We start from the raw sequence: 54945 nt of genomic DNA on the forward strand, positions 1-54945 counted from the left end.
TCAAGAACGCTCACTTCTCCGGTGCTCCCTTTGCTCACCAAGGCGTTTGTGAGGTGTTTCAGAATTTTGCAGAAGGCAATTGCGAGATCATTCCAATTCGAAATTTCTGGTCCTTGCACGATAAGAAAGACGTGCCCGAGCCTTACTTCGTTGCAAATGTATTCAATGCCGCAGAGCTTTTGGACACTAGGCTCACAAAAACAAGGCCCGTCAAAAATCCAAGATTTGGCAACATTAGATTTCTGCCACCGTGCCTAGCTGAAGAAATATTTGTCCGGAAAATCGCTTTTCCGGGCACCATCTTTTGCGCGACTCCATGACTTCTGAATGGTTTTGTGACGACGTTTTTCGCGCAGCCATCGAAGTTGTGACGCCGGGAACTTATGAGTTTCGTGAAGTAACCTTGGTCTAGCCGTAGAGAATGTCATGGCAGTGTTCGGCTTAAACCCAAACCGCCAGAGCCCAGACCCCGGCAATCACCGTCGGGTAAAACGTCCCGGCAAAGCCCAGCCCGCGCAAGGGCGGTGACAGGTGATAGCCGGCCCAGAACAGCACACGCATCAGCGCAAAGGAGAGGCCGAGAGCGATTGCCACAGCGCCGCCCAGGGTGACGGCCACGAAGGGCCAGATGGCCAGCGCCAGCACCAGCTGCTCGGTGGTATTGGTCAGCACCCGCTGGTCGATTTCTGCCGGGGAGCCGGGAGCAAGGGGTTCTCCGTCGATGATCGCGTCGTCAAAAAATCGCCGCTGGGCCAGACGGCCGATGATCAGCGCCAGCACCAGCCCCGGTGCAAGGAAAGCACCGGGCAAGGCGATGGGGGCCGGGATATAGGGCAGGCCCAGCCATTGCGGCAGGCCAACAACCAGCACGCCCCAGAGGGCGCCGATGGCCATGCCGGTGAGGATCTGAGGACGTTTGGAGCGCTGCATGGCGCCACTCAACCACCGCCGCTACGGTTTGCCAAGGCATGGCGTATCAGACCCGGCGGAAAGCTGCGGCTTGCGGCATCACGCTTTTTGACAGACAGCCGCTCCCGCCCGGCGCTTGACTGAGCCAAAGGCCCATCCGCGCCGGTTGGGCGCGGCATCGCGCCTCCGCGCGATGCAGGCAGCCCGCCCCGGTCGGGGCGGGCTGCCGGACCCAAAGCCGCCAAGGGGGCGGCCCGGAGGGCGGGCACCTGCGGGTGCGGGAGGACCTCCCATGCCCCGCAGATGCGGTTTTCGTGTCAGGCGCGCGCTTCGCGGATCAGGCGCAGGATGTCCTGGGCCGCTTCCGGGATGTTGGTGCCGGGGCCGAAGATCGCCTTGACGCCTTTGGAGTAGAGGAACTCGTAGTCCTGCTGCGGAATGACGCCGCCGCAGATCACGATGATGTCGCCTGCGCCTTCCGCCTTCAGCGCCTCGACCAGCTGCGGCGCCAGCGTCTTGTGGCCCGCGGCCTGGGACGAGATGCCGATCACGTGCACATCGTTGTCGATGGCGTCCTGAGCGGCTTCTTCCGGGGTCTGGAACAGCGGGCCCACGTCGACGTCAAAGCCGATGTCGGCAAAGGCGGTGGCGATCACCTTGGCGCCGCGGTCGTGGCCGTCCTGGCCCATCTTCACCACCAGAAGGCGCGGGCGGCGGCCTTCTTCCTCGGCGAAGTCCTCGATCGACTTCTGGATCGCGGCAAAGCCCTCGTCGCCCTCATACGCGGCGCCATAGACGCCGGCCAGGGTTTTGACTTCCGCGCGGTGGCGGCCGAATTCCTTTTCCATTGCCATGGAGATCTCTCCGACTGAGGCCCGCGCGCGGGCGGCTTCGACTGCGGCTTCCAGAAGGTTGCCCTCGCCTGATGCGGCGCGGCGGGTCAGTTCATCGAGGGCAGCCTGACAGGCGGCCTCGTCGCGGGTGTCGCGCATCTTTTGCAGGCGGGCGATCTGGGCGTCACGCACCGCGTGGTTGTCGACGTCCAGGATGTCGATCGGGTCTTCCTTGTCCTTGCGGTACTTGTTGACGCCAACCACAACCTCGTCGCCGCGGTCGATCATCGCCTGGCGTCGGGCCGCCGATTCCTCGATGCGCAGCTTGGGCATGCCGCTCTCGACGGCCTTGGTCATGCCGCCCATCTCCTCGACCTCTTCCATCAGCGCCCAGGCCTTCTCCACCAGTTCGGCGGTGAGGCTTTCGATGTAATAGGAGCCGGCCAGCGGATCGACCACATTGGTGACGCCGGTTTCCTCCTGCAGCACCAGCTGGGTGTTGCGGGCGATGCGGGCGGAGAAATCGGTGGGCAGCGCGATGGCTTCGTCCAGCGCGTTGGTGTGCAGCGACTGGGTGCCGCCCAGAACCGCGCTCATCGCCTCATACGCCGTGCGGATCACGTTGTTGTAGGGATCCTGCTCTTGCAGGCTGACGCCCGAGGTCTGGCAGTGGGTGCGCAGCATCTTGGAGCGTTCGGACTTGGCGCCGAATTCGGTCATCACCCGGTGCCACAGGGTGCGGGCGGCGCGCAGCTTGGCGATTTCCATGAAGAAATTCATGCCGATCGCAAAGAAGAAGCTCAGGCGGCCTGCGAATTTGTCCACGTCCATGCCCGCGTCCAAGGCGGCGCGCACGTATTCGCGGCCGTCGGCGATGGTATAGGCCAGCTCCTGCACCAGGTTCGCGCCGGCCTCCTGCATGTGGTAGCCGGAGATCGAGATGGAGTTGAACTTGGGCATCTCGTTGGAGGTGTACTCGATGATATCCGAGATGATCCGCATCGAGGGTTTCGGCGGATAGATGTAGGTGTTGCGGACCATGAACTCCTTGAGGATGTCGTTCTGGATGGTGCCCGCCAGCAGGGACTTGTCGTGGCCCTGTTCTTCGCCTGCGACGATGAAGGAGGCCAAGACCGGGATCACCGCGCCGTTCATGGTCATCGAGACCGAGACCTTGTCGAGCGGGATGCCGTCGAACAGGATTTTCATGTCCTCGACAGAGTCGATCGCGACGCCTGCCTTGCCGACATCGCCGACCACGCGCGGGTGGTCGCTGTCATAACCGCGGTGGGTGGCGAGGTCGAAGGCGACCGAGACGCCCTGCTGGCCCGCAGCCAGGTTGCGCCGGTAGAAGGCGTTGGATTCCTCCGCAGTGGAGAAGCCCGCATACTGGCGGATGGTCCAGGGGCGGCCTGCGTACATGGTGGCCTTCACCCCGCGGGTGAAGGGGCCGAAACCGGGGAGCGTGCCCATGTGGGGCAGATCCTTGGTGTCTTCCTCTGTATAGAGCGGCTTGACCTCGATGCCTTCCAGCGTCTGCCAGTTGAGGTCGTCGACCGCCCGTCCGCGCAGCTCTTTCTCAGCCAGAGCCCGCCATTCGTCTTTGTTTGTCATCAGGTCTTCCTCTTGTCAGTCGGGTATGGAGCGGGTTCGTGCCCGCCGCCTGTTTATCCGGGTCCTGTGCCAGCGCCGCGAGGCCGTCCGCCCCGCCCGCAAGCCACATCATGTCGTCGGCGTAAGCCTCGCGCAGGGCAGCGGTTTGCGCGTCATTGAAGGGGCGCCAGCGGCCGGACCCTTCGGGCAGTTCAGCTGCCGCTGCGGGCGGCAGGCTGGCGCGCAGGTCCTGCAGGCACAACGAGGCGTTGAGGCGCACCCGCGCGTGGGCGCGCGGCGCCTTGATGCCGGTGAGGGCTGTCAGCGCGGCCTCGGGCCGGGTGCCGAAGGTTTCAAACGGCAGCACATGCAGGTTCACGTCTGGCATGGCGGCGGCAATATCGGTGATAACGCCGCGCCAGCTGCGCGCCGAATAGGCCAGCCGGTCGAGGCTGGAAGCGGTGGGCATCTTGTGCCCGCGCGCCACCGCAAAGGCCAGGCCGGAGGTCCAGTAGCTGTCGAGGCTGCGGATCGAGAGCGCCACATCACTCACCGCACCGCCAAAGGCCTGCGCATAGCGCGCCATGCGTTCGCCGACACCGCCGTAAAGGTCGCCGAGCCGCAGGTTCTGGCGCACCGCGCCGATCATGTTTTCCTCGCTCACCAGCAGCTGGGTGATGCCGCGTTCGCGGCAGCCAGCCATGCGGATCTGCAGCCGCCCCTGCGCCCGCTGCACCAGGTCGCGGCCCGTCACCTGCGCCGGGCCTGGCTGAATGCCATGGAACAGCCCCTTGCGGGTGCGGTACGGGCCCCAGAAGCCGATGCCCTGCCGGTTCAGGCCGTGCACGTTCTGGCGCATGTATTCCTGGAAGGATGTGGTGGCGCAGCGGTGCGCGCCGGTATGCAGGATGACTTTCATGGCGTTACGGGACCTCTGATGGAGGGCCGCAGGCCGCAGCCCGGTCAAGGGGAATGGCACCATCATCGCCTGCAACCCCTCATTATCCCGTTAACAATGATGTTTTTTGGCCAAGCTGCGGAATTCACAGTCGCATTTGCCCGCAGCGCACATATATTCAACACAACAGGAGAGATCATGAGAGCAATCCTAAGCGTTGTTTTGGCAGGGATCCTGCCGCTGGCGGCTGCGGCGGCGGACGGCAGTGCGCCCGATTTGATCCAGCCCGGGTATGATGTGGAACTGGAGGAATTCCAGTGGACGCACCGCCCGGTGGTGGTGTTTGCCGACAGTCCCGAAGACCCGCGGTTCCATGAGCAGATGGAGCGGCTGATGGAGGGGATCGAGGCGCTGAAGACGCGCGATGTGGTGGTGCTGACCGATACCGATCCGGCCGCCAAGTCGGCGTTGCGCAGGAAGCTGCGGCCGCGCGGCTTCATGCTGGTGCTGGTGGGCAAGGACGGCGGCGTCAAGCTGAGGAAACCGCATCCCTGGACGGTCCGCGAGCTGTCCCGCACCATCGACAAGTTCCCGGAACGCCTGCGCGAAGTGGAAGAGCGGCGCGGCGGGTGAGCCTGCCGGGCGGCTCCAGTCAGCCGTTGCCGCGGACGTAGATCAGCGCCATCGCCTGTTTGTCCAGCACCACCATCGCGCCGGTTTCCGGCACAAAGACCAGATTGGACGCGGGATTGCGGATCGCCTGGTAATAGACGGATTTGACCAGGTCGGTCATGCAGCTGACCCCCGCCAGACCGGAATTCAGCACCCCAAGCCCCTGCGGCAGGTCGCGGGACATGATGTCCTCTGTCACCGCGTTGGGGGATTTGCCCGAGACCGCAAACATCACCGGCTTGCCGGCCTCCAGCATCTTCATGCCGGTGTTGAGCGAGCGGGCGCGGTCCACCAGCGAGGTGATGCGCGGGTTTTCCGCGGTGTGGAACACGGCGGCGGTGCAGCTCATCGAGCTTTGAAAGAAGAACGTCTCCCCCAGCTCCACCCAGGCCGACAGCTGGGCGCGCAGCGCCTCTTCCTTGTCCAGCGCGCAGGCCGAGAGCAGCGCCAGGGCGGTCGATAGGCAGATCAGGAGACGGGTCATGCGGCACCTTGGCGTGGTCAAACGCCCGCAGCGTCGCAGAAAAAACTGAACATTTGGTGCAAGGCACCGGATTTTGCGGGGCAGGCACGCCTGCGGGGGCGGGAAAACCCGCCTGCCCGCGTGCATATGTGCCTGCCCCAAGGTGCATTATTCGAATTCCATGATCACATCATCAACCGCCAGACTGTCGCCAGCGGATGCGTTGATCTTGGACACCACGCCCTTACGCTCGGCGCGCAGGATGTTTTCCATCTTCATGGCTTCGACAGTGCAGAGTGCCTGGCCCTCCTGGACCTCCTGCCCCACTTCGACGTCGACCTTCACAATCAGGCCGGGCATCGGGCACAGCAGCATCTTTGAGGTATCGGGCGCGACCTTCTCCGGCATCAGCTGGGCCAGTTCGGCCTGGCGCGGGGTGCGCACCTTGACGGCCAGGTCGGCGCCGCGGGAGCGGATGCGGAAGCCCTGGGTCACCTTGCCGGTTTTCAGAACCAGGGTTTCGCCGTTCACCTGCAAGGTGGCCAGCTGGTCGCCCGGGGTCCAGTCAGAGGTCACGCGGTAGCTGCCGCCGCCCTCGAAATTGACGGTGGCGCCGTCACGGTCGGCGTCGATCACCACGTTGAAGGACTGGCCCTGCAGGCTGACTACCCAGTCGGTGCCGACCTTGCGCTCGTGGTTGTCCATCCGGCCGGACACGCGGGTGCGGCGGATTTCAGCAACCCGGTGCATCGCGGCGCAGGCGGCAGCGATCTTGCGCAGGTCGTCGCTGTGCAGTTCAACGCCCTCGAAGCCGTCGGGATACTGTTCTTCGATGAAGGCGGTGGTCATGGAACCGTCGATAAAGATCGGATGGTCCATCACCGCGCTGAGGAACGGCAGGTTGTGGCCGATGCCCTCTACCTCGAAGCTGTCGAGAGCTGTGCGCATGGCGCCGATGGCGTCCTCACGGGTCGGCGCCCAGGTGCAGAGCTTGGCGATCATCGGGTCGTAGTACATCGAGATCTCGCCGCCTTCATAGACGCCGGTGTCGTTGCGCACCGCGGTCTCGCCGGCGGGGGCATCGCCCTGCCACTTGCCATTCACCAGCATCGGGCCTGCGGCAGTTTCCGCCGGCGGGCGGTAGCGGGTCAGGCGGCCGATGGAGGGCAGGAAGCCGCGGTAGGGATCTTCGGCATAAAGACGGTTTTCGATCGCCCAGCCGGTGAGTTTCACATCTTCCTGGCGCATCGGCAGCTCGGCACCGTCGGCGACGCGGATCATCTGCTCGACCAGGTCGACGCCGGTGATCAGCTCAGTGACCGGGTGCTCCACCTGCAGGCGGGTGTTCATTTCCAGGAAATAGAAGTTCTTGTCGCCATCGACGATGAATTCCACGGTGCCGGCAGAGGAGTAGCCCACCGCCTTAGCCAGCGCCACGGCCTGCTCGCCCATCGCCTTGCGGGTTTCCTCGTCCAGGAACGGCGACGGCGCCTCTTCCACGACTTTCTGGTTGCGGCGCTGGATCGAGCATTCGCGCTCGCCCAGGTAGATGCCGTTGCCGTGCTTGTCGCACAGGACCTGGATTTCGATGTGGCGCGGCTGGGTGACGAATTTCTCGATGAAGATCCGGTCGTCGCCGAAGGAATTCGCGGCCTCGTTCTTGGAGGACTGGAAGCCTTCGCGGGCTTCCTCGTCGTTCCAGGCGATCCGCATGCCCTTGCCGCCGCCGCCGGCGGAGGCCTTGATCATCACCGGGTAGCCGATCTCGTTGGAGATCTTCACCGCCTCGTCAGCATCGGCAATCAGCCCCATGTAGCCGGGCACGGTGGACACACCGGCCTCCTGGGCGATCTTCTTGGAGGTGATCTTGTCTCCCATCGCCTCGATCGCGCCTTTCGGGGGGCCGACGAAGGCAACGCCTTCGGCCTCGAGCGCCTCGGCGAACTTGGAGTTCTCGGAAAGGAAGCCATAGCCCGGGTGCACCGCCTGGGCGCCGGTCTGGCGGATCGCCTCCATCACCTTGTCGATGACGATATAGGACTGGTTGGCGGGCGGCGGGCCGATGTGGACGGCCTCGTCGGCCATTTGCACATGCAGGGCCTGCTTGTCGGCGTCGGAGTAGATGGCAACGGTCTTGATACCCATCTTGCGCGCGGTTTTGATCACGCGGCAGGCGATCTCGCCCCGGTTGGCGATCAGGATCTTATCAAACATAGGCAGTCCCTTGTTCCTTGGTATTCCGGAATGCAAAACGCCGCGCCCGGGGAGAGCCCGGACGCGGCGTTTGCGCGATGTCAGAAGCGGCCCGCGGGGGGCGGCTGTTCAGAGCGGCGGCAGGCGCCTCAGCACTTGCGGGGGTTTTGCTCGCAATAGACCAGGTTTGCGGCCACGCCGACGGCTGCGCCGGTGACCAGGTTGGCGTCCAGCACCGCGGCGCCAAGCGCGCCTGCGCCGCCGCCATAGATGATGCGCTCGCCGGTGGTGTCGCCACAGGCTGCCACAAGGCCGCAGAGCGAGAGCGCCGCGATGAAAGATTTTGCCCGCATGTCCATGTTCCTTCTTCCGGGGACGTGAGTGTCCCTGCGGAATTTGCAGGCTGGCAAGCGCGGCGCAACGCTGCATCGGCAAGACGCCGATGATGCGCGGAGGCTTGCCGCACCGGGGGGCAGATACGGCAAGCTTCCGCCAATGCCTGAGAGGGACAAAAGACGGGCAGGCCGCGGATGGGGGCGCGTACCTGCCCGTTCAGGCGAAGGGGCCGGAACAGATGCTCGGCACAGCAGCGTGGCTGCGCTGCTTGGGCCACGATGCACCGGGGGGCGGCGGCTGTAAGCCCCTGAAACTCAAGATCCGGAAATTTGGCAGAATCCTGCTGAACCGGAAGGTCCGTGTGCAAGTTCATGCCGAACCTGCGGCGCCCCGGACGCCCGGATTGGCGGCGCGCAAGGAGCCGCGCTGCCGTGCCGGCGGTATGCGTCCGGGCGCGCGCCATCAGTCGAACGCCTCCGGGAAGGAGGCTCGGGCAACCGCCTCGTCGATGACCAGCAGCGCCTCGTAGCTTTCGGGATCAAAGGGATCTTCGGCCGGGATCACCTCGCGGCCGAACAGCCAGCTGAGACGGCCGGCATCAAGGTTGCCGCGCTCGAACGGCTGATCGCCGAAATGCTCCCACAGCGCCTGCATGAACATGAGGTCGACCCGCTTGTCGACGTTCTTGCGGTCGCGGAAGCGCTCGCGCCGGGTCAGCGGCGTCACCCCCTTGGGGTTGGGGCGGCGGATAGTGAATTGGAAATCGGTGCCGGGCATACGGCCCGGGAACCCGCGGTGTTTCAGCATTTGGGTGCCTCCGGTCCGGCACCCCACGGGGCGGCGGGGGCCGGCCGCAGGGCCGGACCCCTGTAGTGTTTAGTTGTACTTGCCGGTGAAGGTCGGCTCTTCGGTGACCGGCTCGACAACGACGAATTCCTCTTCCTGCTGGGCGCAGGCGGTGACGGCGGCCAGCAGGCCGGCCAGGGCGATAAGCTTGATGCTCTTGGACATTTCTGTCTCCTGATAAAAATAGTGAAACCTGCGGCGGCTGCACCGTCCGCATGCCTCGACCTCAATGCGAAGGCAGCCTGATGGCTGCCCGCGCCGAGGATAGCCGGGTTTGCCGCCGAGTCACATGCAAATCGCGGCAACCGGCTGTGCTGTGGCTGCAATGCCGCAAGAATCCGCCGGTCCGGCCCCTGGTCCGCAAGATATTGTGGAAACATCAGAAAGCCTCCCACATGCAGGCCGCGCCCTCGGGGCGGTAGGCCTCGAAAAACTGGGTCGCCTCCGGGTCCTGGGCGCCGAAGGGCACCATCCGGTCGGACAGAGAAATCACCACCCGCGCCGCGGTCAGACCGTGTTCCGCCAGATAGGGCAGCGCGATGCTGCCGCAGAGGTGGTCCATGTCAGGCGCCGCCGATTCATAGCTGACGGTGCCGGTTCCACGGGCGATCTGCGGCGCCAGGAAGCGGAACCGCGCCCAGGTCTGGCCGGGCTGGCCGGGGGCGTCGTCCAGCAGCACCTCTGCCAGCGTCACGGGCTGGCCCGAGGGTACGGAAATCGCATCTGCCGCTGTAGCGGTCAGGGCAATGAGGGCAAAGGGGATTGCGGCCAGATATCCGCAGCCCCGGCCCCCGGTCACCCGGGCTCCTCCGGCCGGAGCTGCAGGCGCTGCGCAAGAGGCGCGCGCTGTCTGATATCGGCTGGAGCGGATCATGACGCTGATTCGCTCTTCATGTCAATTTTTGCCGCGATTCTATGCGAATCCTTCGCATCTGCACGGGAATCGGGCAGCGAGGTGCCCTGCCCCCGGCTGGCATGCCGGATCCAGCGGGCGCGGCGGGCCGGATTTTCCAGAACTTCAGTGATTTGCGCCGCGGCATTGGCAGGCACCCGGCCCGCCACCTGGCCGCCCGCGCGCACCCGCAGCCCCTGCCCTGCGGCGGTGATTTCCACCACCGGGGCGAAGCCGCGCAAGCGCTGCAGCTGCCGCCAAAGGTCCTGGCGGATCTGATGCGCCAGCCGCAGGGGATCAGCGGCGGGCAGCACCGTTTCCGCCGCGACGTCGAAACGTGCAGGCAAGCGGCGCGACAGCGTAAAGGCGCTGTCCGTGCGGGTGATATGCCAGGAGGTGCGGGTCATTCAGACACTTCGATTCGGATCAGATCACCGGTTTGCCAGTTTTCGTTTTCGAGACCGAACACCACCCGCCGGGTTGGCGGAATGGTCCGGTAGTCTGCCTCTGGCCCATCTGCGAGCTCCGCAAAATAATCGTCAGGCAGGGCAGCGTCAGTCGTAGCGGCAAGCTGCGCCATGAGAGAGACGGTTTGACGTATCGACTCCGCTTCCTGCGGAAATGGCTCACGAGCATTCAGAATGCTGCCAAGATCAGAGCGGAACACGGCAAGCATAACTTCGCGTGCATCGGACCCGCTGGAAATCTCAAAGAAATCAAGATATTCCAGCGGCGCACGATCTGCACCGAAAGTCACAGCCTCAATTTCGCTCTGATCTACCATTACCAACTCACAGCGGAATGTTGTCGTGCTTTTTCCACGGGTTTTTCAGCTGCTTGCCCCGCAGGGAGGCAAAGGCGCGGCTGACCCGTTTGCGGGTGGACTGGGGCATGATCACCTCGTCGATGAAGCCGCGTTCAGCCGCCACGAAGGGGTTGGCAAACCGGTCTTCGTAGTCCGCTGTGTGGGCCGCGATCTTGTCCGCATCGCCAAGGTCGGCGCGGTGGATGATCTCGGTGGCACCCTTGGCGCCCATCACCGCGATCTCAGCTGTCGGCCAGGCGTAGTTGAAGTCGCCGCGCAGATGTTTGGAGGCCATCACGTCATAGGCGCCGCCATAGGCCTTGCGGGTGATCACGGTGACCTTGGGCACGGTGGCTTCGCCATAGGCAAACAGCAGTTTTGCGCCGTGCTTGATGACGCCGCCGTATTCCTGGGAGGTGCCCGGCAGGAAGCCCGGCACGTCGACGAAGGTCAGGATCGGGATCTCGAAACAGTCGCAGAAGCGCACGAAGCGGGCGGCCTTGCGGCTGGAGTCGATGTCGAGGCAGCCTGCCAGCACCATCGGCTGGTTGGCGACGACGCCGACGGTCTGGCCTTCGAGGCGGATGAAGCCGGTGATGATGTTCTTGGCGAAATCCTCCTGGATCTCGTAGAAGTCACCCTCATCCGCGACCTTGGTGATCAGCTCCTTCATGTCGTAGGGGCTGTTGGGGTTTTCCGGGATCAGGGTGTCCAGGCTTTCCTCGATCCGGCCGGGCTGGTCGAAGAACGGGCGCACCGGCGGCTTTTCGCGGTTGTTGAGCGGCAGGAAGTCGACCAGGCGGCGGACTTCTGCGAGGGCTTCCACATCGTTTTCAAAGGCGCCGTCGGCAACCGAGGATTTGCGGGTGTGGGTGGAGGCGCCGCCCAACTCCTCAGCCGTCACCACCTCGTTGGTCACGGTTTTCACCACGTCCGGGCCGGTCACGAACATATAGGAGGTGTCCTTGACCATGAAGATGAAGTCGGTCATCGCGGGCGAATAGACCGCGCCGCCGGCGCAGGGACCCATGATGACGGAGATCTGCGGGATCACGCCGGAGGCCATGATGTTGCGCTGGAAAATCTCGGCGTAGCCGGCCAGCGCGTCGACGCCTTCCTGGATGCGGGCGCCGCCGGAATCGTTGATGCCGATCACCGGCGCGCCGTTCTGCACCGCCATATCCATGATCTTGCAGATCTTCTGGGCATGGGTGGCAGAGACCGAACCGCCGAGCACGGTGAAGTCCTGAGAGAAGACATAGACCTGGCGGCCGTTGATGGTGCCCCAGCCGGTGACCACGCCGTCGCCGGCCGGCTTGTTGTCTTCCATGCCGAAATCGGTGCAGCGGTGGGCAATGAACATGTCGAACTCTTCGAAGCTGCCCTCGTCCAGCAGCAGTTCGATCCGTTCGCGGGCCGTCAGCTTGCCGCGGCCGTGCTGTGCGTCGATGCGGCGCTGGCCGCCGCCCAGCCGCGCGTCCTGGCGGCGGTCTTCCAGCTCGGAAAGGATATCTTTCATGGCACATGTCCCCTGTCAGTTTCAGCGCGACCATATATTGCGCCGCGACAAAGCCAAAGGACATTATCGCAAATTTGCAAACCGTTTGCATACGCAGGAAGCAAAGTTGAAAATTAGCAAACCCCCATGTATTCCCCAAGGCAGGGAAAAAGTCCGGTGACTTTCCCGCCACTCGCCTCTAAGCGAAGCGCCATAAAAGAAAAAACACTCAAGGGGCTTTGAATATGGCTTTCTTTAACCGGCGCAGCTTCCTTGCGCTTGCTTCTGCAGCTCTGCTTGCCGCATGTGAAGAGCACACCGCTCTGGTCGACCCGACTGTCAGCTCGAACATCAACGTCGTCGACGTACAAATCAACCCGGGCTCCCTGCCCCTGAAGGAAGACGGAACCGTGCGGACCGGCCGGGAGTACACGCTCTCTGAAACGCAGTTCATTCAGCAGCTTGACGCGGCACTGACGCGCCAGATTCAGGCCCGCGGCATGAACGGCGGCACCAAAGCCGTTCTGTCTGTCACGCCAACAAAGCTGGCACTGGTTTCCCCTGGGCAATCCTTCGTGGTCGGCGGCCGCAGCCAGATTGAAGGCATTGTGACCCTCAAGACCACCCAAGGCGAAACCCTTGTGGCTCCCGTCACGGTCAAGGGCTTCACCGACGAACTGCGTGCGGGCGGCCTGATCGGCGCGATGACCACCCCCTCCGCGTCGGAAGATTACCGCCGCACGCTGGACGGCTTTGCAAACAATGTGAGCCGCAAGCTGTTCGAAAACCTGACCGTCGGCATTGGCGGCACGGTCATCAACTGACCAGACACGTAAAGCCGGGCCGCCGCATCAGGCGGCCTTGGCAATCCCGGCGATCTGGCGCAGGGCGTTGCCCAGCGGCGCCCGGACGGGGGCGGAGATGCCAAAGGGGTTTTCCTCCACTAGGGCAATCACCGGATCACCCTTGAGAAACTTGCCGTAGGCCGCAACCTGCGCCAGTAGCGCCTGAGCGGCTGTCTTGCGGGCCTCGCCGGTGGCGGACTTCATTTCGAACAGAGCCTTCATCAGCGCGGTCTGGTTGCCGTCGGTGGCGCCCGCCAGGCCGGCATCGGCGATTTGTGCCAGTACCGGGTGGTTCTGGGACCGCAGGGCAGCCTGCAGCTCGGAGATGCCGCGGTCCGCCTCTTCCTTGGCGGCCTGCCAGATTGCCATCACATCCTCTTGCGGCGCCTCAACATCTGCCGGTGCGTCAAGGGCCTGCGCAAGCGCTTTCAGCCCAGCCGCTGCCTCACTCAGCGCACCGGATTTCAGCTGCGCGGCAATCTCCCTGGCCTTGGCAGCCAAAGGTGCTGCCTGGTCCGACGGCAGGGTTTTGATCCTGGCGGCCTGTTCGTTAAGAAGCTTGCCGAGGCGGCCTGCCTGCTGCTGATCGGCCGAGGGTTTTGCAGACTGCCCCTGAAGTTTGGCCAGCGCCGCCTCCAGCCGGGTCAGGCGGACGGCGCAGCCATCATGGTCGCCCTGCCCCAGGAGCTTGGCGCTGGCCTTCACCTCCGGCGCGAGCTTACCAGCAAGGTCCGGGCTGCCCAGCGCCTTGACCGCTTCCGCCGCGGCGGCGATGCGCTGCTTCAAGGCGGCGGCAGTGCCGTCATCCGCCTGTGCCGGTGCGGTGGCTTCCTGATCTTCGGCGTCGTCATCCGGCAAGGTTTCCTCGTCGATGATGCTGCCGTCTGGACCGAGGAGGACAGGTTTGAACTTGACCATGCCTTCCTTCATGAACCGCTTCTTCAGCTGTTTGACGATACCCTTCAGCGGTTTTTCGGGCTGCAGGAAGACCTCGTTCTCCTCCACCCGCAGGGTGCCGAAGCAGGTTTTCTTGATGCCTGGAATCTTCTTCAGGTCTCCGCGCAGCACCTTGCCGGGCTTGCGCAGGTCGATCATCAGCCCGCAGGTTTCCGGCTTGGCCCCCAGGCCAAAGGCGAAGGGCAGCTCCTTGCCGGACGCCTTGGATTTCTTGATGAGTTTCAGGACGGCATCGGTGTCAAAAGCCTGGTCGGACATTGCATTTCCTTAGGCGCCAGTGAAGGCGTCCCACTCCTCTGCGCTCATTTCAACAAACTCCAGATCGGCCTCGTCGCCGGGCTCTGACAGCGGCTGTCCGGGCCAGATCATGCCGTATGCACGGCGGAACAGCGCCTCCAGCTCCGGGTCGGAAAACGGGTACTGCTGGCCTGCAAACTGGCCGATGCGCCCGTCCGGGGTGGCAATCAGCGCATCCAGCGCCAGGCGCAGCCAATCGAGGTTGCCCTCCTTATGGGCGCGTTTGTGCATGGCGCGGATGTCGGCATCGAATTGCGCCAGATCAGCCATCGGATCGGGCGCGTTCACTGCCCGCCCCATGGTCAGGAGCCGCGTGTAGCCTTCAATCAGTTCCTTGCGGATTTTCATGGGATCATGTTCCCCGGATTGCCATTGGTGTAGGTCTTGGTTTCATTGTCCCAGCCATCAGCGACCGGGTATTGCTGCATCATCACCCAGCGGCCCCTGATCCTGGCCGGCGGGGCGCCGTGGCGGGCCGTGTATTTCGCGACGTAATCGGCGTTATCCTGTGCCTTTTCCTGCGGATGGTCCGTCCCCGGATCGGGATGGTCCGTGGTTTCGGCAGGCAGCTTCTCCGGCTCCCAGATGAAGTTCACATAGGCGCGGGTCAGCCCCTCGATCTCCTCGAAGGTTTCATAGGTCTTGTCGGGGATCGGCTCGCCGCTGTCATCCAAGCGCACATGCTTCTTGTGGCCAATGTAGGCCTTGTCGATCGGGCGGCCGTGCTCGACGGTGAAATCGGCGTTTTCGTCCGGGTCGGTCAGCGGGTCGCCGGTGAAGGTCATTTCCGTCACCGTGATGTCAATGCCCTTGGCCAGAGCCGCCTGCGCGGCCAGTTCGCGCCCCGCAAGCCAATCCTGCGGACTGTGGAACTTGGACGAGGCACCGGTATAGGAGCGCTCATCGTCCGAGTGCGCATTGGGCGGCTTGCCGGTCTTCAGGCGGGTAATCAGGTCCTCGTCGGTGACGTCCGGGCCGTGGCGGTCCAGCGAGTGGCCCGCATTGCTGTCCGCGCCATCCGCGGCCTCGCAATCCATCGCCACACTGGCGCAAAGCGCGCCGAGATCAGTGCGGATGCTGTCAAAATCAGTCTTAGCCTTGGCAAAGTCCGGCTTCTTGGCCTCCCCTTCTGCGGCGGCGATACGGACCTCGAAGGGATCCAGCTTGTCTGATCCGGTGCCCGCGCGCTGCAGCGCCTTCAGGATGCCCTGAACCTGATAGCGGGCGGTGGCCATCGGCTTGGCCTGCTTCAGAAGCGTCAAGTGCGCATCGAGCAGCAGGAAGGCGTCGCTGAATTCGCCGTCATCATCAGCCCGGTCCGTGGCGGTTTTCAGCGAGGCATCCAGCGCGCTTTCAGCCTCAGCCAGCTTGAGGTATTTCTTGGTCCGGGTGTGCTCTTTTTGGACGTTGGCGAGCTTGGCGCGGTAGTCGGACATCGCCAGCACCAGATCCAGATAGTCGGTGCGGTTCAGCACACCCCGCAGATCCGCCGTGGCCTTGGCCGGATCGCCGCCGCGGGCGGTAAGTTCAGCCGCCTGGATCGCGCCCTCCAGCGTGCTGCGCAGGTTTGCCGGATCGACGGGCAGCGTGGACAGCAGGTCTTGGGCGGTCTGGCGCAGGGCAAGGTAATCCGGCATCAGCTGCAGTTTCTCCAGCGCGCCTGGCGCGGCGGCAACCGCCGCCGGATAGTTCCCCCCGGCCAGGGCATCGGTCACCGGCTTGTGGAAATTATACCCCTCAGCCGCCGGGTGCCGGCGCAGGATCGTGTCCATTTCGCGGCGGCTGTCGGTGATGGCTTCCAGCTTGAACAGCTGATCGAGTTTTGCGTGATGCTGCGGCGCGCCGGCGTCCATGTCGAAATTGCCGGCCTCAGCCAGCACCCGATGCGCATCCCAGGTGGCGTTGAGGTCGCTCAGCTCCGGCTCCTTCAGCACCTGCTTCAGCGCGTCATAGCGTTTCTGCAGTGCCTTAAGGATCTGGGTCGAATAGCTCTGCCCCATGATCGCGGGATGCGCCTTGACCCAGGATTTCAGATCCTTGAGCGCCTTCTTGGGGTCATTGTCGCCGGCAGCGGCCTGTTTGGTCTGGGCGGCCAGCACGGCCTTGCGGAACTCGGCATCGGTCATCATCGACATGTCGAAGCCGCGCAGGAACTTGGCCAGCGCCGCGCGCTCCCTGGTGCCATAGGCGATGAGGGCGTTCAGCTTGGCCTCCGCCTCCGGGAACTTGCTGTCGGTATAGGCCAATTTCTTGGCGTCCTTCAGGTGATCGCGGAAATCCCTGGCATCACGCAGCTGGCTGCTGAGGATGTTCTGGCAGCGCTTGTGGTGATTGGCTTCGTAATCACACAGAAGGGCATCGAAGCTGACCGCGGCCGCCAGGTGGCCCTCGGTATCAAGGTTGCTTTTCCAGACCTCCAGCGCCGCCTTGGCACCATTGAAATCCCCCGTCTTCGAGAGCGCGGCCGCCGCCTCCATCTGCGCCGCGCGCGCCGTGGAGGCGGTTTCCTTGTCCGGATCCCCCATCGGCTTGATCAGCAGGAGCGTGGCACGGGTCCAGTTGTCGAAGAAAACGCCATAGGCCTTGGCGCCGTCCGCCTTGGCGGAGATGTCCTTGGCCTGCGCCTCCACCGCTTCGAATTGAGTGTCGGAGACGGCGGCAGCCATGGCCTTTAGCGCGGTTTTGATCAGGGTTTCGAGATAGGTGAAGGCACCCTGGTCCAGGCTGTCGCGCTCCTTGGCGAATTTTTCCTCTGCCGCAGCGAGCGCGGCCTGCGCCTTCTCACGGGCGGCGGCAATTGCCAGCTGAGCAGTGATCTGGTCTTTCAGCTCCTGAATGCCGCTGTCGATCTGATCGAAGGCCTCCGCCGCGTCCGCGCTGAGGATTTGCTTTTTCAGCGCCTTGCGCCCGCCTGCCAGGCTGCGCCGGGCGCCGGAGCTGAGCGCAGCCGGAACGGTGATCTTGTTCAGTTCTGCCAGCGCCGCGGTGCGCCGCTCCTCCAGCGCCGCGCCGCCGGCGTCCGGCATGTCCGGCATCTCCCACGCCTTGGCGTCATAGAAACGTTCGGCCCAGAGCCGGATGGCAGGGTTGTTGGCAAGCGGATCGGGGGCATTGGCCATGGATCACCTCGGCAGCAAATAAGACGGGACTGAAAAACAAGAAAAAATGCAGTTCTGCCCCAGCATAGGCGGCGCATTGTTTTGCAGGCAAGAGTCTTCTGACGCGGCGTCACACCTGTGCACCGCTGCACATGCGGCAGATGGACAACCCCGGCCGACTGCTCTAACCGGATGGTATGTCCACATATGATACCCGGGCCCCGGGCCAGCGGACGCCTCCGCGCATCTTCACCCTGATCCTGCTGGCAGGCCTGTCGGCGCTTGGCATGAACCTGCATCTGCCGTCGCTGGCGGGGATGGCAGAGTATTACGCGGTCGACTACCGGGTAATGCAGCTGTCGGTGGCGCTGTACTTGGCGGGCAATGCGGTGGTGCAGATCTTTGTCGGGCCGGTTTCCGACCAGATGGGGCGGCGGCCGGTGATCCTGGGCAGCATCGTGCTGTTCCTGCTGGCCACGCTGGGCTGCATCTATGCGCCGACGGCGGAGCTGTTCCTGATGTTCCGGGTGGCGCAGACAGCGGTGGCCGCAACCATGGTGCTGAGCCGCGCCGCGGTGCGCGACATGTATGACACCAACGAGGCCGCCAGCATGATCGGCTATGTCACCATGGGCATGGCGGTGGTGCCGATGATCGGCCCGGCAATCGGCGGCTTCCTGGACCAGTGGATGGGCTGGACCGCCAACTTCTGGCTGCTGTTCCTGGTCGGCGCAGCGACGCTGCTGATCACCTTCACCGATTTCGGCGAGACCGCGCACAAGAGCGGCAAGACGCTGGTGGCGCAGTTCCGCGAATACCCGGAGCTGTTGAGTTCGCCGCGCTTCTGGGGCTACTCGCTGTCGTCCGGCCTGGCCTCCGGCGCCTTCTTTGCCTATCTGGGCGGCGCGCCTTTTGTCGGCACCGAGGTCTATGGCCTGAGCACCGCAGAGCTGGGGGTCTGGTTCTCCGCGCCTGCGGTGGGGTATTTTGCCGGCAACTTCGTCTCCGGCCGCTATTCCACCCGGCTGGGGGTCAACCGCATGGTGCTGTGGGGCTGCATCATCAATGGCGGCGGGGTGCTGCTGTCGCTGCTGATCGCAATGGCGGGCGCGGACAGCGTGATCACCTTCTTCGGCCTGATGTGCTTTGTCGGGCTGGGCAACGGCATGGCGATCCCCAATGCCACCGCAGGCGCGATTTCGGTGCGGCCGCATCTGGCGGGCACCGCCTCCGGCCTCAGCGGCGCCATCATGATCGGCGCGGGCGCCGCGCTCAGCGCCTTTGCGGGGATGCTGCTGGTGCCAGGGTCCACCGCGGTGCCGCTGCTGGCGATCATGTTCGGCACCGCCACGTGCGGGCTGGTGGCGATCCTGCTGGTGGTCTGGCGGGAGCGGCAGATCCGCGCATAAGCCCCGCCACAAGCTTGCGGGGCAGCCTTTGCAATTATACGCTTCGCAGGAATTGAATTTGCAAAGGCATGCCCCATGGCCACTCAGAAACTTTACGCCGGCGCCAAGCTGCGCGAGATGCGGCAGCGGCTGGAGCTGACGCAGAAGGATTTCGCCGCCAAGCTGGGCGTTTCCCTGCCCTATCTGAACCAGATGGAGAACAACAACCGCCCGGTGTCGACCACGGTGGTTCTGGCACTGGCGCAGGAATTCGGCATGGATGTGACCGAGCTGAGCGCGGGCGACAGCGAGCGGCTGGTCAGTGACATGCGCGAGGCAATGGCGGACCCGGTGTTTGCCGATGACGCACCGCCGCTGGCGGACCTGCGGCTGACGGCGTCGAACGCCCCGGCGCTGGCGCGGGCGTTTCTGGCGCTGCACCGGGCCTACCGGCAGACCCATGAGCGGCTTGCCTCGCTGGATGAGGCGCTGGGGCGGGAGGATGCGCGCATTCAGGCGAGCCCCTGGGAAGAGGTGCGCGATTTCTTCCATTACTGCGACAACTACATCGACGCGGTGGACCATGCGGCCGAACGCTTCGCCGCCACCAATGACATCCGCGCTGCAGCGGTGGCCGAGCTGGAGCGCGGCGGCATCACCGTGCGGCAGACCGAGATGGAAGGTTTGCGCCACTATGATGCGGAGGCGCAGGTGCTGCATCTGTCGAACCGCTCCGCGCCGCAGACGCAGCTGTTCCAGATGCTGCTGCAGGTGGCGCTTTTGCGGCAGAACACCTTGCTGGAAGCGACCCTCGATTTTGCAAAGTTCCAGAGCGAGGAAGCCCGCGCCATCGCCAAGATCGGCCTGGCCAACTACTTCGCGGGCGCGGCGCTGATGCCCTATACACGGTTCCTGGAAGCGGCGCAGGCCTGCCGCCACGACCTGGAGCTGCTGGCGATCCGCTTCGGCGCCTCGATCGAGCAGATCGCGCACCGGCTGTCGACCATGCAGCGGCCCGGCGCCAAGGGGGTGCCGTTCTTCTTTGTGCGGGTGGATCAGGCGGGCACCATCACCAAGCGGCACTCGGCCACGCGGCTGCAGTTTGCCCGTTTCGGCGGCGCCTGCCCGCTGTGGAACGTGCACCGGGCGTTTGAGACCCCGGGACGCTTCCTGCGCCAGCTGGCGGAGACGCCGGACGGGGTGCGCTATATCTCGCTGGCGCGGGATGTGTCCAAGCCCGGCGGCTCCTTCGGCGCGCCGGTGCGGCGCTATGCGATTGCGCTGGGGTGCGAGGTGCGCCACGCGGACGCGCTGGTCTATGCCGACGGGTTGGATGTGAGCCAGGACAACGCTTATGAGCCGATCGGCATCTCCTGCCGGATCTGTGAGAGAAAGGACTGCCACCAGCGCTCGGTGCCGCCGCTGGAACGGCGGCTGACCATCAACACCGACCAGCGCGGCGTGCTGCCATATGAGGTAAGCTGAGGCTGCCGTGCCGCAGAGCGGAGCGCTGCAATCAGCCGCGCAGACGGGCCAGCAGGCGGGCCATCAGCGCGCGTTCCGCCTTGGCGGCTGCTTGGGTCGGCTGTTTGGGCTGGTCCGCCGGGGCCGGCTGCCACTGGCGCGCGCGGCCGGGCGCAGGCTGCTCCTGCTGCGCAGGGACCGCTGTTTCCGCCCGGATCACATTCCGCACCGCTGCCAGGATTTCGGCATCGGTGGCCTCTGACGGCACCCCTTCGATCTCCTGCCAGCGCCCAGGCTGATAGATCTGTCCCATCGGGTTACTCCTTCGAACACTACGCTGCACCCTTTGGCCTGAGGACAAATTCAGGCTGTAGTCTGTAGATAGTGCACCCGGTCACAATTTTGACGAATTTGCCTTAAATTCATCCAAATTACCCCGTTCCGGGAAGAAAATCATCAACAGTTGGCCGGGCGGTTCGGCACTGTTGCCGGTTCAGGATCAATGCGGCGGTCGCGAATCCCCGGGCCGCCGCTCCGCGCAAGGGAAGGCCCTTGTGCCGGATGTAAAAAAGGGGCGCCGCAAGCACCCCTTCTCCGTTGCGCCGTCCGGCGGCATCACGCCTTGGACAGGATCCCCCAGATCTCATCCTTGAGCGCAGCGCGCTGTTTGCGCATTTCGGTCTCGGCCTGTGCGCTGACCGGCTCCACATTGGTTTCCGCCCGGTGCACGGCGCGGTTCACCGCGTGGTAGTCATCCGACAGCTTGGCGAAATGCGCGTCGGACTGTTTCAGCTGGCTCATCAGCGCCGCTTTCTCCGGGAATTCCTCGGCCAGTTCATGGGGAGTGTTGGACACCTGCTCGCTCCTTCTTCCTAGGGTCGGTTGCAGATTATTGCCTGCCCTGCCCGGCCACTTTGACGCGGATCAAAAGATGACCGCAGCGGGCGGATTTTCGGGAAAATTCCGGCAGCAAAAAGCCGCCCGCACAAAGGGGAGGTGGCGGGCGGCTTGCTGGCAGCGCAACAGGATCAGCGTTGCGCTTCGCGCCAGTTCGGGTTGAACCACGGCTCTGCGTTGGAGGACGGCAGGCGGCGGCCCAGGATGTGGTCGGAGGCCTTCTCGCCGGTCATGATCGAGGGGCCGTTGAGGTTGCCGTTGGTGATGCGCGGGAAGATCGAGCTGTCGGCAACGCGCAGGCCATCGACGCCGATGACGCGGCATTCCGGGTCGACCACCGACATCGGGTCTTCCACGGCGCCCATTTTGCAGGTGCCGCAGGGGTGATAGGCGCTTTCCACGTGTTCGCGCAGGAAGCCGTCGATTTCGTCGTCGGTCTGCAGGTCTGCGCCGGGCTGGATCTCGTGCTTGAGGAACGGCTTCATTGCATCCTGGGCAAAGATCTCGCGCGTCAGGCGCACGCATTTGCGGAAGTCGATCCAGTCCTGCTCGGTTGACATGTAATTGAACAGGATGTTCGGCGCGTCCTTGGGATCGGCGGAGGCCAGCGTGACCTCGCCGCGCGAGGGCGAGCGCATCGGGCCGACGTGGGCCTGGAAGCCGTGGCCCTCTGCCGCGGCCTGACCGTCGTAGCGGACTGCGATCGGCAGGAAGTGGTACTGGATGTCCGGGTAGTCGACGCCCTTGTCGGAGCGGATGAAGGCGGCGCTTTCGAACTGGTTCGACGCCCCTAGGCCGGTCTTGGTGAACATCCACTGGGCGCCGACCAGGCCCTTGCCCAGCAGGTTCCAGTATTTGAACAGGGTGATCGGCTGCTTGCAGGCGAACTGGAAGTAGAATTCCAGGTGGTCCTGCAGGTTCTGGCCGACGCCGGGGCGGTCGGCGACCACGTCGATGCCGTGCTCGGCCAAGTGCTTGGCCGGACCGATGCCGGACAGCATCAGCATCTTGGGGGAGTTCAGCGAGGACGCCGCCAGGATCACCTCGGCACCGGCACGGATCACCTCGACCTTGCCGCCGCGTTCGATCTCGACGCCGACGGCGCGGCCGTTCTCGATCACCACCTTGCGGGCGAAGGCGCGGATCAGGTCGCAGTTTTCACGTTTCAGCGCGGGCTTCAGATAGGCGTTGGCGGCAGACCAGCGGCGGCCCTTGTAGACCGTCATCTCCATCGGGCCGAAGCCTTCCTGCTGTTCGCCGTTGTAGTCGGAGGTGACCGGGTAGCCCGCCTGCTCGCCCGCCTTGACGAAGGCGTCATGCAGCGGGTTGTCGCGGGGGCCGCGGGTCACGTGCAGCGGGCCGTCCTTGCCGCGCCAGTCCGGGTCGCCGCCGTGGCCGCGGTCGTTCCAGGTTTCCATGCGCTTGAAGTACGGGAGCACGTCGGCATAGGACCAGCCCGCAGCGCCGCTTTCGGCCCAGTGGTTGTAGTCGCCCGCGTGGCCGCGCACATAGACCATGCCGTTGATCGAGGAGGAGCCGCCGATCACCTTGCCGCGCGGGCAGACCAGTTCGCGGCCGCCCAGATGCGGTTCGGGCTGGGATTTGTAGCCCCAGTCATAGAGCGGCATGTTCATCGGGTAGCTGAGCGCGCCCGGCATCTGGATAAACGGCCCGGCATCAGTGCCGCCGTGTTCGATCACCAGGACCTTCTTGCCGGCCTCGCTGAGCCGGTAGGCCATGGCACAGCCGGCTGACCCGGCCCCGACAATCACATAATCCGCGTTCATATCTTCTCTCCGTCGCTGAGACCGGGGGCTGCCCGCCTGCCCGGCTCTGCCTTCATTCGCTGCAGGGCCGCCGGGGCGGCGCCTGCCATTCTTGCTGCCCGGCTCAGAACGCCGCTTCGACGTCACCCATGCGGACGTAAACGGATTTCACCTGGCTGAAGTGCTTGATCGCCTCTTTCGAATTCTCGCGGCCAACGCCAGACGCCTTCACGCCGCCAAACGGCGCCTCAACCGGGGCGTCGTTGTAGGAGTTGATGAAGCAGCTGCCCGCTTCCAGCTGGCCGATCACCCGGTGGGCGCGGCTGAAGTCGTTGGTGAAGACGCCGGCGGACAGGCCGAATTCGGTGTCATTGGCGCGGGCGATCACCTCTTCCTCGGTGTCGAAGTCGAGGACGGACATCACCGGGCCGAAGATCTCCTCGCGGGCGATGGTCATATCGTCGGTCACATCGGCAAAGACGGTGGGCTGGATGTAGTAGCCCGGCATGTCGGCACGGTTGCCGCCGCAGATCAGGCGGGCGCCTTCTACTTTGCCCTTTTCGATGTAGCCCAGCACGATGTTCATCTGGTTCTCAGTGACCATCGGGCCAAAGCTGGTGGCCTCATCCATCGGGTCGCCCAGGATGGCATTGCCGGTGCGCTCCGCGAGGCGGGCCAGGAATTTCTCCTTGATGCCTTTCTGCACGAACACGCGGGTACCGTTCGAACACACCTGGCCGGAGGAGTAGAAGTTGCCGTTGATGGCGCCGCCGACGGCGTTGTCGATGTCGGCGTCATCAAAGATGATCAGCGGCGACTTGCCGCCCAGCTCCATGGTGACGTGCTTCATGCCTGCCGCGGCGGCGGCATAGACCTTCTTGCCGGTCGGCACCGAGCCGGTCAGCGAGACCTTGTCAACACGCGGGTCGGTAACCAGCGCGCCGCCGACTTCGCCCATGCCCTGGATGACGTTGTAGATACCGGCGGGGGCGCCCGCCTCGTGCAGGATCTCTGCAACTTTCAGGGCACAGAGCGGCGTGGTCTCGGACGGTTTGAACACCATCGAGTTGCCGCAGGCCAGCGCAGGCGCGCCTTTCCAGCAGGCGATCTGGGTCGGGTAGTTCCAGGCGCCGATGCCCACACACAGGCCAAGCGCCTCGCGCACGGTGTAAACCCAGTCCTCGCCCATCGGGATGTGCTCGCCGGTCAGGGAGCCTGCCAGGCCGCCGAAGTATTCCAGCGCGTCGGCGCCGGAGGTGGCGTCGGCGACCAGGGTTTCCTGCAGCGGTTTGCCGGTGTCGTAGGTTTCCAGCACCGACAGTTCGTGGTTGCGCTCGCGCATGATGTCGGCGGCGCGGCGCAGGATGCGGCCGCGTTCGGTGCCGGTCATCTTGGCCCATGCCTTTTGCGCTTCCTTGGCTGTGGACAGCGCCTGATCGACAATCGCCGGAGTGGCTGCGTAGACAGTGGCGATCTGCTCACCCGTGGCGGCGTAAATCACCGGGATCGGGGTGCCAGTGGTGTCTTCGACGTATTCGCCATTGATGAAGTGGCTGGCCTTGGGCTGGGCGGGGTGGGTCATGATACTCTTGTCCGATCTGTTCAAGGGTTTCAGTGCTGCCGGGGCAGCAATTACGGGGTCTGCATATGACTGGCAGAGGGTGCTGCCAGCGGGTTCGGTTGCGGGCCGGTCTGCCAATTGGCAGGAGCGTCCGGGAGAAACGGCTGTCAGGTGCCTGAGGCTGGAGCCGCTTGTCGCAGACCTCCGCGGAGACGGCGGTGTGCAAAGGCGCCTGGCAGGCCAGAAGGCGCTGCCAGGCAGTTGGAGGCTGGTCCCCTCATTCGGGGAAACTTGGGGGCCAGCCGGGAGACCGCCCTTAGTGGGCTGTCTTGATCTTCTCGAAGTCGAGCGTGTTTTCCTCAGGCGAGGCGTCAATGCTCATCACTTCGCTGCGCTTGAAGGCCAGGATGTAGGCCAGGCAGGCCACATAGATGGCGATCACGATGGTGCCGATCCACTGGATCTGCAGCCACTGGCTCTGGAAGGCCAGGGTCAGGCCGAAGAGCACAACCGCGTTGCCGAGCACGTAAGGGATGGTGCCGAAACGCTTGGCCGTCAGGTTCAGGTTGTCGGTGTAGAGGCGGATCAGCGAGTCAAAGGAGTTGACCACGAAGATGATGCCCACCGCCACCATGGAGACGTTGATCAGCAGCGTCGTTTCGATGCTGTTCAGGTGGTAATAGTACAGCACCGAGAACCACACACCCAGCGGGATCGACGGGAAGATCAGCAGCGCTGCCAGAACCTGCCAGGTGCGCAGGCCGCCGACAAAGCGGGAAGTGAACTGGCCGATCATGATCGACCATGCGAACCACCAGAACAGGTAGAACTCATGATAGTCGGTCAGCGGCAGGATGAACTTGTGGATGTTGGCGAAGTAGCCGCCGATGTTCGATGCGGTGTCCGCGAAGGCGCCCAGGCCCATGCCGGCATAGGCCCACATGCCCAGGATCAGCGCCATGAACAGCACCGTGGAGCCGACCGACAGGATGCGGACGTATTTGATGTCGGTGGAGGAGAAGGCGGCAAACAGAATCACCAGGAAGGTGATGACATAGAACGCCGGGATCACCGTCTCGCCGTCGCCCATGAAGGTGGCGTAATACGGCAGGTAGATCAGGAACAGCGCGCCGGTGAAGGCGCAGGTGCCGATGATCACGATGTTGTTGATCCATTTCACCAGCGGGATCTCAAAGAACTTCACCCGCGGCTCGATGACGCAGAAATAGAAGGTCGTCAGGAAGTAGAAGCCCCAGATCAGGAAGCCCCAGAAGCCGAACTCCAGTGCCAGCGGGTTGGTGAAGCCATAGGCCGGTTCCGCGGCGGTGTCCGCATAAAGCGGGAAGTCCCAGGCCAGCGGGAACATGATCAGGCCCACGTCCAGACCGGAGGTGAACAGAATGGCGATGAAGGTGAAAAGGTGAACGGGGGTCACGCCGACGTTGCGGACGTTCCACCACTTGATCACGCAGAACGCCACCAGCGCAAAGGCCAGCAGAATCCCGAACGAGATGATTGAAGTCATATGTCCCTCCCATTTCCGGGCGGTTTCCGCCCTCAGACATGGGAGAAGTACATATCACAGCCGACTGAAGCGCCAAACAGTTTTTTAAACAGCCGTTCAAGATTCGAATTCGCGCGAACAACAGTTGAAACGCGGCTCCAATTGCCGCACAACTTAATCATGAGCAGGAAACGCATCCGGGACATCCGCAACGAAGAGCTGATCGAAGCCACCATCGTTGCCGTGCACAAGCGCGGCTACGGTGTTGTAACCATGGCGGAAATCGCGCGGGAGGCCGGGGCGTCGGCGGCCTCCATCAACTACTATTTCGGCTCCAAGGAAGGGCTGATGGAAGCCACCATGCTGCATCTTCTGGGCAAGCTGCGCCGCGCAATGAGCGAAGGTTACGCAACCGCCAGCACCCCGCGCGAGCGCTTGTATGCGGTGATGGATGCGAATTTTGCCGACGGTCTGTTCACCGTTCCCCAGTGCAGTATCTGGATGCAGTTCTGGGCCAATGCCCCCTATTCACCGCGTCTGAGCCGCCTGCACCGAATCAACCGGGCCCGGGTGCGCAGCCATTTCCTGGCCGAGCTGCGGGCGCTGCTGCCGGCGGATCGGGTGGAGACCGCGCGCCAGGCGCTGCAGTGCTACATGGACGGGGTCTGGCTGCAGGCGGCCCAGTCAGAAGAAGCACTGGACCCGGAGGATGCCCGCGCCGCGGCGCACCGTGTGGTGGATCTCGTGATCCCCTGAGGTAATGGCCCGCAAGGCCGCACCCCCGGCGCCCAGCCCCTAATTCAGCCGCCAGTAGTCCAGCCGGGTGCCGTGCGGCAGGTAGATCAGTGTCAAATTCTCATCGGTCAAGGAATTGATCTGGTAACACAGGCTGGTTCCATTAACGCTGTCCCAGGCCATCAGGTATTCGCCCTCCCCTTCGGTGGCGTGGCAGCTGCCCTGCACCGCGATAAACTCCGGGGGCAGCTCCATTCCGTCGTAGCTGAGCTGGCGCACGGCACCGGAAATTGTGAACCGGTCCATCGGATTCCGCTCGGACATCCATTCGCCCTGCATCTGCTGCAGAATCCGGTCGAACCGGTTCGGTGCGCGCGGGGTGACACTGTGCAATTCCAGCTCGCCAGAGTTGCCGAAATGGGTAATCACCTCGCCGTCAATCGCTAACGGGGCGCCCTGCAGCAGCCCCAGCAGATAGGTGAAGACCGGATCAGACATCTCGACCCTCCCCTCGGCGCCGAATTCCATGCCACTGCCAACAAATCTGCAGGTGACAGTTTCCATTGCCTCCTGCTGCTTGCAGCCCTGAAAGACCACGTCCACCGAATACTGCTCCCTGTCTGCCGCCTCGCGGAGGATTTCCCGCGCCGCCGCTTTCGCCGCTCTGCCGCTTGCGGGGTGAGAGTAGCGGCTGAGCTGGATCGTCCGATTTTCTGTGCCAAAGGCCGACTTGGCAAACCCCTGCCTGGCATGATCGCGATGCACACATTCCGCGCCATGCTGGATCCGGAAGCGGCCAGGTGCGGTGCAGAACCGGACACTGTCGTCGCGGAAGCTGTAACCGGGGCTTTCGGCGCGGAAGTAGAAGTAGCTGCGAGGATACTCCTGCGGCACCGGTTCCGCGCAATCGCCGGGACGCAGCGGCTGCCAGCCCTCTGCAACCCAGCGGCCGCCGGTGTGCAAGGTGACGGCCAGGTGATGCAGAGCCTCCGTATCGTTGCAGATACGGATCCCGGCCCGGGCTGCCGTGTCGTCAAAGAGGGCTGCCAGAACCAGGGCAGGCAGCCAAAGGCATTTCATCATTCTCCACCCCCGCAATTATCCGTAAGCACAGGAGGTTACCCAGCACCTGTAACGTCCATAGGACGATCAAACGCCGGCCGCGTTACCAGAAGATGAAAGGCCCCTCTTTTTTATCATTGCTTCACGCCAGGAGATGAAGCTGACCGCCGCCAGGATCAGGCCGCCGCCGGAAATCACCCAGATGTCGGCGGGCTCGCCAAAGGCCAGCGCGCCCAAGAGGGTGGCCCAGACCAGCTGCAGGAAGGTGACCGGCTGGGTGACCGCCACGGGCGCTGCGGCAAAGGCCAGTGTCATGGTGTAATGGCCCGCGGTGGCAAAGCAGGCGACCCCGAACAGGATCGCGGTCTCTGCCAGGGTCGGCGTGACCCAGGCCGCCAGGGCGAAGGGCGCGAGGCCGATGGTGACGAAGATCGAGAGCATCCCCACGACCACAGCGGGGCTGTTGCTGCCGACGGTGAATTTGGCAATCAGGTAGGACGCACCGAAGGAGACCGCAGTGAACAGCATGGCGATATGGCCGGGCGAGACTTCGCGGAAGCCGGGGCGCAGGATGATCATCGCGCCGATCAAGGCCACGGCGATGGCGGTGATGCGGCGGAAGGCCAGTTTCTCGCCCAGGAACAGCGCCGCACCGAGGGTCACATAGACCGGCGACAGGTAATTCATCGCCGTGACCTCCGCCAGCGGGATCTGGGTCATGGCGTAGAACCACAGGATCACCCCGGCGGTATGCACCACGCCGCGGCCGGCGAACAGCGCCCAGAGCCGCGGGGTCAAATGCGCATTGCGCAGCGCGCCGGCCATCGGGATCAGGAACACCAGCCCCAGCAGATAGCGCAGAAAGGCGCTTTCGGCGGGCGGGATGCGGGTGCCGAGCGATTTGACCAGCGCCGTCACCGCCACGAAGCAGAGGCCGGTCACCACCATCCAGAACACGCCCTTGAGCGGGTTCTGCGTGTGCTGGACGGGGGCGGCGGTCTGGCTCATGACGGTCACAGAACACCCGTTCGGGCGGCGGCACAAGAGTTCACATGTGAATTATTTCCAGGCGGGCAGCTTTCTGCCCGGAAACGCTGCGGCGTCACGGCAGCGGGGTGAACTCCTGATCATCGCCCGGCGGCAGCTGAAAGCGGCCATGCTGCCAGTCCCCCGCGGCCCAGGATGCCTTGGCGGCCTCGATCCGGTCGCGGGAGGAGGCGACGAAGTTCCACCAGATGTAGCGCGGCCCGTTCAGCGTTTCGCCGCCCAGCGCCATCAGCCGGGCGCCCTCAGCACCCGCGGTCACGGTGATCTCGTCGCCGGGGCGGAACACCATCATGCGGCCCGCGTCAAAGGTCTCGCCAGCGATCTCCACCGAGCCTTGCGTGACATAGAGCCCGCGGTCCTCGTGGTCGGAAGGCAGCGGCAGCTTGGCGCCCGGATGCAGCACCACATCGGCATAAAAGGTTTCGGAATAAAGGGTTGCGGGGGCTTTCTCACCCCAGGCGCTGCCAAGGATCAGGCGCACGGTCTTGCCCTCGCCCTCCAGCACCGGCAGCGCCTCCTTGCCGTGGTGCTCAAAGGCGGCGGGCACGTCCTCGTGGCTGTCCGGCAGCGCGATCCAGGTCTGGATGCCGAACAGGCTGCTTTTGCCCTGGCGGGTGGCGGCAGAGGTGCGCTCAGAGTGGGTGACGCCCTGGCCTGCCACCATCCAGTTCACCTCGCCCGGGTAGATCATCTGGTGGGTGCCGAGGGAGTCGCGGTGCTCGAACTCGCCCTGATAGAGATAGGTGACCGTGCCGAGGCCGATATGGGGATGCGGGCGCACATCGATGCCCTGGCCGGTCAGGAATTCGGCTGGCCCCGCCTGATCGAAGAAGATGAACGGCCCGACCATCTGGCGGCGCGGCGCGGGCAGCGCGCGGCGGACCTCAAAGCCGCCGAGGTCGCGGGCGCGCGGAATGATCACCGTCTCGATGGCGTCGAGGCTGCCCGCATCGGGGCATTGCGGTTCCAGTGCCGGATTCCAGCTCATCCTTCCCTCCTGTCTGCTGTCATGGGGGAAAGGTAGGGCATTTCTGCGCAGGCGATAGGCCTGCCTGCGCACAAGCGCTGTTCGTCACATCAGCAGCAGTTTGGCGGCAATCGCCCACATGGTGAGGCCGACGATGGCATCGAGCACCTGCCAGGCACGCGGGCGGGCAAAGACCGGAGCCAGCAGGCTGGCGCCATAGCCGAGGGTGAAGAAGAAGGTGAAGCTGGCGATGGCGGCCCCGGCGGCGAAGACCAGCGGTTCGGGATACTGGGCGGAGATCGAGCCCAAGAGCACCACGGTGTCCAGGTAGACATGCGGATTGAGCCAGGTGAGCGCCAGCACGGTGGCCAGCACCGGCAACAGCGCCGCGCCTGCGCCCTCCTGCGCGGCCTCCAGCGCCTCCCCGCCCTGCCAGGCGGCGCGCAGGGCGCGGGCGCCGTACCAGACCAGGAAGGCCGCGCCGCCCCAGCGCATCGCCTGTTCGAACCAGGGCAGCGCCACGGCCAGGGTTCCGAAGCCGAAGACGCCCGCGGTGATCAGCACCGCGTCGGACCCCGCGCAGGTCAGGCAGATCCAGAACACATGCTGGCGCCGCAGCCCCTGGCGCAGGACAAAGGCGTTCTGGGCGCCGATCGCCATGATCAGGCTGAGGCCCAGGGCAAATCCGGCAATCAGGCTGGGGGGCATTGCTGTCTCCATCGTTGTGCTGGGATTTGACTAGCGGCCGCCGCGCCTTTAATCCAGTTAAAGAGTTTCAGGTCAGATTAGAGTTTCTAATGCAGATGGACCCCAGCCAGCTGGCAGCGCTGAGCGCGGTGCTGCGTCTTGGCTCGTTTGAGGCGGCGGCGCATGCGCTGGCAGTGACGCCGTCAGCCATTTCGCAGCGGATCAAGGCGCTGGAGGACCGCATCGGCGCCGCGCTGGTGCTGCGCGGGGCGCCCTGCACCGGCACCGCGGCGGGGCTGCGGATTGCCAAACACGCCGAGGACATCGGCCTGTTGGAGGCGCAGCTGGCGCGGGAGCTGGCGCTGGAAGCGGATCACGGCCCGGTACGGCTGAAGATTGCGGTCAATGCCGACAGCCTGGCGAGCTGGTTCATTGAGGCGATGGCAGCCGTGGAGGGCGTGCTGTTCGACCTCCTGGTGGATGACCAGGACCACAGTGCGGAATGGCTGAAGCGGGGCGCGGTTTCGGCAGCCGTCACCGCCAGCTCCAAGCCGGTGACCGGCTTTGACGCCCATCCGCTGGGCACGCTGGATTATGCGGCAACCGCCAGCCCGGGCTTCTTGGCGCGCTGGTTTCCGGACGGCGTCACGCCGGAAGCCGCTGCAAAAGCGCCCTGCCTGATCTTCAATGCCAAGGACAACTTGCAGCGGCTGTGGCTGGAGCGCAATGTGGCCCCCGGCCTGGCGCCGCCCGCGCATTATCTGCCCTCGACCCAGGCCTTCATCGATGCGGCGGCCGCGGGGTTGGGCTGGGGGATGAACCCGCTGGCGATGGTGGAAGCCGACATCCGATCGGGCCGCCTGGTGCCGCTGATTCCGGAGACCACGCTGCCGGTGCCGCTCACTTGGCAGGTGGCGCGTGTGATGGCCCCGGCCCTTGCCGAGGTGACCCGCGCCGTGCAGAAATCGGCGAGACAGTATCTGACGCAACGCTAGACCGGAATGCCCGCCCATGTTCTCGAAAGACGCCCTGAGCTACGAACCGCTGCCCCTGCCCGACCGGGCGGAGTATTCCGATGCGGAAATGCAGGAAAAGGCGGCGGCGTTCCTGGCGCATATGCGGCGGCGTCACACGGTGCGGGATTTCACCGGCCAGCCGGTGCCGCGCGCGGTGATCGAGGATTGCATCCGAGCGGCCGGCACCGCGCCGTCGGGCGCCAATCACCAGCCCTGGTTCTTTGCCGCGATCTCCGACCCGGCGCTGAAGGCGCGGATCCGCGAAGAGGCCGAAGAGGAAGAGCGCCGGTTCTATGCCGGCGGTGCGGGGGATGAGTGGATCAAGGCGCTGGAGCCGATCGGCACCAATGCCGACAAGCCGCATCTGACCACCGCGCCCTGGCTGATCGTGGTCTTTGCCCAGCGCTGGGGCGAGTTCGAGGACGGCACGCGCTACAAGAATTACTACGTGCCGGAGAGCGTGAACATCGCCACCGGCGTGCTGCTGACGGCGCTGCACACCGCGGGCCTGTGCAGCCTGACGCATACGCCGAACCCGATGAAATTCCTGAACGGGGCCTTAGGCCGCCCGGCCTCGGAGAAACCGACCATGATCATCGCGGCGGGCCACCCGGCAGAAGACGCGACTGTTCCCTCCGTTGCCAAGCTGAAGAAGCCGCTCGAGCAGATCTGCCAGGTGTTTGAATGATGCAGGCCGCCGGATGAGTGCCGGCGCCTTATCCCTGCCCCGCAGCCTGATGCTGCAGGTGGCGCTGCCGCGGGGGGCGGTACTGCTGGGGTGGCTGGCGCTCAATCACTGGATCCGGCTGCCGGTGCCGCTGGCCTTTGTGCTGATCGCTGCGGACGGGCTGTTCCTTTTGTGGCAGGCCCGGGCCTTTCTGCGCAGTGCGGACGCGCATGTGCAGAGCACCGGCGCGATGGCGCCGGTCTGGGGCGGCTACCTGCTGCTGCTGTTTGCGGGCTTTGCGGCGCTGACGCAATGGTGGGACGCATTGCTGATTGCCCGGGCGGTGGAGGAGCCCGCCTATGCCGAACAGCGGCGGAAGGAGCGGGAGGCGCTGTACAGCCTGTCCGTGTCCGGGGATGGCCGGACGCTGATCTTTGACGGCGAGATCACCTTTGGCCTGACCAAACGGATGCGGCAGCTGGCAGAGGAAAACCCGGGCGTGGGTCTGGTGGCGCTGACCGGTCCCGGCGGGCTGATCGCCGAGGCGCGCGGCGTTGCCCGGCTGGTCCGGCAGCGGGGCTGGCACACCCGCGCAGACGGGCTGTGCGCGTCCGCCTGCACGCTGGTGTTTGCAGCCGGCATGGAACGCAGCCTGGGGCCGGACGGGCAACTTGGCTTTCACAGCTATGCGCTGCAGTTCGAGAGCGGCCTGCCGCAGATCGACCTGCAGCGGGAACAGGAGAAAGACCGCGCCTTCCTGCTGGGACAAGGGGTCAGCGCGGAGTTCGCAGAGCGGATATTTGCGGTGCCCAGCGCGGAGCTGTGGCTGCCGGGCAGCGGCGAATTGCACCGTGCCGGGCTGATAAGGCCGGACCCGCGCTGAGCGCGCCGGCGCTGCGGCGGAGCATGTCAGACGGCAAGCGCCTTGATCATACGGTAGTTATGCAGCGCCACCCCGAGGCGTTCGACTTCGCGCCGGGTCTCTACGGTGAACCCCTGGCGCAGGAAGAACCGTCGGGCGGCCTCGCTGGCCTCCACATAAAGGGACTTGAGGCGGAGGCTGCGGGCTTCTGCTTCCAGCCGTTCATAAAGCGCGGACCCCGTGCCGGTGCCCGCAACCTGCGGGTGGCAGTAAAAGCAGTCGATATGGCCATCAAGCTCCAGTTCGATGAAGGCCTGGGGCTGGTTCTGCGTGTCCGCGGCAACAAAAACGCGTCGGCCATCGGCGGCGCGGCTGGCCCATGCTGCCGCCGGGGCGGGTTCCGGGCTCCAGGCACGCAGCTGTTCGGGGCTGTAATCGCGGGCGCCGATGCCATGAACGGCGGCATGGAAGATCTGCGCAAGCGCTGCGGCGTCCGAGGGGCGGAACTCTCTGATCTGCATCGGGGGACCTTTCAGGGTCATTCTTGAAGGCCGGAAAGCAAAAGGCCCGCCGGGCTGGCGGGCCTTGGAAATTTCATCATGCGGCGGATCAGAGCTGCGCCATGACCTCGTCGGTGGCCTCGAAGTTGGTGGTGACGCGCTGCACGTCGTCGTCGTCTTCCAGCGCATCGACCAGCTTCATCAGCTTCTGCATGCCTTCCAGGTCCAGCTCGGTGGTGGTGGTCGGCTTCCAGACCAGCTTGGTCGACTCGGATTCGCCCAGCTCTGCTTCCAGCGCGTTGGACACATCATTGAGGTCGGTGTCGGCGCAATAGATGATGTGGCCGTCTTCGGAGCTTTCGACGTCCTCGGCACCGGCTTCGATCGCCGCCATCATCACGGTGTCGGCGTCACCGACGGCGGCCGGGTAGCTCACCTCGCCCTTGCGTTCGAACATAAAGCCGACCGAGCCGGTTTCGCCGAGGTTGCCGCCGTTCTTGGAGAAGGTGGAGCGCACGTTGGAGGCGGTGCGGTTCTTGTTGTCGGTCATCGCCTCGACGATCACCGCAACGCCATTGGGGCCATAGCCCTCGTAGCGGATTTCGTCATAGTTCTCGGCGTCGCCGCCGATGGCCTTCTTGATCGCGCGTTCGATCACGTCCTTGGGGACGGACTGCGACTTGGCCTCCTTGACGGCCAAGCGCAGGCGCGGGTTCTTGTCGGGATCGGGGTCGCCCATCTTGGCGGCCACGGTGATCTCCTTGGCCAGCTTGGAAAACAGTTTTGACCGCGCCGCATCCTGACGGCCCTTGCGGTGCTGAATGTTAGCCCATTTTGAATGGCCTGCCATGGTGCATCCTTGCTGCTGTATATCTGAATTGGCGCCCATATAGCCCTGCAAGGCGGTGGCTTTCAAGCGCCCTGCCCCGCTTTGCCCTTGTTCCGCGGGGTTTCGGGGATAAGCTGGCGCCATGACATATGAACAAGCCGTTTTGTTTGCGTTATTTGCTGCTGTCTTTGCCCTGCTGCTGTGGGGGCGTTTCCGCTATGATCTGGTGGCTTTTGCCGCGCTGATGGCGGGCGTGGTGCTGGGGGTGGTGCCAGCCAAGGACGCCTTTGCCGGGTTTGGCCATCCTGCGACGCTGGTTGTGGCGCTGGTGCTGGTCGTCTCGGCCGGGCTGGTGCGCTCCGGCGCGGTGTTCCTGATCACCCGGACGCTGGTGGACAGCGCCCGCGGCCTGGGCGGCCACATCGCGCTGATGGGCGGGGTTGGCGCGGTGCTGTCGGCCTTCATGAACAATGTGGCGGCGCTGGCCTTGCTGATGCCGGTGGACATCCAGACCGCGCGCAAGGCGGGCCGCGCGCCGGGGCTCAGCCTGATGCCGCTGTCCTTTGCCACCATTCTGGGCGGCATGGTCACGCTGATCGGCACGCCGCCCAACATCATCATTGCCGCGATCCGCGGCGAAACGCTGGGCGAGCCGTTCCGGATGTTCGATTTTGCCCCGGTGGGTGGGATTGCGGCGCTGGCTGGCCTCGCCTTTGTGGCGCTGATCGGCTGGCGGCTGATCCCGGCGCGGGAAAATGCGGCCGGCGCGTCGGAGGCGCAGCTGGCGCCCTACATCGCCGAGCTGACGGTGGGCGACGGGTCTGAGCTGATTGGCAAGCGGCTGGGCGAACTGGATGAAGAGGCCGAGAAAGCCGATGTGGCGATCCTGGGCCTGATCCGGGACGGCAAGCGGCGGTACGGGCGGGCTGTTGCTGCAATTCTGCGCGAGGGCGACACGCTGGTGATCGAGGCCGAGCCGGAAGCGCTGGACGAGTTCCGCAGCGCGCTGAAGCTGGAGTTTGCCGATGCCGCCCGGGCCGAGAAGCTGACGGCGGCGGGCGAAGGGCTGGAGCTGGTGGAGCTGGTGGTGCCTGAATCCGCGCGCATCCGGGGCCGGACGGCGCAGTCCATCGGGCTGGCCTGGCGGCAGAGCGCGGTGCTGCTGGGGATTTCCCGCCAGGGCACGCGGATCACCCGCCATATCCGCCAGACCGAGGTTCAGGCCGGTGATATCCTGCTGGTGCTGTCCCCGCGCGGGCGCAGCGCCGATGTGGCGGACTGGCTGGGCTGCCTGCCGCTGGCCGCGCGCGGCCTGGCAGTAACCGCCAACGACAAGACCTGGGCCGCCATCGGATTGTTTGCCGCTGCTGTCCTTGCGGCCTCCGTCGGGCTCTTGTACCTGCCGGTGGCGCTGGGGCTGGTGGCCATCGGCTATGTGCTGCTGAAGATCCTGCCGGTGGCGGAGATCTATGACCATGTGGAATGGCCGGTGGTGGTGCTGCTGGGCTCGATGATCCCGCTGGGGGCGGCACTGGACAGCTCCGGCGGCACGGCCTTGATCGCCAACGCGCTGACGGGATTGACCGCGGGCCTGCCGGCCTGGGCGGTGCTGATGGTGCTGATGGTGGTCACCATGACCCTGTCGGATGTGCTGAACAACACGGCGACGGCGATTGTTGCGGCGCCTGTCGGCATCCAGATGGCAGAGACGCTGGGCGTCTCCCCGGATCCGTTCCTGATGGCGGTGGCGGTGGCGGCCTCCGCCGCCTTCCTGACCCCGATCGGGCATAAGAACAACACGCTGGTGCTGGGCCCCGGGGGGTATCATTTCGGCGATTACTGGCGGATGGGGCTGCCGTTGGAGGCGCTGGTCATCGCGGTGTCCATTCCGGCCATTCTGGTGTTCTGGCCCTTGTGAGCGGTGCAAACAGGCGCCCGGCCTACTGCGCCTGCTCCTGGTGAACCGGAACCGCGCGGGCGGCACCGCTGGTTTGCACCTGAGACACCAGCGCAATAGCGGTTGAGCCTGCGAGAACAACAAACAAAAACACTTTTCTGAAATTCATGGCCTTACCCCTTACGAAGACACTGCTCCTCCCCATATGGGCAAAATATTAACAGTTTCATGTAACCGGGGTCACAGAAGGCGGATTTTCGCCGCCACTTTTAGCTTGCAGCAGGATCAGAGCGGCCAGAAGAAGGGGATGATCAGCGAAGCAACCATGCCGACGGTCAGGTTCAGCGGGATGCCGACACGCAGGAAGTCGGTGAATTTGTAGCCGCCGGGGCCGTAGACCAGCGTGTTGGTCTGATAGCCGATCGGCGTGGCGAAGGACGCAGAGGCCGCGACCATAACCGCAACCACCAGGGGGCGCGGGTCCACCCCCATAGCCTGGGCCAGGCCGATGGCAATCGGCGTTACCACTACCGCGACGGCGTTGTTGGACACCAGCTCCGTCAGAACCGAGGTCAGCAGGTAGACAGCCCAGACCAGCAGGAACGGCGGCAGCATCGACAGGCCGGGCGCAATGGCGTTGACGATCAGGGCCACCGCGCCGGAGCTTTCCAGCGCCGCACCGATGGCCAGCATTGAGAAAATCAGCGCAAGAAGCCGCCCGTCGACAAAGGAAAACGCCTCATCCGCATCGATGCAGCGGGTGATGAAGACCAGCGACACCATCAGCAGCGACAGCATCAGGATCGGCGCGACGCCCAGGGCGGCCAGCAGCACGATGCCGAGCAGCGCAGCAACGGCGATCGGCGCATGGCTGCGGCGGTAGGCGCGCTGGGTCGGCTGTGAAACATCGGCAAGGTCCATATCGGCAGCCAGCCGCTGGATATCGGCTGGCGCCCCCTCCAGCAGCAGGGTATCGCCGATCCGCACCACCAGGTCGTCCAGCTGCACGCCGATGTTCTGATTCCGCCGGTGCACCGCCAGCGTATAGACACCGTAACGGCGGCGCAGGCGCATTGCGCCCAGGCTGCGGCCCACCATCCGGCAGCCGGGGGTGATCAGCACTTCGACGGTCTGGGTTTCCACCGCGGAGACCTGATCTACCCGCTTCAGTTCCTTGTTCGATTGCAGGCTCAAGAGCTCTGTCATCCGGGTCCGCAGCACCACCCGGTCGCCGACCTGCAGCTCCACCCCCTCGAGGTTGCGGCGCAGCGAGGCGTCGCCGCGGATCACGTCGATGAGCCGCACGCCGGGACGCTTGAACAGCTGCACGCCGGTCACTTCGCGGCCGATCAGGTTGCTTTCCGGCGGGATCACCGCCTCGGTGAAGAATTTCATCTTCGACTTATCGCTCAGCATCGCCGCCATGCTGTCACGCTCCGGCAGCAGCCGCGGCGCGATGAAGCGCAAATAGACCATGCCGTAAACCACCAGGATCAGGCCCAGCGGGGTGACCTCGAAAATGGTGAAGGGCTCCAGCCCCTGCGCGCGGGCGACACCGTCGACCAGCAGGTTGGTCGAGGTGCCGATCAGCGTCAGCGTGCCGCCCAGAATCGCCGCATAGCTGAGCGGGATCAGCATCTTGGAAGCGGAGACGTTGAGGGTGCGGGCGATCTGGATGAACACCGGGATCATCACCACCACCACCGGTGTGTTGGACACCACGGCCGAGGCAGTGACGACAAAGGCCATCAGCAGGGCGATCGCCAGTTTGGGGTTCACCTCTGCCTGTTTTCTGGCGATCTGGGTAAAAGCATCAAGTGCGCCGGTGCGCACCAGCGCCCCCATGATGATGAACATCGCCGCAATGGTCCAGGGCGCCGGGTTGGACAGCACCGGCAGCGCCTCATTGTAGGGCAGAACACCGGTGGCCAGCATCGCCGCCACACCGGTAAGCGCCACCACTTCGGTTGGATAGGTTTCCCGCAGGAACGCCATGAACATAGCCAGGACAATTGCAAGCGCCACAAACGCGCTGCCGGTGTCACCAAGTTGAAAGTACTGCATATGCCGTGACTTTGCCCATTTTGTTTAAGGCGGGGTTAGCGCCAGCCAGCGCCCGCCATCGCGCAGTTTCCCCGAAACCCTTTGGCTGAGCAAGGATTTCTGAAAGCACAGGCTGTCCGCGGCGCGGAAAGGGCGTTTTGCCCGGGAAACTGCGTTTTCGCCGGATGTTCCTCCCGCCCGGCGGTTGCGCGCAAGGACAGCAGCTCCGGTTCAGACAGCAGCTTCCTGCAGCAGCCCGCCGTTGCGCACCATGCGAATCTGCTTGGCGGCGCCGGTGCGGTCGTCGGTTTCGACAAATACACCGGACAGCGTCGCCTCGCCGTTTGCCGGTGTGAAGCGGGCCTTGGGCATGCCGGTCAGGAAACGGCGCATCGGTTCGGCCTTGTCCATGCCGATGACCGAGTCGTAGTCGCCGCACATGCCGGCATCGGTCAGATAACCGGTGCCTTCGGAGAGGATCTGCGCGTCGGCCGTGGGCACATGGGTATGGGTCCCCACCACCAGCGAGGCACGGCCATTGCAAAAATGGCCCATCGCCATCTTCTCCGAAGTCGCCTCGCAATGCATGTCGACGATGATCGCCTGCGCCAGTCCGCCGCGCGGATGCGATTTCAGCACCGCCTCCACCGCGCCGAAGGGATCGTCAAAGGCGCGTTTCATAAACACCTGCCCCAGCACCTGCACCACCAGCACCTTGCGCCCGCCCGGCGCCTGGAACAGCCGGTAGCCGCGGCCCGGCGCGCCCTTGGCAAAGTTCAGGGGACGGATGATGCGCTGCTCTTTCTCGATAAACTGCAGCATGTCCTTCTGGTCGAAGGCGTGGTCCCCCAGCGTCAGGCAGTCGACGCCCGCATCCAGCAGAAGCTTGGCGTGCTCGCCGCTCAGCCCCATGCCGTTGGAGGCGTTTTCGCCATTCACCACAACAAAATCGAGCCGCCACTCTTCACGCAGCTGCGGCAGAGATTCGGTGATGGCGCGGCGCCCGGCGCGGCCCATCACATCGCCAAGAAACAGAATTCGCATTGCGGCGTGGTACGCGGATGCGCGCGGCAGGACAAGTCCCGCCGCGCGCACGCAAAACTTTTCTAAAAAGTTTTGCCAAGATTTTCCCCCAAAAACCTTGGCTGCGCTGCACAGGTCAGTGTGAAAACTGCAGGATACGGCTTTCGGTGACGATCATGTCGAGCGGCTGGTCGGTGGGCTCCAGCGGCAGCTCTGCGGCTTCCTGCGCGTCGAAGGCAAAGCCGATAGCAAGCGTGCCCCGCTTGCCGCGCAGCAGCTCCAGAGTGCGGTCGTAGAAACCGCCGCCATAGCCGAGCCGCCCGCCCTTGGCGTCGAAGGCAACCAGCGGCACCACCAGAATTTCCGGCTCGAAGAAGTCATCCACCTCCGGCACCATGGCGCCAAAGGGACCTTCGCGCAGCGCGCCTTCGGGCTGCCAGCGGCTGAATTTCAGCGGCTGGCCCGCGCCCATGATCACTGGCACGCCGACCGGGCCGTGCGCCGCGGCCTCAGCCATCGCGGGCAGCGGGTCGATCTCCGTACGGATCGGCATGTAGCCTGACAGCGGCACGCCGCGGTAGCCGGCCAGAACCTCCGATAGGTGGCCAGCGGCGCCGGGGATGTTGCGGGCAAACGCCTCCTTGCGGCGGGCAAAGGCGGCCTTGCGGGCGGCGGCTTTGATTTCGGTCAGATCCGTCATGGCGGTCTCCTAGAGCAGTAGAACGGCCGCAAGGCCCAGGAAGGCGAAAAAGCCCACCACATCAGTCACTGTGGTAACAAAGGCGCCAGAGGCCAGCGCCGGGTCAATTCCGGTTTTCTCCAATAGAACCGGGATCACCGTGCCCGCCAGCCCCGCCACGACCAGATTGACCACCATAGCGACGGCAATCACCACGCCCAGCATCGGCGAGCCGAACCAGGCCAGGCCCACCAGCCCCATGACGATGGCAAAGATCACCCCGTTGACCAGCCCCACCAGCACTTCGCGGCGGATCACCCGCCAGACGTTGGAGCCGGTGAGGTCGCGGGTGGCGATGGCGCGCACCGCCACCGTCAGCGACTGGGTGCCGGCGTTGCCGCCCATTGAGGCAACGATCGGCATCAGCACAGCCAAAGCGACAATCTGGGCAATCGCCGCCTCGAACTGGGCGATGACCAGCGAGGCCAGCACCGCTGTCACCAGGTTCACCGCGAGCCAGGGAAAGCGGCGCTTGGTGGTCTCGATCACCCGGTCGGCAAGCGAGCTTTCCTCGCCCACACCGGCAAGGCGGAGGATGTCCTCCTCGTGCTCCTCGTCCAGCACGATCATCGCGTCGTCGATGGTGATCACACCGACCAGCCGCCCCTCGTCATCGACCACCGGGGCCGAGATCAGGTGGTACTGGTTGAAGGCATAGGCCACGTCTTCCTCATCCTGATCGGCGGGAATGACCTGGAACGTGTCCTCAACCAGGCTGGTCAGCGGCACATGGCGCTTCGCCGCCATGATCCGGCCCAGGGTGACGTTGCCGATCGGATGCAGGCGCGGATCGACCAGCACCACATGGTAGAACTGATCCGGAAGATCTTCGGAGTTGCGCATGAAATCAATGGCCTGGCCGACATTCCAGTGCTCGGGCGCCATTACCACCTCGCGCTGCATCAGGCGGCCGGCGGAGTTTTCCGGATAGCTCAGGGATTGTTCGACCGCGACCCGGTCGGCGTCTTCCAGCGCGTCCAGAATGGCTTCCTGCTGCGGCACCTCCAGATCTTCCAGCAGGTCGACGACATCGTCGCTGTCCAGCTCCCGCACCGCGTCGGCCAGAACCATGGGGTTCAGGATCGAGATCACCTCTTCGCGGATGCTCTCGTCCAGTTCCGACAGGATCTCGCCGTCGAACTCCCGGTCGTAAAGCCGGATCAGGCTGATCCGGTCATCGGAATCGATCTGTTCCAGAAGGTCGGCGATATCCGCCGCGTGCAGATCCTCAAGCAGCTCTGTCAGGGTCTGCTGATCGCCCTGCTCGACCGCTTCCAGAACCTGCGCGACCATCTTGCGGTCGAGATCATAGGCATCTTCCTGAGGCTGATCGCCGGTGATGTTGTCGCCGCTGCTCATCTGATGCCCCCGGATTTTCTTGGTCATTGCCTGCAAAATAGTAGACGCCGCCGCCGGAAAACAATGGCGATGCCGCAATTTACCCGCGCCCCTTCGGCGGGTATCCTGCGCTGAGCCATTTTGCAAGGAAAGGGTTGGACGCATGGGCACCGGTTATATCCTGAAGGGGCAGGTTCTTGCCTTTTCCGCCTCTCCCTTTGCCGGGGAGCGCCCGCAGGATACGGCCCGGCTGCTGGACGCCGTGGCGGTGCAGGACGGGCGGATTGCGGGCACCGGCACGCTGTCGGAGATGCAGGCGCTGCTGCCGGAGGCGGAGACCGTGGATCATTCCGGCAAGCTGATCTTGGCCGGCTTTGTCGATGCCCACGTGCATTACCCGCAGACCGCGATCATCGCCAGCTGGGGCAAGCGTCTGATCGACTGGCTGAACAGCTATACCTTCCCGGAGGAAATGCGGTTCGGCGACCGCGCCTATGCGGATGAAACCGCAGGCCGCTACCTGGACCTGACTGCGGCCCATGGCACCACCACGGTTTGCAGCTACTGCACCATTCACCCTGAAAGCGCGGATGCGTTCTTTGCCGCGGCACAGGCGCGCGGGCAGCGGGTGGTTGCGGGCAAGACCTGCATGGACCGCAACGCGCCGGAGGGCCTGCGGGACACCGCGCAGTCGGCCTATGACGACAGCGAGGCGCTGATAGCGCGCTGGCATGGGGTCGACAGGCTGGAATACGCGATCACCCCGCGGTTCTCTCCCACCTCAACCCCGGTTCAGCTGGAGGCAATGGGCGCGCTCTGGGCCAAGCATCCAGAATGCCTGATGCAGACGCATCTGAGCGAGCAGACCGACGAGATAGAGTGGGTGAAATCGCTGTTCCCGCAGGCCCGCGACTATCTGGACACTTACGAGGAGTTCGGCCTCTTGGGCGCCAAAGGCCTGTACGGGCATGCCATCCACCTGGAGGAGCGCGAGCGGCTCCGGTTGCGCGAATACGGCGCGGCGCTGATCCATTGCCCGACGTCGAACACCTTCATCGGCTCCGGCCTGTTCGACATGGCCGGGCTGATGGCAGAGGGGCAGCGGATCGGCCTTGCCACCGACACCGGTGGCGGCTCCAGCTTCTCGATGCTGCGCACCATGGCGGCAGCCTATGAGATCGGCCAGCTGCGCGGCACGCCTCTGCACGCGGCGCAGCTGTTGTGGCTGGCGACACAGGGATCTGCCACGGCGCTGCGGATGGAAGGGAAGATCGGCAACATCGCGGCAGGCATGGAGGCGGACCTGGTGGTGCTGGATCTGGCCTCCACCCCCGCCATTGCTCAGCGGTCCGAGCGGGCCCAAGATATCTGGGAAGCGGTGTTCCCGACCATTATGATGGGGGATGACAGGGCCATCGCCGAGGTCTGGATCGGAGGCCGGCGGGTTTAGGAGAGGCGCCGACGCGCCTCTGCCTCCGGCTTGAGTATTTTGGCAAAGAAGAAGGGCTGTGCCCTTAAGTCATCAGCTGCCGTGCCAGCTGGCCGTGGCGTTCAATCAGGCTAGGCAGGTCCAGGGTGGTCAGCTCGCCGCCGCGGATGATCTGCTTGCCCTCGACAAACAGGTGCTTGACCTGGGTCGGGCCGGCCAGCAGCAGCGCGGCGGCGTCCCAGCTGCCGCTGGAGGCCACGCCCCTGGTGTCCCATATGGCGATGTCGGCGCGTTTGCCCGGCTCCAGCCGGCCGCAGTCGGGACGGCCCAGCACATCGGCGCCGCCGCGGGTGGCAATTTCCAGTGCTTCATAGGCGCTCATCGCATCCGCGCCGTTTGCCACCCGCTGCAGCAGCATGGCCTGACGCGCCTCGGCGCTGAGGCTGGCCATGTCGTTGCTGGCAGAACCATCGACCCCGAGGCCCACCGGCACGCCTGCGTCGCGCATCGCGCGGACCGGCGCAATGCCGCTGCCGAGGCGGCAGTTGGAACAGGGGCAATGGGCCACCCCGGTGCGGGTTCTGGCAAAGAGATCAATCTCTTGCACGTCAAGCTTGACGCAGTGCGCGTGCCAGACATCGTCGCCGGTCCAGCCCAGCGCCTCGGCATACTGGCCGGGGCGGCAGCCGAATTTCTCCTCGGAATAGGCGATATCTTCGTCGTTTTCGGCCAGGTGGGTGTGCAGCATCACGCCCTTGTCGCGGGCCAGCAAGGCGGAATCGCGCATCAGCTCTCGGCTGACGGAAAACGGCGAGCACGGCGCCAGGCCGACGCGGCACATAGAGCCTTCTTCAGGGTCGTGGAAGGCGTCCACCACCCGGATCATATCGTCAAGGATCGCGCGCTCTTCCTCGACCAGGCTGTCGGGCGGCAGGCCGCCATCGCTTTCGCCGATGCTCATGGCGCCGCGGGTCGGATGAAAGCGCAGGCCCACATCGCGGGCGGCGTGAATGGTGTCCTCGAGCCGGGCGCCATTGGGATAGAGGTACAGGTGGTCGGAGCTGAGCGTGCAGCCCGACAGCGCAAGTTCGGCAAGGCCCAGCTGGGCGGAGACGAACATCTCGTCCGGGGTGAACCGCGCCCAGATCGGGTAAAGCCGCTGCAGCCAGCCGAACAGCAGCGCATCCTGCGCCCCCGGCACCGCGCGAGTCAGGTTCTGGTAGAGATGGTGATGGGTGTTCACCAGCCCGGGGGTAACGACGCAGCCTCGGCCCGAAACCACCTCTCCGCTGGTTTGCAGCCCCTGCCCCACAGCGGCAATCACACCGCCGCGGATCAGCACATCGGTGCCATGCAGCACACGGCGGGTGTCGTCCATTGTCAGGACGGTATCGGCATTTTGAATCAGGATCTCTGTCATATCCACACACTCCAATAGACAGCCCGCTTCATGGGAATGTGTGATCGGCCGATGGAAAACGGGCGAAGAACCGGCCTGGATGGAAACTACAGGCCGGGACCGCCGGTTTCAACCCGTTTACGTCTTGCGCAGCAGTTCCAGCGCGGCGGCGTGGATCTCCGCATTGGCCGCGGCCAGGGCACGGCCGCCATTGTGGGCCGGGTTGCCGTCCCAGTCAGTCACGATGCCGCCGGCCGCCTGGATCACCGCAATCGGCGCCTGAATGTCATAAGCGTTGAGGCCGGCCTCGATCACCAGATCCGCCTGGCCTGCCGCCACCAGCGCATAGGCATAGCAATCCATGCCGTAGCGCGTGAGCTTGGCTTGCGCCGCGACGCGTTCAAAGCCTGCGCGCTCTTCAGAGGTTCCGATTTCGGGGAAGGTGGTGAACAGAATCGCATCCGAGAGCGCAGCGGTGCTGCGGGTTTTCAAGGGCATTTCGCCCAGCGGGCCGGTCATCGAAGCGATCTCCGCTCCGCCGCAGAAACGCTCTCCGGTGTAGGGCTGGTCGATCACGCCGAGGAACGGGCCGGTTTCATCCGCCAGTGCAATAAGCACCCCCCAGGTGGGCGTGCCGCTGATGAAGCCGCGGGTGCCGTCGATCGGGTCCAGCACCCAGGTGCGGCCGGAACTGCCAGCCTTGGCACCGAACTCCTCGCCCAGAATGCCGTCCAGAGGGCGCAGCTCTGCCAGCACCGCGCGCATCGCCTGTTCGGCGGCGCGGTCGGCCACTGTCACCGGATCAAACCCGCCTTCGAGCTTGTTCTCGGCATTCAAGGAGGAAGTTCTGAAATGCGGCAGGATGGCAGCGCGCGCCGCGTCTGCCATCCTGTTCGCTACGTCAAGGTCCGTGAGTGATGCCTGTGTCATACCCGAACGGGTGCCACTCAGGCGCTTTTATTGCAAGCGCAAACCCCGCCACTCACCGGTTTTGCGCTGCAATTCCCTGACCTGCCCGGATCCAGGTCCGGGCCATGCTCCGTCTCAGGCGACGTCGCTCAGCACGCGGGCCAGTTCAAACAGGCGGCGGCGCTGATTTTCCGGGATCGAATAATAGGACCGCACCAGATCAAGGGCTTCCTTGTCCCCCATCAGATCCTCAGGCACGGAGGCCTTTTCGGCCGGGGCCTTGCCTTCTTCCTGCAAGCCTTCAAAGAAGAAGCTCACCGGCACTTCAAGTGCATCGGAAATGTCCCAAAGGCGGGACGCGCTGACCCGGTTGGCTCCGGTTTCATACTTCTGAATTTGCTGGAACTTGATGCCGACCTGCTCGGCGAGCTGCTGCTGCGTCATGCCAATCAGCCACCGGCGGTGGCGGATGCGCTTTCCCACATGCACGTCTACGGGATGAGCCATGCGTTTCTCCTAACTGTCATTGTGGCCAAAACCCGGACCGCTCTACCAATCAAACTGTTCTGGAAGCTTCAAATGCTTGCCGGAAACTCGTTTCCCCATCAGCGCGATCAGTCTTCAACCTCTGAGCAAAAGTGTACAACCCTTGCGGTTGATTGCAAGGCCACCGTCACCCCTTACGGGGCCTTATAACCCAAGCGCATGATTTCATGCAGCATTTTTTTAAATGTTTTATTGCCAACCCGCTGCGGATCGCGTACCTCCCCAGAAATAGCGAGGTGCAGCCCGCAGGCGAGCACCGGCAGTGTGCCCCGGCGAATCAAGCCGATTCCCGCAAAAGGTGAGGAGAACACATGCAGGCTTTCCAAGTCTCCGCTTTTGACAGCCCGGCCGCCCTGACGGAAACGCACTGCCCGGCCCCCGGTCCGGGCGAAGCGGCCGTTGCCCTTCACGCCTGCGGCCTGAACTTTGCCGATCTGCTGATGATGAAGGGCTCGTATCAGGATACGCCGGAGCCGCCCTTCACCCTGGGCCTGGAAGCAGCCGGGGTGGTGACAGCGCTTGGCGATGGCACGGAAGGCTTTGACGTTGGCGACCGGGTGGCGGTCTTCGGCGGCTCCGGAGGGCTGGCAGAGGCCGGTGTCTTCGATGCCGCGCGGCTGATCCGGATTCCGGATTCGATGAGTTTCGAACATGCTGCGGCCATGCAGATCGCCTACGGCACCAGCCATATGGCGCTGGATCACTGCGCCCGTCTGCAGCCGGGAGAAACGCTGCTGGTCACCGGCGCGGCGGGTGGTGTCGGGCTGACCGCGGTGGAGATCGGCAAGCTGATGGGCGCCACGGTGATCGCCCAGGCCCGCGGCCGGGACAAGCTGAATGTGGCCGCTGCCGCAGGCGCCGACCACCTGGTTGATGCCGGCCAGGACCTGCGCAGCGCGGTAAAGGCGCTTGGCGGGGCCGATGTGGTCTATGACGCCATTGGCGGCGATGTGTGGAAGGCCGCCTTCCGCTCTGCCAATCCCGGCGCGCGGCTGCTGCCGGTGGGCTTTGCCGGCGGCGAGGTGCCGCAGATACCGGCCAACCATCTGCTGGTGAAAAACCTGACCGTGATCGGTTTCTACCTGGGCGGCTACATGAAATTCCGCCCCGATGCGGTGCGCCAGTCCTTCGAGACGCTGTTTGCCTGGCACGGCGAAGGCCGCATCAAGCCGCATATCAGCCACACGCTGCCACTGGCGCAGGCCGCGGAGGGGCTGGAACTGCTGCGCAGCCGCAAATCCACCGGCAAGGTGGTGATCACCATGGGCGGCAGCTGACGAGCTGCACGGGCGCTTCAGCAGCGGCGCTTCTCCCGCCCGCCGACAGCGCATTCCCGCGAAATGCACTGCAGCGGTTAGACCAGGCTCGGCGCCAAGGACGCGCTGGCGAAGCCAGGGCAGCCTGCTGGCGCGGGAGCTCCGCCCTGCCCGGCGGCACCGGCATATTCCTTGCGGAGGCCCGGACCTGAACCGCAGCCATGCGCTTCGCCAAAGGGTCAGCTGGCGGCCCTCAGCGGTGTGGCCCACAGCCCCTGGAAGCCTTGCCGGATGAACTCGGCCAGCTCCTCGACATAGGGCGCCCGTACGCGCTCTGCCCCGTAGAGGTTGATGTGCTGCATGGGCAGCTCAGGCAGGCCGCAGCTCTGGGTGATCAGCTCCTGGTATGACGGCTGAGTGCCCTCCAGCAGCACGCCGACGGCCAGATCGGCACTGACAGTTGCCTCAACAGTGCGGTCGGAATCGCTGTCCAGTGCCATTTCCCATTCGATGCCGGCCTCATCCAGCGCCGCCGTCGCCACCGGGCGGAAGCTGCAGTTGCGGCAGAAACCGAGCCGCAGGGGACGCTGCCGCCAGACCGCCCCGTCCGGCGCGCCGACCCAGCGCAGCGGCATGCTGTGGATCGTCTCGCCGCCCTCGCCTGCGCCGGTTTCTGTGGTCAGGATCAGGTCGAAGGCGCCGCGCGCAAACTCCGTCTTCAGGTCGCGGGTGTTGGAGGTGCAAAGGTTCACGTTGACCCGCGGGTAGCTGAGGCTGAACCGCTTCAGCACCTGCGGGATGACCGGATGCACCACGTCATGCGGCACCCCCAGCAGCACTTCGCCCTCAAAGGCCTGGTCGGTCAGCCGGCTGATCACCTCGTCATTCAGCGCCACCATCTTGCGGGCATAGCCCAGCATCTGCTCGCCTTCCGCCGTCAGCGCAATGGTGCGGCCGGACCGGTCCAGCAGTTCCAGCCCCAAGAGCTCCTCCAGCCGCTTCATCTGCATCGAGACCGCCGACTGGGTCAGATGCAGGAAACCAGCGGCGCGGGTCACCCCGCCGTATTCCGCCACCGCCACAAAAGAGCGGAGCGTGGTGATATCGAGATTTCTTACCATCACAAAACCTGATTCATTGGATCAAAAACATTCGTTTTAAAAATATGCCATACCGGCCCATATTCATCAACACAATTGATCGCCCAAAAGGGAAGCATCACAAACACAACTGAAGGACCAAAGCCATGACTCTCGCAACCTCCGCCTGCTCCTCCTCCTGCACCGCCGCCAAGCCGCAGCTGTCCCTGACCGCGCGCCTGCGCCTTCACCTGACCGCCTGGCGCCAGCGCCGCCAGCTGGCGCGGCTGGATGCGCGCGCCCTGGAGGATATCGGCGTGACCCGCGCCCAGGCGGACGCAGAGGCGCGCGGCGGGTTCTGGAAAGCGCCGGATCACTGGAGCCACTGAGACGGCCTGGCCTCAGCCAGCACCCACTTTTCAGACGGGCTGCCGCCGCGCAGCCCGTTTGGTTGTTTTTCATGTATTTCTTTGCTCGAAATACTTGAACCGAACTCCGCTTCACCCGATATTTGGCAGGAAAGCTGCGGCCCGCGGTCCTGTACGTGTGCCGGCAGCGAGGGAGTAGATTACGGAGACCATTCCAAATGGCACAATTCGACACCATCCGCTCTGCCGCAGGCGCCCGCGCCCAGCAGATTGATGAGGGCCTGCGCGCCCATATGAACAAAGTCTATGCCACCATGTCGGCAGGCACGTTCATCACCTTCCTGGCCGCCTGGGCGATTGCCGGGCTGGCGGTCACTTCGGACCCGGCCAACGCCGTGGCCCAGCTGAGCGCTGACAAGTACCTGACCAACATCGGCTATGCGCTGTACGCGTCGCCGCTGAAGTGGGTCATCATGTTTGCACCGCTGGCCTTTATCTTCGGCATCGGCGCTGCCGCCAACCGCATGTCCGCAGCCGGCGTGCAGCTGCTGTTCTATGTCTTCGCGACCGTGATGGGCCTGTCGATCAGCTCGATCTTCCTGGTCTTCACCGGCGAAAGCATCGTGCAGGTGTTCCTGATCACCTCCATCGCCTTTGCGGGCCTGTCGCTGGTGGGCTATACCACCAAGAAGGACCTTTCGGGCATGGGCGCCTTCCTGATTATGGGCCTGATCGGCCTGATCGTGGCCTCAATCGTCAACATCTTCCTGGCGTCCTCCGCCATGGCGTTTGCGATCTCGGTGATCGGTCTGCTGATCTTTGCGGGCCTGACCGCATATGACACCCAGCGCATCAAGAACGACTACCTGCAGATGGCCCACGCGGGCGACCAGGAGTGGCTGGCAAAGTCCGCGATCATGGGCGCGCTGAGCCTCTATCTGGACTTCATCAACATGTTCATGATGCTGCTCCAGCTGCTTGGCAACCGCGAATAACCGCAGGCCACACACCAAAACAGCAAGGGGCGGATCACAAGGATCCGCCCCTTTTCATTTGGACAACAATAACAAGGGGAACACCCATGAAAATCATTGAGATCCCGGCGGCAGAGGCAGACCGTTTGCTGCCGCTTCTGCAGGACCTTCACGCCCTGCACGCCGAGCATCAGCCGGAGCGCCACGTTCCAGCGCCCGGCAGCAGCGATCTGGCCGCCTGGCTGCAGGACTGGCTGCAGCAGGACAACGTCTTTGCCCTGGCCGCAGAAAGCCCCCAGGGGGCGCTGCTGGGCTATCTTATCTATGAATTGCAGGACCGCCCCGCCCTGCCCGTCCGCGCCGCCGAGAAACGCGCCATGCTACACCACATCTCGGTGACCGAAGCCTGGCGCCGGATGGGCGTCGGCAAGGCGCTGGTGGAGGCGATGAAGACGCGGGCGCTGGCAGAGGGCGCCACGGTGATTGCGGCCACCTATGCGCCGTTCAACAGCGCCTCGGCGGCGCTGATGCAGGGCATGGGGATGGAACCGGTGCTGACCGTGGCAGAGTGGCGCGCCTGAGGTCAGGAACCGGAACAATCAAGACCGGCGGAGATGGCAAATGCCCCCTGCCGGCCTGCAACCTTACGGAGGGTTCCCTCCATGCGGCAGCCAGAGGCGCTGCGGAGCAGCTCACTCAGCTCCGCCTCCGCGATTTCGGGCAGAACCGGCACCGGGCTGGTTTCAGGGACGCTCAGCACCGCCACACCGGCACTGCCTGAGCGCACTAGGTTCAACGCCAGCCTGCGCCCGTTCAAGCGCACAAAGCTTGCTTCCAGCGCCTCTCCCTGCCGCGGTGCTCCCGCCGCAACCGGCAAGGGTATTGCAGTGACGGGCGGTGGCAACGGCACCGCCACCTTTGCCTCAAAGAAACTTGAGACCGGTGCCCCGGCCAATGACAGTACCGCTGCCAGCAACAAAACCCTCACAACACATCCACCCGTTTACTTTTACCCACGGTTGTCAGTCTAATCGGCAAATGGGGCAACAAGATGCCGGGCTGTCGGGTAATCCCCGCGGCATTTTCCAACAATTGAAGGCAGCAGGCAGATGAAGCAGCCCGCATCCCAAAAGAAAACGGGCCGCGCTGCGCGCGACCCGTTTCCGGAAATCATCTCGTAAGGAAGGCTTACTTGATTTTGCCTTCTTTGTACTCGACGTGCTTGCGCACAACCGGGTCATACTTACGCACAACCATTTTCTCGGTCATGGTGCGTGCGTTTTTCTTGGTCACATAGAAGTGGCCGGTGCCCGCGCTCGAGTTCAGGCGGATCTTGATGGTGGTCGGCTTCGCCATGGTGCTTCTCCTGCGTCCGAAAAGGCAGGGGCCTCTCGGTAAATTCCTATCTGAAGCCCGGCTTTTACCCGCCCTGCGCCCCAAGTCAACAGCCAAATCGCCCGGAACTCACCCCGGAAGGCCGATTCTGCCTCCCCGGGAGGCGGAACCGGGGCTTCAAGCGGCTTCCCCCAGCAAGGACGCGGTGAAACATGGCCTTAACAGCTGTTTGCCCCATTTCATCGGCATACCTAGCCGCGCCACACACCGAAAGCCCTGCCGATGCCTGAGCACAGGGAACCCCGCCAGACAGATCCGCAGCCGAATCTTCTGGTGCGCGCTGTCGCGGGCTTCACGATCTCTCTGCGTTACAAGCTTCTGGCAGCCTTTCTGACCGGAACCGGATTGGTGATTGCCCTCGCTCTGCTTGGATTGCAAACACTGCAGCAAGCGAACGAGCGGACCAAGCAGCTGATCCGAGACCAGCAGCAGATCGCGGCTTATAACCGGTTTTATCAAAGCGCGGGCGACGCGCTGGCCTTTGCACTTGCCAGCATTTCAGAAACACCAGGACGCATGGGACTGCCTGCGGCACAGGCCTTGAATGAAGCCAATGACCTGACGGTCATTGTCGCCCGCCATGTGCGGCAAGTGGAGCGGCAGAACCTGCCCCGGGACGAGCGGCTGTCCGACCTGCAGCGGACTGCGCAGCGCCTGCCGCCTGCCGCATCAGCCCTTGCACAGGCGCGTCAGACCGGCGGCACAGCGCGTGTGGCTGACCTGGTCGAAAAGCAGTTCACCCCGATCGCCCTGAGCATTCAGCGCGATGCCTATACAATCGCCAAGGATATTGAGGCCCGGATGAACCTGCGCGCACAAGAGACCGCACGGGCCTACGTCCGCGCCCGGGCCTTGGTCATCGGGGCGAGCGTGGCCGCGGTTCTGCTATCGCTGCTCGCGGGCTATGCAATTTCCTCCTCCGTGCTGTGGCCGGTGGAGCAGATCGGCCGCACCCTGAGTGCTGTCGCCTCCGGGAATTTCACGGCCAAGGCCACGGTTCCCAACCGGGATGAATTCGGCGGGCTGGCACGGAACGTGAACAGCATGAGCCGGGAGCTGGGCGCCCTGTACGAGGAGGTCAATGCGCAGAAGGAGGAGCTGCAATCCTGGAACAGCCAGCTGGAGCGCAAGGTGGCGCAGCAGGTCGCCGAACTGGAGCGGACTAACCGGCTGCGCCGCTTCCTGCCGGAGCCGGTGGCGCAGATGATCGTGGAGGCGGGCAGCGGCAGCACCCTGCTGAACAGCCAGCGCCGCACCGTGACGGTTCTGTTTGCCGACCTGCGCGGCTTTACCGCCTTTGCCAGCGCGGTTGCGCCGGAGCAGGTGATTGCTGCGCTCAACGCCTTCCACCAGGCCGCCGGTCCGCTGATTGAACAGGCAGGCGGCACGCTGGAGCGGTTCCTGGGCGACGGCCTGCTGGTACTGTTCAACGCGCCGCTGCCCTGCGAGGACCCGGCCGGGCAGGCGCTGGCGCTGGCGCAGCAGATGCAGGCGGCCTTTCCCGGCGCCCTGAGACTGTTTCAAACCGGCGGCAGCCGGATCGGACTGGGGATCGGGCTTGCCACCGGCGAGGCGACGCTGGGCCAGATCGGTTTCGAAGGGCGGCTGGACTATGCGGCAATCGGCGCGGCGCCGAACCTGGCGGCCCGGCTCTGCGAGCAGGCGCAAAGCGGGCAGATCCTGCTGTGCGAGGCCACCGCCCAGGCCATTGGCGCCGGCCTGCAGAAAGCCGGCAGTTTCGAGTTGAAGGGCATACCCGGAGCAGCCGCTGCCTATGAACCGGAAAAACGCGCAGAAGGCCTGTAAGCCGGATCCTGTCCCCCCTGCCCCGTAAGGCAGGGATCGATGGCCATTCATCTAGGCGGCGCATTGCTGCGCCGCTCAAGCTGCCAACCCGGTCCCTCTCGGCTGAAGCGAACCTAGCGGCGGTATCCCGGCGGACCGGAACCAGCCCGCGCGGGGACCCTATTTGGCATTGCTCCCGGTGGGGCTTGCCGTGCCGCCCCTGTTGCCAGGGGCGCGGTGGGCTCTTACCCCACCGTTTCACCCTTACCAGCCCGGAGGCTGGCGGTCTGTTTTCTGTGGCGCTTTCCGTCGGGTTTCCCCGCCCGGGCGTTACCCGGCACCGCTGCTTCATGGAGTCCGGACTTTCCTCGCGGAGCGGACGCTCCCCGCGGCCATCCAGCCTTCTGCGCGAGGGGAGGCGTAGGAACAACGGCGCACGGCGTCAAGCGGATAGTACAGAACCAGGCCGTTCCTTCAGGCGAGCGGCAGGAAGTCTTCGGCCGTGAGCGGACCGCGCGCCCAGGGGCGGAACCGGAGGCGCACGGCGGCCAGCAGCGTTTCATCATCTGAAGGCGCCGTGAAACCGGCGGTGGCGGCGGCGGCGCGGAAGTGCGCGAAGGTCACCGTCTGCGGCAGAGGTGCGCCCCCGCCATCCGCAGCCAGGCCCTGCCGGGCCAGGCGCGCCCAGTCAAAGCGGGGGCCGGGGTCGCACTTTCTCCCCGGCGCCATGCAGGAATGACCGATCACCCCCTCAGGCGGAATGTCCCGGCGCTGCATGATGCCGCGCATCAGCGCCTCAAGCGCCGCCATCTGCGGTTCGCTGAACGGGTGGCTGCCGAGGTTGTCGAGTTCGATGCCGATGGAGCGGGAATTGATGTCTTCCTGCCCTGCCCACTCGCCTGCGCCTGCATGCCAGGCGCGGCAGTCTTCTGCCACCATCTGCCATAGGGTGCCGTCTGCACCAATCAGGTAGTGGGCAGAAACCTCCGCAACCGGATCGCACAGCCGCTCCAGTGCGGCCTCAGCGGTCTCCATGGCGGTGTAGTGCAAAACAATCAGGGACGGCGTCAGGCCGTCCCTGCGGGGCCCGAAGTTCGGGCTGGGATGCCAGAGGGCGCCTGACTGATCAGGCGTCATCAGTTCTGGACGGCCAGCCGGTAGGGGGCCGGATCCCAGCCGCAGGCAAAACCGTCGCCATCCGGGTCCAGCGCCTTGCGGTCGCGCTCCGGGCCGCCGCTCTCGAGGAAGGCAACCTGGGCCTGGTCCGGCGAAGCGAATTCGGCGCAGTTGCGCGCGCTGCGGGCCTTCAGGTTGATGCCTGCGCGGGTGTAGAGGCGCACGCCCTTGGGGTTGGAGGTGCTGAGCGCGTATTTGACGATGTTCGGCCCGCTATCGCCGGCGCGTTCCGGCACCGCGGTCGGCTGCACCTGCTGGTACTGCGACCGCTGGCGCTGCAACCGCTCAGCATCGCTTTCGATGGACTGGCGCGAGGCCACTGCCTCAAAGTCGTTCTCGTCGGAAATGCCCGCGTTGCCGCTCATCTGCGGCGCCGGGTTGGCGGGGCTGGCATCCAGCGGCGCCGTGCCGGAAGTGCTGCGGGACGCGGCAAGGGCGGCCTCGGTCTGGCGGGCAATATCGGCGTCGCTGGAAGACACCGCAGCGGTGCTGAAGGTGCCGGCCGTGGTATTGGAGCCGCTGCTGCGCGGCGCAGCCCCTGACGGGGACGGCACGGACTCTGTCGATACCCGTGCAGGCGGCACCAGCGGATCGCCATTGATGGTCGTGCCGGCGGCCGGCGGCGGTGCAAACGGGTCGCCGTCGATGCCAACGCCCGCGGCGCTGTCCGGAACCTGAGGGGAACAGGCAGCCATAACCAGAAGGCTGCCTGCGGCGGCGTAAGATGCGAATGCGCGCATGGGGTACCTGTCAGCTCTGCTCAATTGCTTGCGCAGAGGTTTACCACCATTGCTGCGGCTTGGCTACAAAGCCGGCCGCATTCTCCAGCGCATAGGCAGTGTTCAGCAGATCGCCCTCTTCCCAGGGTTTGCCAATGAGCTGCAGACCCAGCGGCAGGCCTTGGGAATCCAAGCCTGCAGGCACCGCAACACCGGGCAGGCCTGCCAGATTCACGGTAACGGTAAAGACGTCGTTCAGATACATCTGCACCGGATCCGCCTCGGTCATCTCGCCCAGGCCAAAGGCCGCGGACGGGGTGGCGGGGGTCAGGATCGCATCGACGCCGGCAGCAAAGGCGTCCTCGAAGTCCTTCTTGATCAGGGTGCGGACGCGGCGGGCGCGGTTGTAATAGGCGTCGTAGAAGCCTGCCGACAGCACGTAGGTGCCGACCATGACGCGGCGTTGCACCTCATGGCCGAAGCCCTCGGCGCGGGTCTTCTCGTACATCTCGGTGATGCCGTCGCCCGCTTCCAGCGTGGCGCGGCGGCCGTAGCGGACACCGTCGTAACGCGCCAGGTTCGAAGACGCCTCTGCCGGGGCAATCACGTAATAGGCGGGCAGCGCATATTTGGTGTGGGGCAGCGAGATATCGACGATCTCGGCACCGGCTGCTTTCAGCATCTCGGCGCCGTCGGCCCACAGCTTCCCGATCTCGCCCGGCATGCCGTCCATGCGGTATTCCTTGGGGATACCGATCTTCTTGCCGCGGATGTCGCCGGTCA

53 protein-coding genes, 1 other RNA gene and 1 pseudogene (1 of these 55 cut by a window edge) are annotated in these 54945 nt (G+C 64.7%); 15 read left to right on the forward strand and 40 right to left on the reverse strand.

All coding sequences use genetic code 11. The features are described 5' to 3' along the window. Positions 1 to 441 precede the first annotated feature (441 nt). The 3 genes from GKC28_RS09855 to GKC28_RS09865 form a co-directional block, all read right to left on the reverse strand. Positions 442 to 930 carry an MAPEG family protein gene (locus GKC28_RS09855; protein WP_174146731.1) on the reverse strand — a complete coding sequence of 163 codons (489 nt, stop codon included), beginning with the start codon at positions 928 to 930 and terminating at the stop codon, positions 442 to 444. A 296-nt stretch (positions 931 to 1226) separates the two neighbouring features. Beyond that, on the reverse strand, positions 1227 to 3356 hold the full coding sequence (gene scpA, locus GKC28_RS09860) for a methylmalonyl-CoA mutase (RefSeq protein ID WP_174146732.1): 2130 nt from the start codon (positions 3354 to 3356) through the stop codon (positions 1227 to 1229). After that, positions 3322 to 4254: a hypothetical protein gene (locus tag GKC28_RS09865; protein WP_174146733.1), complete on the reverse strand. Its 933-nt coding sequence runs from the start codon at positions 4252 to 4254 to the stop codon at positions 3322 to 3324. Before GKC28_RS09865 ends, scpA begins: the two co-directional genes overlap by 35 nt. 177 nt (positions 4255 to 4431) lie before the next feature. Between GKC28_RS09865 and GKC28_RS09870 the strand changes: the two genes are divergently transcribed. Beyond that, complete coding sequence (locus GKC28_RS09870; RefSeq protein WP_174146734.1) at positions 4432 to 4866, forward strand: DUF4174 domain-containing protein; 435 nt, start codon at positions 4432 to 4434, stop codon at positions 4864 to 4866. 19 nt (positions 4867 to 4885) lie between these two features. On the opposite strand, the gene GKC28_RS09875 is transcribed toward GKC28_RS09870, so the two are convergent. The 9 genes from GKC28_RS09875 to GKC28_RS09910 all read right to left on the reverse strand — a co-directional run bounded on the left by GKC28_RS09875 (position 4886) and on the right by GKC28_RS09910 (position 11959). Beyond that, entirely contained in the window at positions 4886 to 5389 is a 504-nt protein-coding gene (locus GKC28_RS09875; protein WP_174146735.1) for a hypothetical protein, read from the reverse strand. Positions 5390 to 5536: 147 nt separating this feature from the next. Then, positions 5537 to 7582, reverse strand: a complete 2046-nt coding sequence (locus GKC28_RS09880; protein ID WP_174146736.1) for an acetyl/propionyl/methylcrotonyl-CoA carboxylase subunit alpha — start codon at positions 7580 to 7582, stop codon at positions 5537 to 5539. Between the two features lie 128 nt (positions 7583 to 7710). After that, positions 7711 to 7914, reverse strand: coding sequence for a hypothetical protein (locus GKC28_RS09885; protein WP_174146737.1), 204 nt, complete (start codon positions 7912 to 7914; stop codon positions 7711 to 7713). A 445-nt stretch (positions 7915 to 8359) separates the two neighbouring features. Continuing rightward, on the reverse strand, positions 8360 to 8704 hold the full coding sequence (locus tag GKC28_RS09890; RefSeq protein ID WP_174146738.1) for a hypothetical protein: 345 nt from the start codon (positions 8702 to 8704) through the stop codon (positions 8360 to 8362). A gap of 69 nt (positions 8705 to 8773) precedes the next feature. After that, entirely contained in the window at positions 8774 to 8908 is a 135-nt protein-coding gene (locus GKC28_RS26710; RefSeq protein ID WP_302480791.1) for a hypothetical protein, read from the reverse strand. A 214-nt stretch (positions 8909 to 9122) separates the two neighbouring features. After that, a complete protein-coding gene (locus GKC28_RS09895) occupies positions 9123 to 9617 on the reverse strand; it encodes a DUF6497 family protein (protein WP_174146739.1) in 495 nt (164 codons plus the stop codon). Then, a complete protein-coding gene (locus GKC28_RS09900; RefSeq protein ID WP_174146740.1) occupies positions 9614 to 10042 on the reverse strand; it encodes a hypothetical protein in 429 nt (142 codons plus the stop codon). Before GKC28_RS09900 ends, GKC28_RS09895 begins: the two co-directional genes overlap by 4 nt. Beyond that, a complete protein-coding gene (locus tag GKC28_RS09905; RefSeq protein ID WP_174146741.1) occupies positions 10039 to 10419 on the reverse strand; it encodes a hypothetical protein in 381 nt (126 codons plus the stop codon). The genes GKC28_RS09900 and GKC28_RS09905 overlap by 4 nt, the downstream gene beginning before the upstream one ends. A gap of 7 nt (positions 10420 to 10426) precedes the next feature. Further along, positions 10427 to 11959, reverse strand: coding sequence for an acyl-CoA carboxylase subunit beta (locus GKC28_RS09910; protein ID WP_174146742.1), 1533 nt, complete (start codon positions 11957 to 11959; stop codon positions 10427 to 10429). A 218-nt stretch (positions 11960 to 12177) separates the two neighbouring features. Here GKC28_RS09910 and GKC28_RS09915 point away from each other — a divergent pair, with 218 nt between their 5' ends. Continuing rightward, positions 12178 to 12762: a hypothetical protein gene (locus GKC28_RS09915; RefSeq protein ID WP_174146743.1), complete on the forward strand. Its 585-nt coding sequence runs from the start codon at positions 12178 to 12180 to the stop codon at positions 12760 to 12762. 27 nt (positions 12763 to 12789) lie between these two features. On the opposite strand, the gene GKC28_RS09920 is transcribed toward GKC28_RS09915, so the two are convergent. Genes GKC28_RS09920 through GKC28_RS09930 form a run of 3 tightly spaced genes read right to left on the reverse strand, consistent with a single transcriptional unit; the run spans position 12790 to position 17156 of the window. Next, the gene (locus GKC28_RS09920; protein ID WP_174146744.1) at positions 12790 to 13998 is read right to left on the reverse strand and encodes a hypothetical protein; all 1209 of its coding nucleotides are present in this window, start codon (positions 13996 to 13998) and stop codon (positions 12790 to 12792) included. Positions 13999 to 14007: 9 nt separating this feature from the next. Next, on the reverse strand, positions 14008 to 14385 hold the full coding sequence (locus GKC28_RS09925; RefSeq protein ID WP_174146745.1) for a hypothetical protein: 378 nt from the start codon (positions 14383 to 14385) through the stop codon (positions 14008 to 14010). Continuing rightward, positions 14382 to 17156: a hypothetical protein gene (locus GKC28_RS09930; RefSeq protein WP_174146746.1), complete on the reverse strand. Its 2775-nt coding sequence runs from the start codon at positions 17154 to 17156 to the stop codon at positions 14382 to 14384. Before GKC28_RS09930 ends, GKC28_RS09925 begins: the two co-directional genes overlap by 4 nt. Positions 17157 to 17332: 176 nt before the next feature. Here GKC28_RS09930 and GKC28_RS09935 point away from each other — a divergent pair, with 176 nt between their 5' ends. Beyond that, positions 17333 to 18544, forward strand: a complete 1212-nt coding sequence (locus GKC28_RS09935; protein WP_174146747.1) for a multidrug effflux MFS transporter — start codon at positions 17333 to 17335, stop codon at positions 18542 to 18544. Positions 18545 to 18619: 75 nt separating this feature from the next. Further along, on the forward strand, positions 18620 to 20008 hold the full coding sequence (locus tag GKC28_RS09940; protein WP_174146748.1) for a short-chain fatty acyl-CoA regulator family protein: 1389 nt from the start codon (positions 18620 to 18622) through the stop codon (positions 20006 to 20008). Between the two features lie 31 nt (positions 20009 to 20039). Here the strand turns inward: GKC28_RS09940 and GKC28_RS09945 are convergent, their stop codons facing one another. The 5 genes from GKC28_RS09945 to GKC28_RS09965 all read right to left on the reverse strand — a co-directional run bounded on the left by GKC28_RS09945 (position 20040) and on the right by GKC28_RS09965 (position 25736). Then, positions 20040 to 20300 (reverse strand): hypothetical protein, encoded by a 261-nt coding sequence (locus GKC28_RS09945; RefSeq protein WP_174146749.1) that lies wholly within the window; start codon positions 20298 to 20300, stop codon positions 20040 to 20042. A 302-nt stretch (positions 20301 to 20602) separates the two neighbouring features. Continuing rightward, on the reverse strand, positions 20603 to 20842 hold the full coding sequence (locus tag GKC28_RS09950) for a YdcH family protein (RefSeq protein WP_174146750.1): 240 nt from the start codon (positions 20840 to 20842) through the stop codon (positions 20603 to 20605). A gap of 173 nt (positions 20843 to 21015) precedes the next feature. Then, a complete protein-coding gene (gene betA / locus GKC28_RS09955; protein ID WP_174146751.1) occupies positions 21016 to 22671 on the reverse strand; it encodes a choline dehydrogenase in 1656 nt (551 codons plus the stop codon). 103 nt (positions 22672 to 22774) lie between these two features. Beyond that, on the reverse strand, positions 22775 to 24232 hold the full coding sequence (betB, locus tag GKC28_RS09960) for a betaine-aldehyde dehydrogenase (protein ID WP_174146752.1): 1458 nt from the start codon (positions 24230 to 24232) through the stop codon (positions 22775 to 22777). Positions 24233 to 24527: 295 nt separating this feature from the next. Beyond that, a complete protein-coding gene (locus GKC28_RS09965; protein ID WP_174146753.1) occupies positions 24528 to 25736 on the reverse strand; it encodes a BCCT family transporter in 1209 nt (402 codons plus the stop codon). Positions 25737 to 25895: 159 nt separating this feature from the next. Here GKC28_RS09965 and betI point away from each other — a divergent pair, with 159 nt between their 5' ends. Beyond that, on the forward strand, positions 25896 to 26471 hold the full coding sequence (betI, locus tag GKC28_RS09970) for a transcriptional regulator BetI (RefSeq protein ID WP_174146754.1): 576 nt from the start codon (positions 25896 to 25898) through the stop codon (positions 26469 to 26471). Positions 26472 to 26510: 39 nt separating this feature from the next. On the opposite strand, the gene GKC28_RS09975 is transcribed toward betI, so the two are convergent. The 4 genes from GKC28_RS09975 to GKC28_RS09990 form a co-directional block, all read right to left on the reverse strand. Beyond that, positions 26511 to 27533: a DUF1036 domain-containing protein gene (locus tag GKC28_RS09975; protein ID WP_254604197.1), complete on the reverse strand. Its 1023-nt coding sequence runs from the start codon at positions 27531 to 27533 to the stop codon at positions 26511 to 26513. A 66-nt stretch (positions 27534 to 27599) separates the two neighbouring features. Next, complete coding sequence (locus GKC28_RS09980) at positions 27600 to 28520, reverse strand: DMT family transporter (protein ID WP_254604198.1); 921 nt, start codon at positions 28518 to 28520, stop codon at positions 27600 to 27602. Positions 28521 to 28614: 94 nt separating this feature from the next. Then, a complete protein-coding gene (locus GKC28_RS09985; RefSeq protein WP_174146755.1) occupies positions 28615 to 29547 on the reverse strand; it encodes a pirin family protein in 933 nt (310 codons plus the stop codon). Between the two features lie 84 nt (positions 29548 to 29631). Then, positions 29632 to 30234 (reverse strand): LysE/ArgO family amino acid transporter, encoded by a 603-nt coding sequence (locus tag GKC28_RS09990; protein ID WP_174146756.1) that lies wholly within the window; start codon positions 30232 to 30234, stop codon positions 29632 to 29634. An 89-nt stretch (positions 30235 to 30323) separates the two neighbouring features. Here GKC28_RS09990 and GKC28_RS09995 point away from each other — a divergent pair, with 89 nt between their 5' ends. Genes GKC28_RS09995 through GKC28_RS10005 form a run of 3 tightly spaced genes read left to right on the forward strand, consistent with a single transcriptional unit; the run spans position 30324 to position 32779 of the window. Next, a complete protein-coding gene (locus GKC28_RS09995; protein ID WP_174146757.1) occupies positions 30324 to 31208 on the forward strand; it encodes a LysR family transcriptional regulator ArgP in 885 nt (294 codons plus the stop codon). 16 nt (positions 31209 to 31224) lie between these two features. Beyond that, a complete protein-coding gene (locus GKC28_RS10000) occupies positions 31225 to 31917 on the forward strand; it encodes a nitroreductase family protein (RefSeq protein ID WP_174146758.1) in 693 nt (230 codons plus the stop codon). 13 nt (positions 31918 to 31930) lie between these two features. After that, positions 31931 to 32779 carry a hypothetical protein gene (locus GKC28_RS10005; protein WP_174146759.1) on the forward strand — a complete coding sequence of 283 codons (849 nt, stop codon included), beginning with the start codon at positions 31931 to 31933 and terminating at the stop codon, positions 32777 to 32779. A gap of 26 nt (positions 32780 to 32805) precedes the next feature. On the opposite strand, the gene GKC28_RS10010 is transcribed toward GKC28_RS10005, so the two are convergent. Together GKC28_RS10010 and GKC28_RS10015 are read right to left on the reverse strand one after the other, a co-directional pair. Beyond that, positions 32806 to 33279: a GNAT family N-acetyltransferase gene (locus tag GKC28_RS10010; protein WP_174146760.1), complete on the reverse strand. Its 474-nt coding sequence runs from the start codon at positions 33277 to 33279 to the stop codon at positions 32806 to 32808. Positions 33280 to 33367: 88 nt separating this feature from the next. Next, a complete protein-coding gene (locus GKC28_RS10015; RefSeq protein WP_174146761.1) occupies positions 33368 to 34108 on the reverse strand; it encodes a YebC/PmpR family DNA-binding transcriptional regulator in 741 nt (246 codons plus the stop codon). Between the two features lie 121 nt (positions 34109 to 34229). On the opposite strand from GKC28_RS10015, the gene GKC28_RS10020 reads away from it, so the two are divergent. After that, complete coding sequence (locus tag GKC28_RS10020) at positions 34230 to 36005, forward strand: SLC13 family permease (protein ID WP_174146762.1); 1776 nt, start codon at positions 34230 to 34232, stop codon at positions 36003 to 36005. 264 nt (positions 36006 to 36269) lie between these two features. Here the strand turns inward: GKC28_RS10020 and GKC28_RS10025 are convergent, their stop codons facing one another. The 4 genes from GKC28_RS10025 to mgtE all read right to left on the reverse strand — a co-directional run bounded on the left by GKC28_RS10025 (position 36270) and on the right by mgtE (position 41148). After that, positions 36270 to 38048 carry an SLC13 family permease gene (locus GKC28_RS10025; protein WP_174146763.1) on the reverse strand — a complete coding sequence of 593 codons (1779 nt, stop codon included), beginning with the start codon at positions 38046 to 38048 and terminating at the stop codon, positions 36270 to 36272. Between the two features lie 210 nt (positions 38049 to 38258). Further along, positions 38259 to 39071 (reverse strand): TIGR00282 family metallophosphoesterase, encoded by an 813-nt coding sequence (locus GKC28_RS10030; RefSeq protein WP_174146764.1) that lies wholly within the window; start codon positions 39069 to 39071, stop codon positions 38259 to 38261. A gap of 115 nt (positions 39072 to 39186) precedes the next feature. After that, a complete protein-coding gene (locus GKC28_RS10035) occupies positions 39187 to 39750 on the reverse strand; it encodes a 5-formyltetrahydrofolate cyclo-ligase (RefSeq protein WP_174146765.1) in 564 nt (187 codons plus the stop codon). Positions 39751 to 39759: 9 nt separating this feature from the next. Continuing rightward, positions 39760 to 41148 (reverse strand): magnesium transporter, encoded by a 1389-nt coding sequence (gene mgtE, locus GKC28_RS10040; RefSeq protein WP_174146766.1) that lies wholly within the window; start codon positions 41146 to 41148, stop codon positions 39760 to 39762. A gap of 142 nt (positions 41149 to 41290) precedes the next feature. Here mgtE and guaD point away from each other — a divergent pair, with 142 nt between their 5' ends. After that, a complete protein-coding gene (guaD, locus tag GKC28_RS10045) occupies positions 41291 to 42577 on the forward strand; it encodes a guanine deaminase (protein ID WP_174146767.1) in 1287 nt (428 codons plus the stop codon). Between the two features lie 64 nt (positions 42578 to 42641). On the opposite strand, the gene GKC28_RS10050 is transcribed toward guaD, so the two are convergent. From GKC28_RS10050 to GKC28_RS10065, 4 genes are all read right to left on the reverse strand, one after another. Continuing rightward, positions 42642 to 43976 carry an 8-oxoguanine deaminase gene (locus GKC28_RS10050; RefSeq protein WP_174146768.1) on the reverse strand — a complete coding sequence of 445 codons (1335 nt, stop codon included), beginning with the start codon at positions 43974 to 43976 and terminating at the stop codon, positions 42642 to 42644. A 117-nt stretch (positions 43977 to 44093) separates the two neighbouring features. Beyond that, positions 44094 to 44885 carry a histidinol-phosphatase gene (gene hisN / locus GKC28_RS10055; protein WP_174146769.1) on the reverse strand — a complete coding sequence of 264 codons (792 nt, stop codon included), beginning with the start codon at positions 44883 to 44885 and terminating at the stop codon, positions 44094 to 44096. A gap of 114 nt (positions 44886 to 44999) precedes the next feature. Then, the gene (locus GKC28_RS10060) at positions 45000 to 45371 is read right to left on the reverse strand and encodes a helix-turn-helix domain-containing protein (RefSeq protein ID WP_019295723.1); all 372 of its coding nucleotides are present in this window, start codon (positions 45369 to 45371) and stop codon (positions 45000 to 45002) included. A gap of 173 nt (positions 45372 to 45544) precedes the next feature. Next, complete coding sequence (locus tag GKC28_RS10065) at positions 45545 to 45736, reverse strand: hypothetical protein (protein ID WP_174146770.1); 192 nt, start codon at positions 45734 to 45736, stop codon at positions 45545 to 45547. Between GKC28_RS10065 and GKC28_RS10070 the strand changes: the two genes are divergently transcribed. Beyond that, entirely contained in the window at positions 45722 to 46687 is a 966-nt protein-coding gene (locus GKC28_RS10070) for an NADPH:quinone oxidoreductase family protein (RefSeq protein ID WP_174146771.1), read from the forward strand. The two genes, GKC28_RS10065 and GKC28_RS10070, sit on opposite strands and share 15 nt — an antisense overlap. A gap of 218 nt (positions 46688 to 46905) precedes the next feature. Here GKC28_RS10070 and GKC28_RS10075 read toward each other — a convergent pair whose 3' ends face one another. Continuing rightward, positions 46906 to 47787: a LysR family transcriptional regulator gene (locus GKC28_RS10075; protein WP_174146772.1), complete on the reverse strand. Its 882-nt coding sequence runs from the start codon at positions 47785 to 47787 to the stop codon at positions 46906 to 46908. Positions 47788 to 47912: 125 nt separating this feature from the next. Between GKC28_RS10075 and GKC28_RS10080 the strand changes: the two genes are divergently transcribed. From GKC28_RS10080 to GKC28_RS10090, 3 genes are all read left to right on the forward strand, one after another. Next, positions 47913 to 48134, forward strand: a complete 222-nt coding sequence (locus GKC28_RS10080) for a DUF1127 domain-containing protein (RefSeq protein WP_174146773.1) — start codon at positions 47913 to 47915, stop codon at positions 48132 to 48134. A gap of 197 nt (positions 48135 to 48331) precedes the next feature. Next, positions 48332 to 49108, forward strand: a complete 777-nt coding sequence (locus GKC28_RS10085) for a Bax inhibitor-1/YccA family protein (RefSeq protein WP_174146774.1) — start codon at positions 48332 to 48334, stop codon at positions 49106 to 49108. 86 nt (positions 49109 to 49194) lie between these two features. Beyond that, positions 49195 to 49668 carry a GNAT family N-acetyltransferase gene (locus tag GKC28_RS10090; RefSeq protein ID WP_174146775.1) on the forward strand — a complete coding sequence of 158 codons (474 nt, stop codon included), beginning with the start codon at positions 49195 to 49197 and terminating at the stop codon, positions 49666 to 49668. A 607-nt stretch (positions 49669 to 50275) separates the two neighbouring features. On the opposite strand, the gene rpmG is transcribed toward GKC28_RS10090, so the two are convergent. Beyond that, entirely contained in the window at positions 50276 to 50443 is a 168-nt protein-coding gene (gene rpmG, locus GKC28_RS10095) for a 50S ribosomal protein L33 (RefSeq protein ID WP_008554190.1), read from the reverse strand. A gap of 840 nt (positions 50444 to 51283) precedes the next feature. Here rpmG and GKC28_RS26820 point away from each other — a divergent pair. Next, positions 51284 to 52174 (forward strand): annotated as a pseudogene (locus tag GKC28_RS26820) (adenylate/guanylate cyclase domain-containing protein); the annotation flags it as partial. Between the two features lie 95 nt (positions 52175 to 52269). On the opposite strand, the gene rnpB reads toward GKC28_RS26820, so the two are convergent. The 4 genes from rnpB to gatA all read right to left on the reverse strand — a co-directional run. Then, an RNA gene (gene rnpB, locus GKC28_RS10110) (RNase P RNA component class A) lies at positions 52270 to 52675 on the reverse strand. Positions 52676 to 52741: 66 nt separating this feature from the next. Next, complete coding sequence (locus tag GKC28_RS10115) at positions 52742 to 53404, reverse strand: N-acetylmuramoyl-L-alanine amidase (protein WP_174146776.1); 663 nt, start codon at positions 53402 to 53404, stop codon at positions 52742 to 52744. Further along, a complete protein-coding gene (locus tag GKC28_RS10120; RefSeq protein ID WP_174146777.1) occupies positions 53404 to 54183 on the reverse strand; it encodes an excalibur calcium-binding domain-containing protein in 780 nt (259 codons plus the stop codon). The genes GKC28_RS10115 and GKC28_RS10120 overlap by 1 nt, the downstream gene beginning before the upstream one ends. A 40-nt stretch (positions 54184 to 54223) precedes the next feature. After that, positions 54224 to 54945: the end of an Asp-tRNA(Asn)/Glu-tRNA(Gln) amidotransferase subunit GatA gene (gene gatA / locus GKC28_RS10125; protein WP_174146778.1), read on the reverse strand. The gene runs 766 nt beyond the window's last position; 722 of the gene's 1488 nt are visible here — the last part of the coding sequence; its start codon lies beyond the right edge, outside the window; the stop codon is at positions 54224 to 54226.

The organism is Leisingera sp. ANG59 (genome assembly GCF_013317235.1).
GTDB lineage: Bacteria > Pseudomonadota > Alphaproteobacteria > Rhodobacterales > Rhodobacteraceae > Leisingera.

What these genes read in the sequence shown, in the direction of transcription:
- GKC28_RS09855 (WP_174146731.1), bottom strand. Translation starts at nt 930, where the DNA reads ATGCAGCGCTCCAAACGTCCTCAGATCCTCACCGGCATGGCCATCGGC.
- GKC28_RS10090 (WP_174146775.1), top strand. Translation starts at nt 49,195, where the DNA reads ATGAAAATCATTGAGATCCCGGCGGCAGAGGCAGACCGTTTGCTGCCG.
- GKC28_RS09905 (WP_174146741.1), bottom strand. Translation starts at nt 10,419, where the DNA reads ATGGTAGATCAGAGCGAAATTGAGGCTGTGACTTTCGGTGCAGATCGT.
- GKC28_RS10085 (WP_174146774.1), top strand. Translation starts at nt 48,332, where the DNA reads ATGGCACAATTCGACACCATCCGCTCTGCCGCAGGCGCCCGCGCCCAG.
- GKC28_RS10060 (WP_019295723.1), bottom strand. Translation starts at nt 45,371, where the DNA reads ATGGCTCATCCCGTAGACGTGCATGTGGGAAAGCGCATCCGCCACCGC.
- GKC28_RS09880 (WP_174146736.1), bottom strand. Translation starts at nt 7,582, where the DNA reads ATGTTTGATAAGATCCTGATCGCCAACCGGGGCGAGATCGCCTGCCGC.
- rpmG (WP_008554190.1), bottom strand. Translation starts at nt 50,443, where the DNA reads ATGGCGAAGCCGACCACCATCAAGATCCGCCTGAACTCGAGCGCGGGC.
- GKC28_RS09975 (WP_254604197.1), bottom strand. Translation starts at nt 27,533, where the DNA reads ATGATGAAATGCCTTTGGCTGCCTGCCCTGGTTCTGGCAGCCCTCTTT.
- GKC28_RS26710 (WP_302480791.1), bottom strand. Translation starts at nt 8,908, where the DNA reads ATGTCCAAGAGCATCAAGCTTATCGCCCTGGCCGGCCTGCTGGCCGCC.
- GKC28_RS09870 (WP_174146734.1), top strand. Translation starts at nt 4,432, where the DNA reads ATGAGAGCAATCCTAAGCGTTGTTTTGGCAGGGATCCTGCCGCTGGCG.
- betA (WP_174146751.1), bottom strand. Translation starts at nt 22,671, where the DNA reads ATGAACGCGGATTATGTGATTGTCGGGGCCGGGTCAGCCGGCTGTGCC.
- GKC28_RS09995 (WP_174146757.1), top strand. Translation starts at nt 30,324, where the DNA reads ATGCAGATGGACCCCAGCCAGCTGGCAGCGCTGAGCGCGGTGCTGCGT.
- GKC28_RS10050 (WP_174146768.1), bottom strand. Translation starts at nt 43,976, where the DNA reads ATGACAGAGATCCTGATTCAAAATGCCGATACCGTCCTGACAATGGAC.
- GKC28_RS09920 (WP_174146744.1), bottom strand. Translation starts at nt 13,998, where the DNA reads ATGTCCGACCAGGCTTTTGACACCGATGCCGTCCTGAAACTCATCAAG.
- GKC28_RS10120 (WP_174146777.1), bottom strand. Translation starts at nt 54,183, where the DNA reads ATGCGCGCATTCGCATCTTACGCCGCCGCAGGCAGCCTTCTGGTTATG.
- GKC28_RS09965 (WP_174146753.1), bottom strand. Translation starts at nt 25,736, where the DNA reads ATGACTTCAATCATCTCGTTCGGGATTCTGCTGGCCTTTGCGCTGGTG.
- GKC28_RS10000 (WP_174146758.1), top strand. Translation starts at nt 31,225, where the DNA reads ATGTTCTCGAAAGACGCCCTGAGCTACGAACCGCTGCCCCTGCCCGAC.
- GKC28_RS09925 (WP_174146745.1), bottom strand. Translation starts at nt 14,385, where the DNA reads ATGAAAATCCGCAAGGAACTGATTGAAGGCTACACGCGGCTCCTGACC.
- GKC28_RS10070 (WP_174146771.1), top strand. Translation starts at nt 45,722, where the DNA reads ATGCAGGCTTTCCAAGTCTCCGCTTTTGACAGCCCGGCCGCCCTGACG.
- GKC28_RS10030 (WP_174146764.1), bottom strand. Translation starts at nt 39,071, where the DNA reads ATGCGAATTCTGTTTCTTGGCGATGTGATGGGCCGCGCCGGGCGCCGC.
- scpA (WP_174146732.1), bottom strand. Translation starts at nt 3,356, where the DNA reads ATGACAAACAAAGACGAATGGCGGGCTCTGGCTGAGAAAGAGCTGCGC.
- GKC28_RS10020 (WP_174146762.1), top strand. Translation starts at nt 34,230, where the DNA reads ATGACATATGAACAAGCCGTTTTGTTTGCGTTATTTGCTGCTGTCTTT.
- GKC28_RS10115 (WP_174146776.1), bottom strand. Translation starts at nt 53,404, where the DNA reads ATGACGCCTGATCAGTCAGGCGCCCTCTGGCATCCCAGCCCGAACTTC.
- GKC28_RS10010 (WP_174146760.1), bottom strand. Translation starts at nt 33,279, where the DNA reads ATGCAGATCAGAGAGTTCCGCCCCTCGGACGCCGCAGCGCTTGCGCAG.
- guaD (WP_174146767.1), top strand. Translation starts at nt 41,291, where the DNA reads ATGGGCACCGGTTATATCCTGAAGGGGCAGGTTCTTGCCTTTTCCGCC.
- GKC28_RS09935 (WP_174146747.1), top strand. Translation starts at nt 17,333, where the DNA reads ATGTCCACATATGATACCCGGGCCCCGGGCCAGCGGACGCCTCCGCGC.
- GKC28_RS10075 (WP_174146772.1), bottom strand. Translation starts at nt 47,787, where the DNA reads ATGGTAAGAAATCTCGATATCACCACGCTCCGCTCTTTTGTGGCGGTG.
- GKC28_RS09875 (WP_174146735.1), bottom strand. Translation starts at nt 5,389, where the DNA reads ATGACCCGTCTCCTGATCTGCCTATCGACCGCCCTGGCGCTGCTCTCG.
- GKC28_RS09895 (WP_174146739.1), bottom strand. Translation starts at nt 9,617, where the DNA reads ATGATCCGCTCCAGCCGATATCAGACAGCGCGCGCCTCTTGCGCAGCG.
- GKC28_RS09885 (WP_174146737.1), bottom strand. Translation starts at nt 7,914, where the DNA reads ATGCGGGCAAAATCTTTCATCGCGGCGCTCTCGCTCTGCGGCCTTGTG.
- GKC28_RS09985 (WP_174146755.1), bottom strand. Translation starts at nt 29,547, where the DNA reads ATGAGCTGGAATCCGGCACTGGAACCGCAATGCCCCGATGCGGGCAGC.
- GKC28_RS09945 (WP_174146749.1), bottom strand. Translation starts at nt 20,300, where the DNA reads ATGGGACAGATCTATCAGCCTGGGCGCTGGCAGGAGATCGAAGGGGTG.
- GKC28_RS09865 (WP_174146733.1), bottom strand. Translation starts at nt 4,254, where the DNA reads ATGAAAGTCATCCTGCATACCGGCGCGCACCGCTGCGCCACCACATCC.
- GKC28_RS10080 (WP_174146773.1), top strand. Translation starts at nt 47,913, where the DNA reads ATGACTCTCGCAACCTCCGCCTGCTCCTCCTCCTGCACCGCCGCCAAG.
- hisN (WP_174146769.1), bottom strand. Translation starts at nt 44,885, where the DNA reads ATGACACAGGCATCACTCACGGACCTTGACGTAGCGAACAGGATGGCA.
- GKC28_RS10035 (WP_174146765.1), bottom strand. Translation starts at nt 39,750, where the DNA reads ATGACGGATCTGACCGAAATCAAAGCCGCCGCCCGCAAGGCCGCCTTT.
- GKC28_RS10005 (WP_174146759.1), top strand. Translation starts at nt 31,931, where the DNA reads ATGAGTGCCGGCGCCTTATCCCTGCCCCGCAGCCTGATGCTGCAGGTG.
- GKC28_RS09990 (WP_174146756.1), bottom strand. Translation starts at nt 30,234, where the DNA reads ATGCCCCCCAGCCTGATTGCCGGATTTGCCCTGGGCCTCAGCCTGATC.
- GKC28_RS09910 (WP_174146742.1), bottom strand. Translation starts at nt 11,959, where the DNA reads ATGAAAGATATCCTTTCCGAGCTGGAAGACCGCCGCCAGGACGCGCGG.
- GKC28_RS09980 (WP_254604198.1), bottom strand. Translation starts at nt 28,520, where the DNA reads ATGAGCCAGACCGCCGCCCCCGTCCAGCACACGCAGAACCCGCTCAAG.
- GKC28_RS10015 (WP_174146761.1), bottom strand. Translation starts at nt 34,108, where the DNA reads ATGGCAGGCCATTCAAAATGGGCTAACATTCAGCACCGCAAGGGCCGT.
- GKC28_RS09890 (WP_174146738.1), bottom strand. Translation starts at nt 8,704, where the DNA reads ATGCTGAAACACCGCGGGTTCCCGGGCCGTATGCCCGGCACCGATTTC.
- GKC28_RS09900 (WP_174146740.1), bottom strand. Translation starts at nt 10,042, where the DNA reads ATGACCCGCACCTCCTGGCATATCACCCGCACGGACAGCGCCTTTACG.
- GKC28_RS09940 (WP_174146748.1), top strand. Translation starts at nt 18,620, where the DNA reads ATGGCCACTCAGAAACTTTACGCCGGCGCCAAGCTGCGCGAGATGCGG.
- mgtE (WP_174146766.1), bottom strand. Translation starts at nt 41,148, where the DNA reads ATGAGCAGCGGCGACAACATCACCGGCGATCAGCCTCAGGAAGATGCC.
- betB (WP_174146752.1), bottom strand. Translation starts at nt 24,232, where the DNA reads ATGACCCACCCCGCCCAGCCCAAGGCCAGCCACTTCATCAATGGCGAA.
- GKC28_RS09930 (WP_174146746.1), bottom strand. Translation starts at nt 17,156, where the DNA reads ATGGCCAATGCCCCCGATCCGCTTGCCAACAACCCTGCCATCCGGCTC.
- GKC28_RS10025 (WP_174146763.1), bottom strand. Translation starts at nt 38,048, where the DNA reads ATGCAGTACTTTCAACTTGGTGACACCGGCAGCGCGTTTGTGGCGCTT.
- betI (WP_174146754.1), top strand. Translation starts at nt 25,896, where the DNA reads ATGAGCAGGAAACGCATCCGGGACATCCGCAACGAAGAGCTGATCGAA.